The 44033-nt window shown below is 42.3% G+C and carries 42 protein-coding genes, 1 tRNA gene and 1 pseudogene (1 of these 44 only partly in view); 17 read left to right on the top strand and 27 right to left on the bottom strand.

What is annotated here, in order from left to right:
- Positions 1 to 170, top strand: a pseudogene (locus ACNAV8_RS07010) (IS1595 family transposase); the annotation flags it as partial.
- Here the strand turns inward: ACNAV8_RS07010 and ACNAV8_RS07005 are convergent.
- From ACNAV8_RS07005 to bioA, 19 genes are all read right to left on the bottom strand, one after another.
- Complete coding sequence (locus ACNAV8_RS07005; protein ID WP_415777441.1) at positions 138 to 506, bottom strand: hypothetical protein; 369 nt, start codon at positions 504 to 506, stop codon at positions 138 to 140. The pseudogene ACNAV8_RS07010 and the gene ACNAV8_RS07005 overlap by 33 nt on opposite strands.
- Before the next feature lie 116 nt (positions 507 to 622).
- Positions 623 to 1507 (bottom strand): protease modulator HflC, encoded by an 885-nt coding sequence (hflC, locus tag ACNAV8_RS07000; protein WP_415777440.1) that lies wholly within the window; start codon positions 1505 to 1507, stop codon positions 623 to 625.
- Entirely contained in the window at positions 1507 to 2730 is a 1224-nt protein-coding gene (hflK, locus tag ACNAV8_RS06995) for an FtsH protease activity modulator HflK (protein ID WP_415777439.1), read from the bottom strand. The genes hflC and hflK overlap by 1 nt, the downstream gene beginning before the upstream one ends.
- Positions 2731 to 2825: 95 nt before the next feature.
- Positions 2826 to 3560, bottom strand: a complete 735-nt coding sequence (locus ACNAV8_RS06990; RefSeq protein ID WP_103855989.1) for a 4'-phosphopantetheinyl transferase family protein — start codon at positions 3558 to 3560, stop codon at positions 2826 to 2828.
- A 30-nt stretch (positions 3561 to 3590) separates the two neighbouring features.
- Positions 3591 to 3854: a DUF5339 family protein gene (locus ACNAV8_RS06985; protein WP_103853734.1), complete on the bottom strand. Its 264-nt coding sequence runs from the start codon at positions 3852 to 3854 to the stop codon at positions 3591 to 3593.
- 73 nt (positions 3855 to 3927) lie between these two features.
- Positions 3928 to 5808, bottom strand: a complete 1881-nt coding sequence (htpG, locus tag ACNAV8_RS06980; protein ID WP_103855990.1) for a molecular chaperone HtpG — start codon at positions 5806 to 5808, stop codon at positions 3928 to 3930.
- A 148-nt stretch (positions 5809 to 5956) separates the two neighbouring features.
- Positions 5957 to 7297, bottom strand: a complete 1341-nt coding sequence (locus ACNAV8_RS06975) for an anaerobic C4-dicarboxylate transporter (RefSeq protein WP_103853736.1) — start codon at positions 7295 to 7297, stop codon at positions 5957 to 5959.
- 163 nt (positions 7298 to 7460) lie between these two features.
- Positions 7461 to 7691: an acyl carrier protein gene (acpP, locus tag ACNAV8_RS06970; RefSeq protein WP_005544465.1), complete on the bottom strand. Its 231-nt coding sequence runs from the start codon at positions 7689 to 7691 to the stop codon at positions 7461 to 7463.
- Between the two features lie 311 nt (positions 7692 to 8002).
- Complete coding sequence (gene fabG / locus ACNAV8_RS06965) at positions 8003 to 8731, bottom strand: 3-oxoacyl-ACP reductase FabG (protein ID WP_103855332.1); 729 nt, start codon at positions 8729 to 8731, stop codon at positions 8003 to 8005.
- A gap of 23 nt (positions 8732 to 8754) precedes the next feature.
- Entirely contained in the window at positions 8755 to 9699 is a 945-nt protein-coding gene (gene fabD / locus ACNAV8_RS06960; RefSeq protein WP_103855333.1) for an ACP S-malonyltransferase, read from the bottom strand.
- A gap of 47 nt (positions 9700 to 9746) precedes the next feature.
- Positions 9747 to 10697, bottom strand: coding sequence for a beta-ketoacyl-ACP synthase III (locus ACNAV8_RS06955; RefSeq protein WP_103855334.1), 951 nt, complete (start codon positions 10695 to 10697; stop codon positions 9747 to 9749).
- Between the two features lie 30 nt (positions 10698 to 10727).
- Positions 10728 to 11762, bottom strand: a complete 1035-nt coding sequence (gene plsX, locus ACNAV8_RS06950; protein ID WP_103855335.1) for a phosphate acyltransferase PlsX — start codon at positions 11760 to 11762, stop codon at positions 10728 to 10730.
- A 25-nt stretch (positions 11763 to 11787) separates the two neighbouring features.
- Positions 11788 to 11958 carry a 50S ribosomal protein L32 gene (rpmF, locus tag ACNAV8_RS06945; protein ID WP_103853741.1) on the bottom strand — a complete coding sequence of 57 codons (171 nt, stop codon included), beginning with the start codon at positions 11956 to 11958 and terminating at the stop codon, positions 11788 to 11790.
- Between the two features lie 17 nt (positions 11959 to 11975).
- Positions 11976 to 12500 carry a 23S rRNA accumulation protein YceD gene (gene yceD / locus ACNAV8_RS06940; RefSeq protein ID WP_103855336.1) on the bottom strand — a complete coding sequence of 175 codons (525 nt, stop codon included), beginning with the start codon at positions 12498 to 12500 and terminating at the stop codon, positions 11976 to 11978.
- A gap of 83 nt (positions 12501 to 12583) precedes the next feature.
- The gene (bioD, locus tag ACNAV8_RS06935; RefSeq protein ID WP_415777438.1) at positions 12584 to 13231 is read right to left on the bottom strand and encodes a dethiobiotin synthase; all 648 of its coding nucleotides are present in this window, start codon (positions 13229 to 13231) and stop codon (positions 12584 to 12586) included.
- Between the two features lie 9 nt (positions 13232 to 13240).
- On the bottom strand, positions 13241 to 14002 hold the full coding sequence (bioC, locus tag ACNAV8_RS06930; RefSeq protein ID WP_415777437.1) for a malonyl-ACP O-methyltransferase BioC: 762 nt from the start codon (positions 14000 to 14002) through the stop codon (positions 13241 to 13243).
- Positions 14002 to 14727 (bottom strand): DUF452 family protein, encoded by a 726-nt coding sequence (locus tag ACNAV8_RS06925; protein ID WP_415777436.1) that lies wholly within the window; start codon positions 14725 to 14727, stop codon positions 14002 to 14004. Before ACNAV8_RS06925 ends, bioC begins: the two co-directional genes overlap by 1 nt.
- On the bottom strand, positions 14728 to 15900 hold the full coding sequence (bioF, locus tag ACNAV8_RS06920) for an 8-amino-7-oxononanoate synthase (protein ID WP_103855147.1): 1173 nt from the start codon (positions 15898 to 15900) through the stop codon (positions 14728 to 14730).
- On the bottom strand, positions 15893 to 17182 hold the full coding sequence (gene bioA, locus ACNAV8_RS06915; RefSeq protein ID WP_103855148.1) for an adenosylmethionine--8-amino-7-oxononanoate transaminase: 1290 nt from the start codon (positions 17180 to 17182) through the stop codon (positions 15893 to 15895). Before bioA ends, bioF begins: the two co-directional genes overlap by 8 nt.
- 473 nt (positions 17183 to 17655) lie before the next feature.
- Here bioA and asd point away from each other — a divergent pair, with 473 nt between their 5' ends.
- Both asd and ACNAV8_RS06905 read left to right on the top strand, forming a co-directional pair.
- Complete coding sequence (gene asd / locus ACNAV8_RS06910; protein WP_181022020.1) at positions 17656 to 18543, top strand: archaetidylserine decarboxylase; 888 nt, start codon at positions 17656 to 17658, stop codon at positions 18541 to 18543.
- A 58-nt stretch (positions 18544 to 18601) separates the two neighbouring features.
- Entirely contained in the window at positions 18602 to 19234 is a 633-nt protein-coding gene (locus tag ACNAV8_RS06905) for an FKBP-type peptidyl-prolyl cis-trans isomerase (RefSeq protein WP_103855301.1), read from the top strand.
- Positions 19235 to 19349: 115 nt separating this feature from the next.
- Here ACNAV8_RS06905 and ACNAV8_RS06900 read toward each other — a convergent pair whose 3' ends face one another.
- Positions 19350 to 21923 (bottom strand): penicillin-binding protein 1A, encoded by a 2574-nt coding sequence (locus ACNAV8_RS06900; RefSeq protein WP_415777435.1) that lies wholly within the window; start codon positions 21921 to 21923, stop codon positions 19350 to 19352.
- A 158-nt stretch (positions 21924 to 22081) separates the two neighbouring features.
- On the opposite strand from ACNAV8_RS06900, the gene ACNAV8_RS06895 reads away from it, so the two are divergent.
- From ACNAV8_RS06895 to ACNAV8_RS06860, 8 genes are all read left to right on the top strand, one after another.
- Positions 22082 to 22882 (top strand): competence protein ComA, encoded by an 801-nt coding sequence (locus ACNAV8_RS06895; RefSeq protein ID WP_415777434.1) that lies wholly within the window; start codon positions 22082 to 22084, stop codon positions 22880 to 22882.
- Complete coding sequence (locus ACNAV8_RS06890; protein ID WP_103855303.1) at positions 22872 to 23396, top strand: hypothetical protein; 525 nt, start codon at positions 22872 to 22874, stop codon at positions 23394 to 23396. The genes ACNAV8_RS06895 and ACNAV8_RS06890 overlap by 11 nt, the downstream gene beginning before the upstream one ends.
- Positions 23377 to 23916 carry a hypothetical protein gene (locus ACNAV8_RS06885; RefSeq protein WP_146256876.1) on the top strand — a complete coding sequence of 180 codons (540 nt, stop codon included), beginning with the start codon at positions 23377 to 23379 and terminating at the stop codon, positions 23914 to 23916. The genes ACNAV8_RS06890 and ACNAV8_RS06885 overlap by 20 nt, the downstream gene beginning before the upstream one ends.
- Entirely contained in the window at positions 23913 to 24272 is a 360-nt protein-coding gene (locus ACNAV8_RS06880) for a pilus assembly protein PilP (protein ID WP_103855305.1), read from the top strand. The genes ACNAV8_RS06885 and ACNAV8_RS06880 overlap by 4 nt, the downstream gene beginning before the upstream one ends.
- Before the next feature lie 10 nt (positions 24273 to 24282).
- Positions 24283 to 25686 (top strand): type IV pilus secretin PilQ, encoded by a 1404-nt coding sequence (locus ACNAV8_RS06875; RefSeq protein WP_103855306.1) that lies wholly within the window; start codon positions 24283 to 24285, stop codon positions 25684 to 25686.
- A gap of 135 nt (positions 25687 to 25821) precedes the next feature.
- Positions 25822 to 26370 (top strand): shikimate kinase AroK, encoded by a 549-nt coding sequence (aroK, locus tag ACNAV8_RS06870; protein ID WP_277870321.1) that lies wholly within the window; start codon positions 25822 to 25824, stop codon positions 26368 to 26370.
- 20 nt (positions 26371 to 26390) lie between these two features.
- Complete coding sequence (gene aroB, locus ACNAV8_RS06865) at positions 26391 to 27479, top strand: 3-dehydroquinate synthase (RefSeq protein ID WP_103855967.1); 1089 nt, start codon at positions 26391 to 26393, stop codon at positions 27477 to 27479.
- A gap of 5 nt (positions 27480 to 27484) precedes the next feature.
- The gene (locus tag ACNAV8_RS06860) at positions 27485 to 28354 is read left to right on the top strand and encodes a Dam family site-specific DNA-(adenine-N6)-methyltransferase (protein WP_415777433.1); all 870 of its coding nucleotides are present in this window, start codon (positions 27485 to 27487) and stop codon (positions 28352 to 28354) included.
- Here the strand turns inward: ACNAV8_RS06860 and ACNAV8_RS06855 are convergent.
- Positions 28338 to 28652: a DciA family protein gene (locus ACNAV8_RS06855; protein WP_103853757.1), complete on the bottom strand. Its 315-nt coding sequence runs from the start codon at positions 28650 to 28652 to the stop codon at positions 28338 to 28340. The genes ACNAV8_RS06860 and ACNAV8_RS06855 overlap by 17 nt on opposite strands.
- Positions 28653 to 28758: 106 nt before the next feature.
- Here ACNAV8_RS06855 and secM point away from each other — a divergent pair, with 106 nt between their 5' ends.
- The 3 genes from secM (at position 28759) to mutT (ending at position 32396) form a co-directional block, all read left to right on the top strand.
- On the top strand, positions 28759 to 29070 hold the full coding sequence (secM, locus tag ACNAV8_RS06850; RefSeq protein WP_103855968.1) for a secA translation cis-regulator SecM: 312 nt from the start codon (positions 28759 to 28761) through the stop codon (positions 29068 to 29070).
- Between the two features lie 85 nt (positions 29071 to 29155).
- A complete protein-coding gene (secA, locus tag ACNAV8_RS06845) occupies positions 29156 to 31873 on the top strand; it encodes a preprotein translocase subunit SecA (protein WP_103855969.1) in 2718 nt (905 codons plus the stop codon).
- Positions 31874 to 31994: 121 nt separating this feature from the next.
- Positions 31995 to 32396 (top strand): 8-oxo-dGTP diphosphatase MutT, encoded by a 402-nt coding sequence (mutT, locus tag ACNAV8_RS06840; protein WP_103853760.1) that lies wholly within the window; start codon positions 31995 to 31997, stop codon positions 32394 to 32396.
- A gap of 267 nt (positions 32397 to 32663) precedes the next feature.
- On the opposite strand, the gene mltF is transcribed toward mutT, so the two are convergent.
- From mltF to mfd, 3 genes are all read right to left on the bottom strand, one after another.
- The gene (mltF, locus tag ACNAV8_RS06835) at positions 32664 to 34076 is read right to left on the bottom strand and encodes a membrane-bound lytic murein transglycosylase MltF (RefSeq protein ID WP_103855970.1); all 1413 of its coding nucleotides are present in this window, start codon (positions 34074 to 34076) and stop codon (positions 32664 to 32666) included.
- 112 nt (positions 34077 to 34188) lie between these two features.
- Positions 34189 to 34773, bottom strand: coding sequence for a D-sedoheptulose 7-phosphate isomerase (gene lpcA / locus ACNAV8_RS06830; protein ID WP_103855971.1), 585 nt, complete (start codon positions 34771 to 34773; stop codon positions 34189 to 34191).
- Positions 34774 to 34859: 86 nt separating this feature from the next.
- Positions 34860 to 38294 (bottom strand): transcription-repair coupling factor, encoded by a 3435-nt coding sequence (gene mfd, locus ACNAV8_RS06825; protein ID WP_415777443.1) that lies wholly within the window; start codon positions 38292 to 38294, stop codon positions 34860 to 34862.
- Between the two features lie 234 nt (positions 38295 to 38528).
- On the opposite strand from mfd, the gene ACNAV8_RS06820 reads away from it, so the two are divergent.
- A tRNA-Ser gene (locus ACNAV8_RS06820) sits at positions 38529 to 38618 on the top strand.
- 112 nt (positions 38619 to 38730) lie between these two features.
- Here the strand turns inward: ACNAV8_RS06820 and cysK are convergent.
- Positions 38731 to 39681 carry a cysteine synthase A gene (gene cysK / locus ACNAV8_RS06815; protein WP_103855974.1) on the bottom strand — a complete coding sequence of 317 codons (951 nt, stop codon included), beginning with the start codon at positions 39679 to 39681 and terminating at the stop codon, positions 38731 to 38733.
- Between the two features lie 119 nt (positions 39682 to 39800).
- The gene (gene cysZ, locus ACNAV8_RS06810) at positions 39801 to 40649 is read right to left on the bottom strand and encodes a sulfate transporter CysZ (RefSeq protein ID WP_103855972.1); all 849 of its coding nucleotides are present in this window, start codon (positions 40647 to 40649) and stop codon (positions 39801 to 39803) included.
- Positions 40650 to 40810: 161 nt separating this feature from the next.
- Between cysZ and zipA the strand changes: the two genes are divergently transcribed.
- Both zipA and ligA read left to right on the top strand, forming a co-directional pair.
- Complete coding sequence (zipA, locus tag ACNAV8_RS06805; protein WP_103855975.1) at positions 40811 to 41803, top strand: cell division protein ZipA; 993 nt, start codon at positions 40811 to 40813, stop codon at positions 41801 to 41803.
- Positions 41804 to 41929: 126 nt separating this feature from the next.
- Complete coding sequence (ligA, locus tag ACNAV8_RS06800; protein ID WP_103855973.1) at positions 41930 to 43951, top strand: NAD-dependent DNA ligase LigA; 2022 nt, start codon at positions 41930 to 41932, stop codon at positions 43949 to 43951.
- Between the two features lie 74 nt (positions 43952 to 44025).
- Here ligA and hslU read toward each other — a convergent pair whose 3' ends face one another.
- Positions 44026 to 44033 carry the end of an HslU--HslV peptidase ATPase subunit gene (hslU, locus tag ACNAV8_RS06795; RefSeq protein WP_103855084.1) on the bottom strand. It continues 1324 nt past the right edge of the window, so the window shows 8 of its 1332 coding nt (coding positions 1325–1332); its start codon lies beyond the right edge, outside the window; the stop codon is at positions 44026 to 44028.

The raw sequence follows: 44033 nt of genomic DNA, 5'->3' as shown, positions 1-44033 counted from the left end.
ATATTAATGGCATTGAAAATTTTTGGAATCAGGCGAAGCGGATACTGCGAAAATATAATGGAATTAACCGAAAAAACTTTCCTTTATTCTTGAAGGAATGTGAATTTCGGTTTAACTTTAGGACACCAAAAGAGCAGTTAAAAATATTGCGAAAATGGTGTGAAATTTAGGGCTAATCTACTACAGCCCCAATATTTAAGCTGTTTTTCTGCGAGTTTGAGTAATAGTGATTGCTGCTCATTCAAAACGGGTAGCGCAAATCCAGCTGAACGTTCTTTCCAGTAATAGGTATAAGGCTTGATATCATTGTTACATTCTAAATCGTCAAAATGTAAGCAAAGTGTTTGTAGCGTTCTCTGAATACTACGCAAATCGCGATGAAAGCCTAAATCTGTCAGTTTTTCGTGGATCGTTTTGGTATCTATACTCGCTGGCAGCCTAGGAATAATCCTTAAAATTTCTATCTGCAAAAGCGTAGCATCAATATCTTTTGGTCGAGTTGTCATAATTTTATAATTTCCTCTAGCTTCAATTATAAAATTATAGCAAAAGCAAGTGAATATTTTGTGAGAATAGTGAGGAGTTTAGGGCTAATCTAATATAGATATAGCCCTTATATATTTTACTTCGGCGCTTGCATAAAGCGGAAGAAGTCGCTGTCTGGTTTGAGAATCAGCATATTGTTTGATTCTGCAAAGCTTTTTTCGTAGGCTTTCATACTACGCACAAAGCTGTAAAACTCAGGTTCTTGCGCAAAGGCATCGGCGTAGAGTTTAGCGGCGGCGGCATCACCGTTACCACGCAATTCTTGTGCCGTTTTATTGGCTGTGGCCAGAATTACTGTAACTTTACGATCCACATCTGCTTGGATAAATGCGGCTTTTTCTTTACCTTGTGAACGATGTTCACGGGCCACTGCATCACGCTCTGCGCGCATACGTTGGTAGATTGATGAAGACACTTCATCAGGGAGATTGATTTGTTTTACTCGCACATCAACCACTTCAATGCCTAATTCTGAGGTACTATCTTGCCCTGTATTCAAGGCTTTGCGCGCACCAACCATTAATTCGCCGCGTGTCCCTGACACAATGTCTTTAATGGTGCGTGAACCCACTTCAGAGCGTAAACGGTCATTCACTTTACGGCGTAATAAGTTGGACGCTTGAGTATAATCGCCGCCACCTGTTGCAGTGAAGAAACGGCCGAAATCACTGATTCGCCATTTCACATAAGAATCCACTAAAAGATCTTTTTTCTCAACGGTAACAAAGCGATCTGGCGCACCATCAAGGGTGCGAATACGCGCATCTAACACTTTCATTGAGTCAATAAATGGGATTTTGAAGTGTAAACCCGGCTCATACACCACCACTTTATTGTCTGAATCACGATGAACTTTGCCGAAACGCAACATAATGCCACGCGTGCCTTCATCTACAATCACAAGGCTAGAATAAATCACCGCGAACAATACCAGTAAAACAGGGGTTAAAATCTTACGCATTAGTTAAATCTCCCTTGGCGATTTTCAGATGATTGTTGATAGCTCTCACTGTTGGAAAAAGAGCGTGTTTCAGAATAAATTTCCTGATTTTTCACCGTACTTTGTGAATTTGATGAGTTAAGTGCGGTGCTTTTTTTGCTACTTTTTGGCGATAAAATTTTATCGAGCGGTAGCACGCTTAAGTTATTGCCGTTGCTATCAAGCAATACTTTTGGCGTGTTTGCCATCACTTTTTCCATCGTTTGAATATATAAGCGATCACGCAATAATTGCGGCGCGGCTTTAAATTCAGGCAATAAGCGTTGGAAACGTTCCACTTCCCCTTGCGCATTTAACACCACTTGATCTTTATAGGCCGTGGCTTCTTCAATAATGCGTTGTGCATTACCACGCGCGATTGGCTCTTGCTCGCGGGCATAGGCTTCCGCTTCACGAATATAGCGTTGCTCATCTTCTTGTGCTTTGATCGCATCATCAAAAGCGGCTTTCACTTCTTCAGGCGGGCGCGCAGATTGGAAGTTCACATCAAGCACTTCTAATCCCATATCATAAGGCTGAATAATGCCATTCAAGGCTTTCCAAGTGTCTTCACGCACAATGGAACGCCCTGTGGTTAAAATATCGTCCATTGACATATGTCCAATCACATAACGCAACGCACTGTCGGTAGCTTGGTTTAAGCTGTCATCGGCATTGGTTACGCTGAATAAATATTTTGCTGGATCACTCACGCGATATTGCACGGTCATTTCCACTTTCACCATATTTTCATCGCGAGTGAGCATTGCCCCTTGGGTTTTCAGCTCTTTCACTTGTTCCACATTAACGGGGATCACTTTATCTACGAAAGTCGGTTTCCAGTTCAAACCCGGTTGTACGATTTTTTCCAGCTCACCAAAACGCAACACCACGCCACGTTCCGCTTCTTTCACGGTGTAAAAACCGCTCACGCCCCAAACAATCGCACCAATCACCGCGGCAACAGGTAACAATTTACCTAAGCCGAATGACAGGCCTTTGCCGCCGCCATTATGGTTGCCACCATTTTGGCCGCCACCGAGTTTTTTCAATAAATTACTAAAGACTTCTTCAAGATCCGGAGGGGATTGTTCCTGCTTATTGCGCTTATCCCATTGGTTATTTGGATCGGATTTGTTATCCGATTGATTTGGGTTGCTCCCTGGTTTTCCCCAAGGATCTTGATCTGAACCATTAAAGGACATTCTTTTCTCCATTTGTCAAAAAATTGTTACAAGTCTAAACAAAATAATAGGTGAAGTCTAGGGCGGATTGCCTGCTTTCCCTTCCCCTTAAGCCGTCAAAAATCCGTTAAAGTGCGGTTCACTTTATAGCAAATTTTTTGCCTTAATTCAGTGGGAATTAAGCCTTCATCATTCCAATAAAAATAATGCGCTGTTGCCAAGGTTTCATTAGCAAAAACCGCCAAATAAAAGGGCAATTCTTGCGTAAATATGGCTTCCCCTTGCGGGCAATAGGCAGAAAATAATTGTAGGTTCTCTGCTTGGTGATCCACTTCCGATAATTTCACAATGCCTACACCTTGTGATTTCAATAGCGCTTCACGCAAACACCAAATACGATAAAAGGCTGTTTTTTTGTCAGGCTGCTTGGCAAACCATTGTTGTTCTTGTTCGGGAGCGAAATGACCAAGCAAGGCAGCATAATTCCGTTCTTTTTGCGGAAATTCAATGTCAATTCCTACCGCACTTTGGTTTTCATTTTTTTCATCAACCTTGAGTATCACCGCCACCCAATCGCCTGAATGGCTGATATTAAAATCAATATTCGGTTTGGGGAAATGCGGCCGTTGGGTTGGGCTGTATGCGATTTGTGCTAAAAGTGCGGTGGAAATTTTTGCGGTTTTTAATAATTGCCATAGCAAAAAATGCGCCACCCAACGGCAACGATAACGTTGCAACAAACGCGGTTGCTCAGGCGGTGCTTGACGTAATTTAGGCGTGAGTAATGCCGTTGGAATTTGCTCGAAAGGATAAGACTGATGAATGTTTCCCCACGCAATAAAAATGCTCATTGACGCTCCTTGTTACGCAGGGAAAGAAAATTAATGTTGAAAACGTGCCAAACGCGCACGGCAGAATTGTTCTTGTTTCTCAGCAGAGAGTTTTGTAAATTCTTTGCGATATTGTGCAAAATCCTGTTGCAACGCCTGCAAGGTTTCCGCTGGTAAGGTGGAAGTGGCAACATTCTCATCTAAAATATTGAAATAGGTTTGGCAGCTGTTAGCTAATTTAGCCGATTGAGTAACATTCAGCACTGAACTACAAGCAGATAACAATAAGCTGATAACGACAATAAATTTTTTCATACCATTCCTTTTTATAAGTCAAAAAATAAGCGTTGCCTAGTTTTAGACAACGCCTCTATTCTAACCTAATTTATTAAGATAACAACTCATTTACACGTTTAATGAATGCGGTTGGATTTTCCAGCGATCCGCGCTCCGCAAACATGGCTTGCTCAAGCAGTAATTCCACCCAATTTGCAAAGGCTGCATCGTCTGTCATCTCCGCCACTTTTTTCACTAATGAATGGTCTGGATTTAGCTCAAAGGTATATTTCACTTCTGGCACTGGCTGCCCACTCATTGCAAACAATTTCGCCATTTGTGTGGTCATTTGATCGTTATCCGTTGAAACCACCGCTGGGGTATCCGTTAAACGATGGGTTAAACGCACTGCTTTCACGCGATCTCCCAATAAGGTTTTCACGCGTTCAACGAAAGCACCAAAGGCTTCATCTTGTGCCTTTTGTTCTTCCTGTTCTTGATCCGCTAAATCGCCTAAATCAAGATCGGACTTGGTGATAGGCTGCAATGGTTTACCATCAAATTCGGTGAGATAACTTACCATCCATTCATCAATGCGATCAGAAAGCAACAACACTTCAATGCCTTTCTTATTAAACAGCTCTAAGTGCGGGCTATTTTTCGCCGCAATATAGCTATCTGCCGTGATGTAATAAATGGCTTTTTGACCTTCTTTCATTCGCGAAACATAATCTTGCAAGGAAACAGTTTGCTCGCTGCTATCATTATGCGTTGAAGCAAAACGATATAAACGGGCAATTTGCTCGCGGTTAGCCACATCTTCCGCCACACCTTCTTTTAACACCAAGCCAAATTCTTTCCAGAATTGTAAATATTGCTCTGGATTGTCTTTCGCTAATTTTTCTAGCATTTGTAATGAACGCTTGGTAAGCGCTTTACGCAAGGCGGCGGTTACTTTGTTATCTTGCAGAATTTCGCGAGAAACGTTGAGTGGTAAATCATTGCTATCAATTAAACCACGCATAAAACGCAGATAATTCGGCATAAATTGTTCCGCATCGTCCATAATAAACACGCGTTGCACATAGAGTTTTAAGCCTTTTTTGTGATCGCGGTTAAAGAGATCCCAAGGGGCTTTTGACGGCACATAAAGCAAGCTGGTATATTCTTGATTTCCTTCTACTTTATTGTGCGCCCACAGTAGCGGATCAGCAAAATCGTGGCTTAAATGTTTGTAGAACTCTTTATATTCTTCATCAGAAATTTCGCCTTTTGAACGCGTCCACAGGGCTTGGGCTTTATTAATTTTTTCCCATTTCACGCCCGTTTCTTTGCCTTCATCATCATATTCTGGTGTCAAAATTTCTACTGGCAAACCAATATGATCGGAATATTTGCTGATGATTTCACGCAAACGCCACGCGTTGGCAAATTCTTTGTCTTCCTCACGTAAATGCAAGGTGATCTCTGTACCACGCTCTTTTTTCTCAATATCGGCTACGGTATATTCACCATCACCAGTGGATTCCCACAACACGCCTTGATCTGCTGGCACGCCTGCGGCACGGGTTTTCACGGTTACTTTATCCGCCACAATAAAAGCAGAATAAAAGCCCACCCCAAACTGCCCGATAAGCTGGCTGTCTTTCGCTTGATCCGCGCCAAGTGCGCTCAAAAATTCTTTCGTTCCTGATTTCGCAATCGTCCCTAAATGATCGATCACCTGCTCACGCGTCATACCAATGCCATTATCACTGATGGTGATTGTGCCTTTTCCTTCATCAAAACTGATGCGAACTTTTAAATCCCCATCACCTTCATATAATTCTGGTGCAGAAAGGGCTTTAAAGCGTAATTTATCCGCCGCGTCAGAAGCGTTAGAAATTAGCTCACGCAAAAAGATTTCTTTATTCGAGTAAAGTGAGTGGATCATTAATTGAAGTAATTGTTTAACTTCAGATTGAAATCCACGCGTTTCTTGATTTTTGTTCATATTGTATCCTCTCTTTTGCAATGGGATCTTATATAGGAATAAATAAAGGAATTTCAACGGGAGATTTTTTGTTCGGTGAAAGTTTAAGCATTTCTGCTGCAATAAAAATGCGGTGAAAAATCACCGCACTTTTCTATTATGAAATGAGTTATCTAATCACAATCTGTGCAATGGTATATCCAACCATACAGGCTACCACGACACCAATTAGACCCGGCACCATAAAGCTGTGGTTGAAGTAGTATTTACCAATTTTGGTTGTCCCTGTTACGTCAAAGTTCACCGTTGCAATGTCTGACGGATAATTTGGAATGAAGAAATAACCGTAAGTGGCTGGCATTAAGCCCACTAATAACGGTGCAGGTAAGCCTAGCCCAATGCCCACTGGCAACATCATTACTGCGGTGGCGGCTTGGCTGTTGATCACCACGGACACGGCAAACAATGCAAAGGCGAATGTCCAAGGGTAAGTACTTACCATTTCAGTAATGCCTGCTTTAAATTGTGGCATTGCGAATTTGAAGTAAGTATCACTCATCCACGCAATCCCGAAAATCGCGATGGCAGCCACCATACCCGATTTAAACACCACGCCATTTGGCACGATTTGCGGATTGGTTTTAGTCACCAATAAAATAATCCCACCAAAACACAGCATCATCATTTGAATGATGTAAGACATTGAAATCGGTTTGATTTTTTCACCCACGCCAACTGTACGAATTTCTGGGAACATTGCGATGAACACAATCACAACAAGGGCTAATAAGAATAAATAAACCGACTGTTTTGCCGCTGGTGGCAATTCTTCGTTTAAGGTGGTGCTAGTGGTATTCAAAATACGTTCACGCCAAATTGGATCTTGCAAACGGCGTTGGTATTCTGGATCTTGCTCAAGTTCTTTACCACGGCGCATACTATAAAGCGACAAAGCGATAGTTCCCGCTAAGGTTGCTGGCACAGTTACGCAAATAATATCCAACAAGCTGATGTGATCGAATCCCGGTAACTCAGTAATACGTCCTAAATAAAACACCACTGCCGCAGATAATGGGCTGGAAGTAATCGCCAATTGCGATGCCACAGAAGCCGCTGCCATTGGACGTTCTGGACGAATTTTATTTTTCAATGCCACATCACCAATAATCGGCATAATAGAATACACCGAATGGCCTGTTCCGAGCATAAAGGTCATCAAATAAGTCACCAATGGCCCGAGCAAGGTAACCCGTTTCGGATTATTACGCAGAATTTTTTCCGCCACTTGCAGCATAAATTTCAGCCCGCCTGCTGCTTCTAATACGGAAGCACAGGTTACCACGGCTAAGATGATCAGCATTACATCAATCGGGGCTTTTCCTAATGGCATACGCAACACGAAAACTTCAATTGCCAAGCCAATTCCAGATACCACTCCCAAACCAATACCACCGTATCGGCTACCGATATAAAGCATTAATAATAGAAATAAAAATTCTAAATAAAGCATAGTCTATCCCTAAAATGAGTTATAAAAATTTCCGTTAGCAATCATACTTTATTTACAATTTTCTACAATATTCTTGGTGGGATTATTTGATGAAAAGGCTATCTAAATCAAATTTTTATGGAGGGGAAAAAATTAAGGCGGTTTTTACACCGCCTTAATGTGATTATTGGTTGTTTTGAACATAATCAATTGCTGATTGAACAGTAGTGATTTTTTCTGCTTCTTCATCAGGAATTTCGATATCGAATTCTTCTTCTAAAGCCATCACTAATTCAACAGTGTCTAAAGAGTCTGCACCTAAATCTTCAACGAAAGAAGCTTCTGGTTTAACGTCTTCTTCTTTAACACCTAATTGTTCAACAATAATTTTTTTTACGCGTTCTTCAATGCTCATTTGCTTTTCCTATTATAGTTAGCCATAAAATAATGGTTTTATAGTGTATGTATTTTTAGCTAAGTTGCAACCTATTTTTGCAAGGTCAAACCACAAATCAACTAACAAAAATACATTCGCTAAAAATAAGTTACGTTACTTTGCTAACGCAACAGCCAACGTAAACAATTTACATCGCTGGGGGCGATTTTAGCATTAAGCCCCCCGCTTGGCTATGTTTTCGTGCAAGAAATTGTTTTAAATCAAAGATTAAACAGAAAATCTTTTCCGCTATAGAATAAATTTTCCTTTTAAATCTTAGGGTTATGGCATTACGCCATATACATTCCACCATTAACGTGTAGAGTAGAACCAGTGATATAACCTGCATCATCAGAGGCTAAAAATGCCACCGCTTTGGCAATATCTTTTGGTTCGCCTAAACGGCCTGCAGGCACGTTAGCCAAGGTTTCCGCTTTTTGTTCTTCCGTTAATGCGTCTGTCATATCTGTGGCAATGAAGCCGGGAGCAACCACGTTTACGGTAATTCCGCGTGAAGCCACTTCTTTGGCAAGGGCTTTGCTGAAACCAATTAAACCTGCTTTTGCCGCACAATAGTTCGCTTGTCCTGGATTACCCATTGAGCCAACTACCGAGCCAATGGTGATAATACGACCAAAACGTTTTTTCATCATTGAACGTAGCATTGCTTTGGAAAGATGGAATACAGAGGTGAGATTAGTTTGCAAAATATCAAACCATTCTTCATCTTTCATTCGCATTAATAGGTTATCACGGGTGATCCCAGCGTTATTAACAAGAATATCAATATCGCCGAAATCGGCTTTAATTTGTGCGAGAACTGCTTCAATGGATTGTTGATCCGCTACATTTAGCACTAAGCCTTTGCCTTTCTCGCCAAGATAAGCTGAAATGCTTTCAGCCCCTTTTTCAGAGGTGGCAGTACCGATCACAAATGCGCCTTTGGCACTTAATTCTTCCGCAATCGCACGTCCAATTCCACGGGTTGCCCCAGTTACTAACGCAATTTTACCTTGCATAATTGTTCTCCTAATTGTCTTTTTTAGGCTTCGGTTGATACCGCGTGCGCTTTTTCTAGCGATGCTACATCATTGACGGCAACGGCGGTTAATTCTTTCACGATACGGCTTGTTAAACCGGTAAGCACTTTATTTGGGCCAATTTCTACTAACACTTCAATGCCATTTTGTGCCATTTTTTCTACCGTTTCTGTCCAACGCACTGGGCTGTATAACTGACGAATAAGTGCGGTGCGAATTTCATCACTTTTTTCTTCAGTCTTCACATCAACGTTGTTGATCACCGCGATTTCAGGGGTTTTGAGGGTGATATTTTGTAAAGAAACCGCAAGTTGATCCGCCGCAGGTTTCATCAAGGCACAATGAGAAGGCACGCTCACCGCTAAAGGTAAGGCACGTTTCGCCCCCGCTTCTTTACAGGCTGCTGCGGCACGTTCTACCGCCGCTTTTGTTCCTGCAATCACCACTTGCCCCGGTGAATTGAAATTCACCGCTGACACCACTTCACCCTGTTCCGCTGCTTTACACGCGTTAATAATAGCTTCATTATCTAGTCCGATGATGGCATACATTGCCCCCGTGCCTTCTGGCACGGCTTGTTGCATTAATTTTCCGCGTAATTCCACTAATTTAATGGCATCTTGGAAATCAATGACACCTGCGCAAACTAAGGCAGAATATTCGCCAAGGCTATGGCCTGCCATTACGCTTGGTTTTAAATCTGGATATTGTTGTTGCCAAACACGATAAATTGCCACGGAAGCGGCTAAAAGTGCGGGCTGAGTTTGCCAAGTTTTGTTTAATTCTTCCGCGGGGCCTTGTTGTACGAGTTGCCATAAATCATAACCAAGTACTTCAGAGGCTTGCTTAAAGGTTTGTTCTACAACGGGAAATTGATTAGCTAAATCCGCTAACATTCCCACTGTTTGAGATCCTTGTCCTGGGAAAACCATTGCAAATTTTTTCATTCTTATATCCTATTTTCGATTTTGAATTGCTATTCTAGCAGATAAATTTAAAAACGAACTAAGGCTGCACCCCAAGTCCAACCACCGCCAAAGGCTTCTAATAAGACTAATTGACCACGTTGAATACGTCCATCACGCACCGCTTCATCAAGAGCAGTTGGCACGGTGGCGGCACTGGTATTGCCATAGCGATCAAGGGTGATCACCACTTGCGACATATCCATTTCTAGTTTTTTCGCGGTGGCGCTGATAATGCGTAAGTTCGCTTGATGTGGCACTAACCAGTCAATATCTTTTTTATCTAACTTATTGAAAGCAAGGGTTTCTTCCACCACGTTTGATAATTGGCTCACCGCCAATTTGAACGTGGCATTGCCTTGCATTGAGATATAACCAGAATGGGTATCCTTAGGTTCAGCCTGTGGTAATACGAGCATATTATCGGTATCAGGCGAAGCGTGTAAGTGGGTTGAAATAATCCCTGTATTTTCATCGGCTTCTAAAATCACCGCACCTGCACCATCACCAAATAACACCACTGTGCTGCGATCGGTTTCATCAAGATGACGTGAGTTTAAATCCGCACCGATCACCAAGGCTTTTTTCACTTGCCCGTTACGCACAAATTGATCCGCCACTGAAAGGGCATACACAAAACCTGTGCAAGCTGCGGCAACATCAAAAGCAATGGCGTCTTTAATGCCAAGAAGTCCTTGAATTTGGCAAGCTGCACTTGGGTAAGAGTGTGAGTTCGTGGTTGTGCCAACCACAATGAGATCGATTTCTTGTGGATCGATATTGGCCATTGCTAGGGCATTCTGCGCGGCCGCTGCGCCCATTGTCGCAACGGTTTCATTCTCACCTGCAATACGGCGTTCTTTAATGCCTGAGCGCGTGGTGATCCACTCATCAGAGGTATCCACCATTTTTTCTAAATCGGCATTTGTTCTCACTTGTTCTGGCGCATAGCTACCAGTGGCTAAAATTCTACTATACATAACAATTTCTAATGATTAATGAATTGAAAGCTAATATCTTTGCAAGCCAGCTAAAATCTTTTCAGGGATTTTTTGTCTTGCTTGCTGTGCCGCATCAGCAATGGCGTAAGCAAAGCCATCAATGTTAGCGCTGCCGTGGCTTTTGACGACCACAGCGGTTAAACCAATTAATGACGCGCCGTTATATTGGTCTGGATTAATTTGTTTTAAGCGTTGATAGCTCCCTTTCAACAAGAAAGTTCGCACAAACCAGCGAAAAATCGGTTTTAAAATATGATTTGTTTTATTCAATGTTGGACTGCCTTTGAATAAAGAAATCACATTCTTTGCCGCGCCCTCTAAGGTTTTTAATGCTACATTGCCCACAAAGCCGTCATTGACGATCACATCAGCTTTGCCATTGAGCAATAAATCTCCCTCAATAAAACCAATGTAATTTAAGGTGGGATTTTGCTTCAATAATTCTGCCGCATCACGAATAGATTTATACCCTTTAATTTCTTCGATGCCAATATTTAGCAACGCAATGCGCGGAAAAACCAGATCTAAACAATTCTCAGCAAAAATTGATCCCATTAATGCAAATTGATAAAGATTTTCTGCACTACATTCAATATTGGCGCCAAGATCAAGCATTACGGAACGATCGCCATTCATTGTGGGAATCACAGAAATTAACGCAGGGCGCTCAATTCCTTTCAGCGGTTGCAATAAAATTTTGGCTAAACCCATTAATGCCGCCGTATTGCCTGCACTCACGCACGCCTGCGCCTCGCCTTTTTGCACCGCTTCAATGGCTAAACGCATTGATGTGCCTTTGCTATGACGCAGGGCATAAGACAAACCTTGGGTATTTTCAATGATTCTGCTGCAATGGCAAACCTTGATGCGATCTTGCAACGCAGCGGGGATATTTTCTAATAAAGGGAGAATTTTTTGGCTATCGCCAAATAATAAAAGAGAAAGCATCGGATCTTGTTCCAACGCTTTTATGGATGCTGGGATAGTAACACGGGGACCAATGTCCCCGCCCATCACATCTAACGCAAGGGTTAGACGGCTCAAGTGAATACCTTATATAAAAAAGGAATTACTTGTTGATCACTTTACGACCGCGGTAGTAACCGTCAGCAGTAACGTGGTGACGTAAATGGGTTTCGCCAGTTGCTTTATCTACTGATACTGCTGCAGTAGTTAAGGCATCGTGTGAACGACGCATATCACGACGTGAACGAGATTTTTTATTTTGTTGAACAGCCATTGGCTATACTCCTAAATTTACTTTTGCTTTAAACTAGCTAATACAGCGAACGGGTTCGGTTTTTTTGCCAATTCTTCGGGCAATTTGCCAAAAACCTGTTCAGCCACGGACACTTCACAGTGTTCAGATGAATGCATCGGCACAATCGGCAGACATAACATTAATTCATCTTCAATTGTTGCCAGTAAATCTATTTCCCCAAACTCATTAAGTTCAATAGGTTCATAAATCTCTGGTAACGCATCGGCTTGATCCAAATTAGAAACAGGGCTATATGCAAACTCGGCTTCCAAGATTTGGTTAAAAGGTTCACCGCAGCGCTGACAAGTGAGTTCCACTTCAACCTGAGCTTTGCCTTTCATTACCACTAATTTTTGTGGATCAATGAAAAATGATAATGTTACCTGTGCATCGCTGAGCACTTTATTTACTGATTCAGCCAGACGACCAAGTTGGTTGATTGCATAATAGCCATCATAATCCAATCTACGCTGTGCATCCTTTACTGGATCAGTTGTAAGGGGTAGTTTTACCTTTTGCATAGGGCGTGCATATTACCTTTTGATGTTCAATTAGTCAAAGGAAATTATGATTTTTTATGCGAAAAGTGCGAATTTCCTTTTTGTTAAATTTGATCTTGTTTTTCTAAGCGGAAAAATTCTGCTTGGGGAAAATGTTGGTGCAAATAATTTTCTAAATAACGCGCCGTTTCATCATTGATGGTTTCATCACCTAAAGGATAGCGATTATAAATTAATCCTTTTAATTCAATATGATACTGCTTACAGGCTAACAAACTAAGCAAGGTGTGATTAATGCTGCCCAGTTTTCCTGAGGTTACTAAAATCATAGGATAGCCTTGCGCGGCCACATAATCTAAGGTGGTGTGCTGTTCATCATAAGGCACGCACAAGCCGCCTGCGCCTTCCAATAGCACATAATCATAACGCGCGGCCAGCTCGTCTGTTGCTTGGCGGATAAGTGCGGTGCAAATTTCACGATTTTCTAGGCGCGCGGCGAGATGCGGCGAACAAGGGTAAGAAAATAAATAAGGGCAGGTTAGCCCTTGCTGATCTTCGGGCAATAGCTCAATGCCTTGCAATTTACGGTGTCGCACGATGTCTTCTGAGATGTTTTCACAGCCCGTTTGGATCATTTTTTGCGTGATCACGGAAAAGCCTTGCTCCGCGAGTTTTTTCGCATACCAACCTGTGGCAATGGTTTTGCCTATGTCCGTATCAATGCCCGATACAAATAACACTTGTCCTGCCATTTTTCCTCTCTAGCTTAATTTCTGTGCCAATATAAAAACAGGCTGGTAACTCAACCGCACTTTGCCTTGCTCATTTTGATATTGCTGTTGATAATCCACGATAAATTGTTGCAGTTGCCCTTTTGTCCAACGCCCCTGCCCGGTTCCCGTTACCCCCGTTGCTTTAAGATGTTGCAACACCGCAAGGGGAGAGGAAAAATAGAGTGGTATTTCCTGCTGAAACAATGCGTTAACCTCAAAATCTGCAAGTAACCATTCTTGCCATTGTGCTAGGTTGGGATAGTCCAGTCCTACGCCTGTTAAATGGCGAATTTCTGCCAAATTTTGTTCGGCAAACGTGCTGATTAATAATCGCCCTTGCGGTTTTAGTAAGCCTGCACATTTTTGCACAAAGCCTTGTGGATCGGCAAACCACTGCACGACCGAGGCAGAAGCGATAAGATCATAATGGTGCGGAAAAGGATAGTTCTCCCCATCGCCCTGATAAAAGGTAAAATTGCCCTGTTGCAACAAGGCGTTGAGCTGGCTGGTTACCTCACACAAATCATTGAATGCCCAATGTTTCACTTGCAAATGCTCAATCAGCAATCGGCTTAAATGCCCTGTGCCGCAGCCGATTTCTAACACTCGCTCAAATGCTGTTTTCCCGTCTTGTAACAACAGAGCGAGCAGTTGCTGATTAATGCACTGCTGGGCTTGGGCTTGGCTATCGTAGGTCGGCAAGGCTTGGGTGAAGCATTGTGCGACGCGGGATTTATCCACCTGATTCATCAAAATAATTCAGCCCAGTGTTGAAATGCGGTGAATGGATAATGAGGCAAGGCTAAGGTTTGCAGAGAAAATTTAGCCTCATTTTGCACCGCACTTTTATTTTTTATGCGTTGCTCTTCGACGATATGCACTAGCTCCGCTTGGTAGGCTTGCCAAAAGCTAAGCTGATTTTGCACGGGGAAAATGCGATCCTTTTCGCCCACAATGGCTTTTGTCCATTGTATTGAACTTTGCTGCCCCTGAGTTTGTTGCATCGCGTGATAAAGTGCGGTCAATTCTGAATGCACTTTTTGCCAATCGCGTTGCTCCGCCAATACTTGATAATGCTGAAAAATGTCGCTATCATCGCACATTCTGCGTTGAAATTTAGTTAAATTGCGTTCATCTAGCTGTTCTAGCGTTCCAACAAACACCGCTTGCGGAATACCCATTTCGTCATCACAAGGTTTTCCCGTGCCGTTAATGGCGGTAGCACTGATAAGGGGCGTTTCCCCGAGTACCTGATTTGCTACCCACACGCCCATTGACCACGCCACAAGGCGGATTTGCTGATAGGCGGAAAGATCCTGCTCAAAATGCAGATCTTGATAGTCGTAGCACAATAATAAATCCGTGTTTTCGGGCAAGGTTAAATGCCCCACCGCACTGGCAGGCGTTCCCCAGCCGGCAAAATAAAGGATTAGCTGTTTGTTATTTTCTGCCGTTTTAATCAATTTGGTTTGCATTTATTGCTGAAATTCCTGTAACAAAGTGAGAAAAGCGTCCACTTCTTGCTCGCTCATATCCGCCGTTAAAGAAAGGCGGATTCGCGATGTGCCTTGTGGCACAGTTGGCGGACGAATCGGCAAGCAATAATAGCCCTGTTGTTGCAAGGTTTGAGCGGTGGCAACGGTTTTTTCGTTATCGCCGATGATATAAGGAATAATGCCACTTTCGCTCACAATGGATTGAGCTAAATTCTGTCGAAAAAACGACCGCACTTTTTCGCTTAGCTGATGTAAATGTTGGCGACGCGTAGCAAAGTGTGGGAGTTTTTCAAACAGAAATGCCGTCCACGCAACGCATATCGGTGGCAAAGCGGTAGAAAAAATCAGCGGTCGCATTTTGTTGATTAAGTAATCTTTTAGCAGTTGATCGCACACCACATACGCTCCCATTGAAGCGAGGGCTTTGCCAAAGGTGCCAACTAAAAAATCGATCTTTTGCACGCAACCTTGTTGTTCCGCAATGCCTAATCCCGTGTCGCCATAAGCCCCGATAGCGTGGGCTTCGTCCACATAAAGCATTACATTGCCAAAGCGATGTTTTAATGCCACAAGCTGGCGTAAATCTACCACATCACCATCCATACTGAAAATGCTTTCGGTAACGATGATCATTCGTTGGTAATGGGCTTGATGTTTTGCTAATAAGGTTTCTAAGTGATTGAAATCATTATGCCGATAGCGAACAAAATCCGCCTCGCTCAAGCGAATGCCGTCAATGATACTGGCGTGAACCAGTTTATCCGCCACGATCAGGGTTTTCTTATTTGCCACCGCGGGCAAAATACCGATGTTGGCGTGATAGCCACTATTAAACAGCAAGCACGCCTCGCGTTCAAATCGGCTTGCCATTAGGCTTTCGAGCTGTTCGTAAATGGCGAAAGATCCCGTTAATAACCTTGAGGAAGAGGAAGTAAAGTGCGGTAGGTTTTCGCCATAGTCTTTTAAAAATTCGCTTTTCAATGCGTCATCATTGGCAAGACCTAAATAATCATTAGAGGACATATTGAGCATTGTACGTCCGTCTTTGACGATCATTTTGCCTTGATGATCTAACTGGGGAAGCTGACGAAACTGCCCAATCGCCTTGAGTTCTGCCAGTGTTTGTGCAAAATCAGCGAGATAATTATTCATTGTAAACCTCTTTGAGTACTGCCAATAAGCCTTGCATGAGCTGGCTGAGCTGAGCGGCCGAAATAATAAAAGGAGGCATAATATACACCAAATGCCCGAAAGGGCGTAGCCAAATGCCTTTTTCGACAAATTTTGGCTGTAAAATGTTCAAATTCACAGGTTCTTTCATTTCTAACACGCCAATCGCCCCCAGCACACGCACCTCTTTTACCGCCTTGAAGGATTTTGCAGGGGCAAGTTCCATTTTTAATTGTTGCTCAATGCGTTGCACATTGCCTTGCCAATCGCTTTCCAATAATAAATCAATGGATGCACTGGCAATGGCGCAAGCGAGCGGATTGCCCATAAAGGTTGGCCCGTGCATAAAACATTTTGCTTCGCCGTTGCAAATGGTTTCTGCTATGTGAGCGGTGGTAATAGTGGCAGAAAGGGTTAAATAACCGCCTGTGAGGGCTTTGCCTAAGCACATAATATCAGGCTTGATATTGGTGTATTCGGTGGCAAATAATTTCCCTGTTCGCCCGAAGCCCGTGGCGATTTCATCAAAAATCAGCAATACGCCATATTCATCACACAAGGCACGGGCTTTTTCCAAATAAGTCGGCGAATAAAAATACATTCCGCCTGCCCCTTGCACAATCGGCTCTAAAATTAAGGCAGCAATTTCACCGCTCTTTTCTGCCAGTAAATCTTTGAGCGGCTGAATATCTGCCTCTTGCCATTGTCCGTCAAAAGGGGTTTTAGGCTGAGGGAGGAAATACTGCACGGGCAAGCCTTTCGCAAATAGACTGTGCATACCCGTGATCGGATCGCACACCGACATCGCGTGCCAAGTGTCGCCGTGGTAGCCCGAACGAAGGGTGGCAAACTTGTAACGCTCGCTTTCCCCTTTCGCTTGCTGATACTGAATTGCCATTTTCATCGCTACTTCCACCGCCACAGAGCCACTGTCGGCGAAGAAAATTTTGTCTAGCCCTTGAGGTAATAATTTCACCAAGCGAGAAGCCAATTCACCAGCGGGATCGTGGGTAAATCCACCGAACATAATATGGCTCATTTTATCCAGTTGATCCTTCGCCGCTTGGTTCAGTTTTGGGTGATTATAACCGTGCAACGCCGCCCACCAAGAAGACATTCCATCAATCAGCCGCTTGCCATTTTTCAACGTGATTTCCACCCCGTCCGCACGTTCCACCGTAAACATCGGTGCATCACTATTCAGACGAGAATAAGGGTGCCAGATGTGGTTTTTGTCGATATTAAGGAGGGATTGTTCTTGCATTTTTGCTCTTCCTTTAATTTTGTTATTTTAATCGGAACATTTGAGCGTCTTTAGGTTTCGCCCTAAAAAGGCGACCTACTTTTCTTTGCTTGTGCAAAGCAAAGTAGGCAAAAGACAACGCAAAGCGTTGAATGTTACCGAAGGTAACAGCCCGTAGGGTGAGCGAAGCGAATAATGCACACCCTGCAGTCTTGCTTTTCCTCATTCCAGTTAAATTTTTTATACGGCGAAAAAAGAGATTTTGTTTCGCTTCGCTACACAAAATTACAATTTTTTTCGCCTAAAAATTTAACTTCCATTCGGGCAAGACTGAAGGGAACCCGATGGAGCGTCAATCGAGAAAATATAATAAAATTTAAGATTTGTGAACACTACCCCCATTCCTGCGATAAATCAAGGCAAAATCCGCATATCGTTGCACAAGTAGGATAAGTTGATATAATCGCCCTTCCATTTTAACAAAGGAAAACCTTATGACATTAAAAACGCAAATGCCTTTAACGTATTGGCAACGTGTAAAAGTGGCTTTTCAATATGTAATGCCGCAACTTTATTTAACCCAGCTTGCTGGTTGGTTTGCAAAGCAACGTTGGGGAGCGCTAACCCATTTAGTGATTAAATTATTCGCGAAAAAATACCAAGTTAATATGCAAGAAGCGCTGAAACCAAATTTTAATGATTATGCGACCTTTAATGAATTTTTTATCCGTCCTTTAGCGGAAGGGGCGAGAAAAATTGATGAAAATCCTACAGCACTTTGTTTACCCGCAGATGGCCGCGTGAGCCAGCTCGGGCATATTGATGAAGATCGTTTATTACAAGCCAAAGGACAGGATTTTAGCCTTGCCGATCTGCTGGCTAATGATAAAGAATTGGTTGAGGCCTTTAAAAATGGTGAATTCGCCACAATATACCTTTCACCGAGAGATTATCATCGTGTACATATGCCTTGCGATGGCACATTACGCAAAATGATTTATGTACCGGGCGTACTTTTTTCCGTGAACCCATTCTTAGCGGAGCATATCCCCAATTTATTTGCCCGTAATGAACGTGTGATTTGTGTGTTTGATACCGAATTTGGGCAAATGGTACAAATTTTAGTGGGGGCAACCATCACAGCGAGCATTAGTACACAATGGGCGGGGGTGATTAATCCACCACGAGCCAATGAAGTAAAAGTGTGGACGTACGAGGGCGATAACGCGGTGAAATTAGCCAAAGGGCAAGAAATGGGCGCGTTTCAACTTGGCTCAACGGTGATTAACTTATTCCAAGCGGATAAAATCACCCTCGCGGAACAGTTAGCCGTTGATGTGCCTGTGCATATGGGCGAAGTGTTGGGCTATAAAAAGCACTAATGGCTTAACTCCAACATCGTCGCGATAAAATTTATTTATTCAATAAAAGGAAAAAACAATGTCAGAACAATTTTTTAATCAAGTGTCTTTAGATGATGTTTCAGCCAAAGGCAGTTACGGAATCGGTTTACAAATCGGTCAGCAATTAGTTGATAGCAAATTAGCCGTTAAAGCAGAAGCGGTTGCGAAAGGGATTTTTGACGCATTAAATCAAAACCCACCTGCGATTGATTTCAACGAAGTCAGCCAAGCATTACAACAACTTCAACAAGAGGCTGCCGAAGCCGCTAAAGCTCAATTTAAGCAGATTGAGGAAGCAGGCAAAGCCTATTTAGCCGAGAACGCAAAAAAAGACGGCGTAAAAGTTACCGATTCAGGCTTGCAATATGAAGTATTAGTGGAAGGTAACGGCAAAATTCCAAGCAAACAAGATCAAGTACGCGTTCACTACACAGGAACATTGCCAGACGGCACGGTATTCGACAGCTCCGTGCAACGCGGTCAGCCAGCGGAATTCCCAGTAAGTGGCGTAATCCCAGGTTGGGTTGAAGCTCTTTCAATGATGCCAGTTGGCTCAAAATGGAAACTCACCATCCCTCACAACCTCGCCTACGGCGAACGCGGTGCAGGTGCATCAATCCCACCATTTAGCACATTAGTGTTTGAAGTGGAATTGTTGGATATTCTTTAATTTATCTTCCGCATAAAAAAGACCTAGCTATTTCGCTAGGTCTTTTCTTTTCAGATTAGAAAAATTCTTGAAAAAACAACCGCACTTTGTTTTTTATCCTATCGGTAGTGTTGTACTAGAATAATTCTTGTTGTTCAGAGGATTTCACTCCACCATTTAGACGCTCTAGCAATTCAGGTGGGACATAATAACCACGCTCTTTAACATAGGCGCGTTTAGGCTCTGTGCCTTTGATGAAGTATTCTTTACGTCCACCACTGTTAGAAAGCAACCCTGAACCCGTATCAATACGCTTTTCGATAATATTTTGTGGCAGTGGAAGATTACGCTCTGGCACATCTCTTAAGCTCGTTTTCATATAATCAATCCAAGCTGGCATTGCAGTTTGTGCGCCCGCTTCACCTTTACCTAAATTGCGTTTGTTGTCATCAAAGCCAACATAAACGGCGGTGGTAATATTTGCCCCGAAACCGGCATACCAAGCCACTTTTGAATTATTGGTTGTCCCTGTTTTTCCACCAATATCCGAACGCTTAATTTGATTTGCCATTCGCCAACTTGTTCCTTTCCAGCCTAGACCTTGTTCACCATAAATTGCGGTATTCAATGCACTACGAATTAAGAAAGCTAATTCACCACTAACTACGCGAGGTGCATACTGCACTTGGTCGTTGGCTTTTTTATCTTGCGCCATAAAATCAATTGCGTTTTCATCTAATTTTTTATTTTGGCGATCAAGTTCTGGAATGTCATTAGGTTGCTCATCTTGATCTAGCTCTTCACCATTGGTGCTGCTGTCCGTAGAAACTAAATTATCAGGCTGCTCTAAATCAAGATTTTTAAACCCGTCTAATTTTTCAGTTTCCCCATAAATTACAGGAATGTTATCACAGGTAACACAAGCAATTTGTGGATTCGCAACAAACAGCTCTTTGCCGCTATTATCAAGGATTTTTTCAATAAGGTAAGGATTTACCAAGAAACCACCGTTATCAAACACCGCATAAGCACGCGCCATTTCAAGAGGGGTAAATGACGCAGCGCCTAAAGCGAGCGCTTCGCTGGCGAAATATTGATCTCGTTGGAAGCCAAAACGTTGTAAAAAATCGGCAGTAAAATCAATGCCAGCCATTTGAATAGCACGGATGGCAATCATATTTTTTGATTGTCCTAAGCCCACACGCAGACGCATTGGGCCATCATAGCGATTTGGCGAATTTTTCGGAGTCCATACCTTTTGACCAGGTTTTTTTATTACGATAGGGGAGTCTTGTAATACACTGGATAAGGTAAGGCCTTTTTCAATGGCTGCAGCATAGATAAATGGCTTAATTGATGAGCCTACTTGTACGAGAGATTGGGTAGCACGGTTAAATTTACTTTGTTCAAAGCTAAATCCACCTACTAACGCTTCAATTGCACCGTTATCACTGTTTAATGATACCAAGGCTGAATTCACTTCAGGGATTTGAGATAGTTGCCACTCCCCATTACTTGCTTTGCGCAACCAAATTTGTTCGCCAGCTTTGGGTTGCTTTTTACCCGCCCATTGCATTGCTTTTGTTGAAAGGGTAAGGTGAGTGCCATCATCGAATAATACTTTTGTTCCTGCTTTGCTGTTTTCTAGTACAGCAACGGGTACTAAGGGATCGGAATTGGGTAGCTTTTTCAGTGCATCAATGATTTTATCTTCATCCCAAGGGTTCTCATCTTTTTTCCATAAAGTGTTCGCACCACGATAGCCGTGTCGTCTATCATAGGCTAGCAAATTATCACGCACGGCTTTCTGTGCTTCAGCTTGATCTTGAGAAAGCACGGTGGTATAGACTTTATAGCCACTGCTATAAGCCATTTCTTCACCAAAGCGTTTCACCATTTCTTGGCGTACCATTTCAGTAACATAATCTGCTTTAAAATCTAATTGCGCACCGTGATAACGCGCTACGATAGGCTCATTGATAGCTTCATCATACTCCGCTTTGCTGATGTATTGCATTTCTAACATTCGCCCTAGCACCACATTACGGCGTGCCGTTGCACGTTTAAGAGAATAGAGCGGATTCATTGTGGAAGGTGCTTTTGGCAAGCCTGCGATCACCGCCATTTCTGATAAGGTGAGCTGATCGAGCGATTTCCCGAAATAGGTTTTCGCAGCCGCCGCCACACCATAAGCGCGATAGCCAAGGTAAATCTTGTTCAAATATAGTTCTAAAATTTCATCTTTGCTTAGGGTGTTTTCAATTTCAATCGCCAAAATGGCTTCTTTCGCTTTACGCACAATATTTTTTTCTGGCGTTAAGAAGAAGTTACGCGCGAGCTGTTGAGTAATGGTACTCGCCCCTTGTGATGCACCGCCTTTAGTAATCGCAACACTCACCGCACGAGCAATGCCCACAGGATCTAAACCGTGATGTTCATAAAAACGACTATCTTCTGTGGCAAGCACCGCCTCAATTAATTTTTTTGGTACGTCATTAAGTTTCACGGGAATACGGCGCTGTTCGCCCACTTCACCAATGAGTTTGCCGTCAGCGGTATAAATCTGCATCGGCTGCTGTAATTCCACAGTTTTTAGGGAATCTACACTTGGCAAGCCTGATTTTAGTTGAACATAAATAATTCCTACGACAACACAACCTAAAATGATCATTGTCAGCAAGCTACTTAAAATTAATTTTGCGATCCGCATCGTAAAATTCTCTCTTCATTCGTGCAAAATTGAAAAAAATCAGAAAAACTAAAACCCAAGATTTTAGCTTAACTACTTCCTTAAAACGTAAGTATAAAGTTTAGTCAAGGAAATCCAAAGCTAAAAGTGCATTTAAAATGAATATTTGAGTAGGAAGAATGAAGAAAACGAATAATTTCACCACACAAAAACAAGTTGGTGTGTGGAAACAAGGTGAAAATTATGAATGTGTTTGGTTTGATGAAAAAAATCAACCACACGCCAGTACCCTATCTTCACCAATTTCCTTGCCACAACTTGCCGCGCAGCTTATACCACAATCAGGCAATAATTCCTTGAAAACAATAAAATTTATCACCGCAATTTCACCACAATACACTTGGATCAAAAATCTCCTATTGCCACAAATTTTAACTGCCACAGAATGTGAGCAACAATGTCGATTTTTATTATCGCAAGAATTACCCCTTCCCCTTGAAGAAATCTGGTTTGATTATCAATCAGAACCACTTAAACAGGGCTTTAAGATGAGTATTTTTGCCATAAAAAAACAAACAGCTTTGGATTATCTCAACGCTTACGCCCCTTTTCCTATTCAAGTGTTGGATTGCTGTATCCACGCGATAATCCGAGCCTTTCAATATCTCACAGGGGTTAGCACGGAAAAACAGGTGCTTTTTCTTTACCAAGATAAGCAACACACCTTTGCCGTTCAGCCCAACGCCTCAGCGGTTCAATTTATGCAACAAACTGACAAAAATCTCACCGCACTTGCTGAAATGTTCTGCCAGCGTTATTCCTTGCAACCTGAGCAAATTTATTACTATTGCAATGATTTACCAAACGCCTTGCATGAACACTGGCAGAAAGTCGAAACAGATTTCCCCTTTATAGCCTTAGGAAATGCCTTATGGCAACAATCTTTCTGGCAGCAGAAAGGAGAAACAAATGGCGATTAATTTGCTACCGTGGCGATTGGCGGCACATCATAAAAATATGAAAAAATTATTAATGCGAGCAGGAATTTGTTTCGCTATAAGCTTTGCTTGCCACCTTACGATGTTCAACGTTTTACAAGCAGAACAAGCCATCGCACCACAAAAGAATGCGCAATATGAAACATTTTCGCAAAATTTAAACCAAACTATTGAGCAGATTAGTGCCTTAAGACAACACTATGTTTATCAGCAAGAACAACAAAGTTTGCCATCGCAAGAGGTTATTCAATTTTTAGACTGGCTTGCTGCGCTTCCTTTGCAACAGGGAGAATTAAATGACGTGGCGCTTACGCAAGAAAAATTATTGCTCAATGGTTTTACAGAAGATCAACAAGAATTTGAGCAATTACAGCAACGCATCACGCAATTAGCGCTATTTAGCCATTCACAACTCACGCAATTTCAGCCCACAGGTTCACAGCTGACTTTTGAATTTCAATTAAAAAATGAACAAGATGATGAAGCAAATTTTTAATAATCCGCATAATTTACTCGGCAAGCTCGCCCAGCTTTCAGCTACCAAGCAATACGCTCTATTACTGATTTTTACCTTTTTGCCTGTGTCTTTTTGGATTATGGAATATCAGCAAATTCAACAACAAAATAGCCAAACAGATCGCCAAATTCTGCAATTAGAACAAGATTTGGCACATCAAAAACAAATTTTAAGCTCACTACAACAAAATACACAAAATACGTTTACACCTGAACTCACAAGCGATATTGCCCAAATAAATCAAGTTTTGCGTCCACAGGATTTTCAACTACAAGTAAAAAATAGCCAATGGGATTTTTACCAAGCACCTTATTTAACAATGCAATTAGTCGGCAATTTCAATAATTTACATCAATTTTTGACCGCACTTTTAAAGCGCACACCGCAACTCAATGTATTACAACTGCATATTTACAAAACACGCGAAAGCCCGCTTTCACAACTCTCACTAATCACAGAAGTTCGGTTTAAACTTTCTTTACCCAAGGATAAACAATGAAAAAAGCGTTTCTTTTTCTCATACTACTCAGCCCCTTTGTTTCTGCACAAGATCCTTTTGATAAAACACAGCGCACAGCACAGGCGGCAATCGTTGCTCAGCCAAGTTCTACAAATTGCCCTACACATAAAAAAATCTTGGCTGAAGAGGCTTCTTTTCAACAGCTCAAGTTAGTTGGAATCATTCAGTTTCCAGAAAACAACAAAGCAATTTTTACTGATAAGAATCAACAGGTTATGCTTATTCAAAAGGAAGATGTGGTTGCACAAGAAAGATTGCAGATTAAGGATATTTCACCACAGCAAATTACACTTTTTGACTGTATGCAATCACAATTTGTTTATTTAACCTTTTAGGAGAAAAAAAATGCGATTATTAAAGTGCGGTGCGTTTTTTCTGAGTTTTTCATTATTTGCCAGCGCAAGCGAAAAACCAAGCGAAACCTTTTCAATTCGCTTACAGCAAGCCCCTTTGGTACAGACCGTGCAACAGCTCGCAGCACAACAGAAGGTTAATTTAGTGATCGATGACGAATTGCAAGGTTCAATTTCGTTACAACTGCAACAAACAACCCTCGCGCAATTTTTGCAAGTGGTTGCCAAAATAAAACAGCTCCAATTCTGGCAGGAAAACGGTATTTATTATCTCAGTAAAGCCTCGCAAAATTCTTTGCCAGAAGTAGCCAATAACTTTCCTATTGAATTTGTAGATACATTGCCTGAGCCAACAGTTCCCAGATTATCAACAATGACAATAAAATTGCACTATGCCAAAGCTTCTGAAGTGATGAAAACGCTCACTTCGGGCAGTGGCTCGTTGCTTTCAGCAAATGGCAGTATGAGTTTTGATGATCGCAGTAACCTATTGATTATTAAAGATGAAAAAGCCGTATTAAACCAAATGAAACGCTTGGTTACGGAAATGGATAAGCCCATTGAACAGATCGCCATTGAAGCGCGCATTGTCACCATTAGTGATGAAAGTTTGAAAGAACTTGGCGTGCGTTGGGGAATTTTTACGCCAACAGATGCAAGCCATAAAGTAATGGGTAGCCTAAATGCGAACGGTTTTGCCAATATTACTGATAATCTCAACGTCAATTTCGCTACTACTAACACCCCCGCAGGATCGGTGGCATTGCAGATTGCCAAAATCAATGGAAGATTGCTTGATTTAGAATTAACCGCCTTGGAGCGAGAAAATAGCGTAGAAATTATCGCTAGCCCAAGTTTGCTTACCACTAATAAGAAAAGTGCGAGCATTAAGCAAGGGACGGAAATTCCTTATGTGGTGAATAATAATAAAAATGACAGCCAGAGCATTGAGTTTCGCGAAGCGGTGCTGGGGCTAGAAGTAACGCCACATTTATCCAAAAATAACGGCATTTTGTTGGATTTGGTGGTGAGCCAAAATGCCCCTGGTGGACGTGTGGCTTATGGCGAAAACGAAGTCATTGCTATTGATAAGCAAGAAATTAACACGCAAGTTTTTGCACAAGATGGAGAAACCATTGTGCTAGGTGGCATCTTCCACGATACCATTACCAAAGCCTTAGATAAAGTGCCTGTGCTAGGTGATATTCCAGTGATTAAACGTTTGTTTAGTAAGGAAGTAGAGCGCCATCAAAAACGGGAATTGGTGATTTTCGTCACACCGCATTTGATCAAAAAAGGGCAACAGGCAGAAAAACAAAGTGCGGTGAAAAATCCGCCAAAAAATCACCGCACTTCGTCATCTTCTAGCAAGATTTCGCACAAATCTGGTAAATAAATCTGCTTTGACGGTTGAAAAAGGTGGGCATTTATTGAGATAATCCCCATTATTTTTTGGGTGATCTTTTAGCAACCATATTTGATTTTGTGGTTGTCTTTTTATTTGTCGGAAAGATCAATTATTTTAAATTTTATTAAAGAAGAACAACGAAAAATGGCAGAGAAACGTAATATTTTCTTAGTAGGCCCAATGGGAGCAGGGAAAAGCACTATTGGTCGTCAATTAGCGCAAATGTTAGGAATGGATTTTATTGATACAGATGCGGAAATTGAACAACGTGCTGGCGCTGACATTAGCTGGATTTTTGATGTTGAAGGTGAAGAAGGCTTCCGCAAACGCGAAGAACGTATTATTAATGAATTAACACAAAAACAAGGCATTGTGCTTTCCACAGGCGGCGGTGCGGTGATGTCAAAAGAAAACCGCAATCACCTTTCTGCGCGTGGCATTGTGATCTATTTAGAAACCACAGTGGAAAAACAATTCCAACGTACTCAACGTGATAAAAAACGTCCATTATTGCAAGATGTGGAAGATCCGCGTCAAGTGCTAGAAGATCTATCAAAAATTCGTAATCCGCTTTATCAAGAAGTGGCGGATATTACCTTACCTACTGATGATCAAAGTGCCAAAGTAATGGCAAATCAAATTGTTGATTTAATTGAAAATATCAACGGCTAATTAAGCAAAAGGAAAAAATGATGTTGTGCGTAAATGTTGAATTAAAAGAACGCCGTTATCCTATTTATATCGGCGCAGGCCTGCTTTCTGATCCGAGTGTTTATCCCCTAAAATCAGGTGATAAAGTGATGATCGTGAGCAATCCAACTATTGCACAACATTATCTTGCGCAGGTAACGAAAACCTTGACGGAATTGGGTTGTCAGGTTGATCACCTGTTATTGCCTGATGGGGAACAATACAAAAATCTTGAGTCGCTTAATCTAATTTTTACCGCCTTATTAGAAAAAAATCACGGCCGCGATACCACCTTAATTGCTCTAGGTGGTGGTGTGATTGGTGATGTCGTGGGCTATGCCGCAGCCAGTTATCAACGTGGTGTGCGTTTTATCCAAATTCCAACTACCTTACTTGCACAAGTGGATTCTTCTGTGGGGGGGAAAACCGCCGTTAATCACCCTTTAGGTAAAAATATGATCGGGGCGTTTTATCAGCCTTGCACCGTGATTGTCGATACGCTCACCTTGAATACCTTGCCAAAACGCGAAGTCAATGCAGGCTTGGCGGAAGTGATTAAATATGGCGCGATTTTAGATTATCCTTTCTTTGAATGGCTAGAACAGCACATTGATGAATTGGTTGCCCTTGAACAAACGCCGTTGCAGCAATGTATCGCACGTTGTTGTCAAATTAAAGCGGACGTGGTGGCAAGAGATGAAACAGAAAAAGGTGATCGCGCATTGCTCAACTTAGGCCATACTTTTGGCCACGCCATTGAAACCCATTTAGGCTATGGGCAATGGCTACACGGTGAAGCGGTGGCCGCTGGCTCAATGATGGCGGCTGCGCTTTCTGAAATGTTAGGGGATTTATCGGTGCAAGATGTAGGGCGTTTAGAAAAGCTCTTTGCGCGTGCTAATTTGCCAACCCTTTCGCCAGATACAATGCAACCCGAAGATTATTTACCGCATATGATGCGCGATAAAAAAGTGCTAGCAGGCAAGTTACGCCTTGTGTTGTTAAAATCTCTTGGGCAAGCTTATGTGGCAAGCGATAGCAACAAAGAGCTTGTTCTTGCAGCCATTGCACGTTGCACACAAACTGACTAATCTCAATGTATCCTGATGCGACAATTTTCCCACAACAAAAATACCGCCCTTTTCTAAAATGGGCGGGGGGAAAGTTTCGTCTTACGGATCAAATCAATAAATTATTTCCTAAGAAAAAACAATGTCTTATTGAACCTTTCGTGGGGGCAGGGGCAGTCTTTTTAAATAGCCAATTTGAACGTTATATTTTGGTGGATATTAATGCGGATTTGATCAATCTATTTAACACCGTTAAACAAGATGTCAATTTGTATATCGAAGCTGTGAAAACGGTCTTTTTTCACCCTGATGCGAATACACCAGACTATTATTACGCGCGGCGCGCTCAGTTTAATCAATCCACCAATAACTTTGAGCGTTCCGTACTGTTTTTGTATCTCAATCGTTTTGGCTTTAATGGCTTATGTCGTTACAACAGCAAAAATGAGTTTAACGTACCATTTGGACGCTATAAAACCCATTATTTCCCCGAAATTGAGCTACGCTATTTTGCCCATAAAGCACAAAGTGCGGTGTTTATTTGCGCAGATTTTCACGAAGCCTTTAAATTTGCTGATGAAAATTCGGTGATCTATTGCGATCCGCCTTATGCACCGCTCAAACAAGAAAGCAATTTCACCAGTTATGCTGGCAATGAATTTTCCTTAGATCATCAGCAAGCCTTGGCTGAATTGGCGCACCGCACCGCAAGGGAACGACAAATTCCGGTGTTAATTTCTAATCACGATACCAAGTTTACCCGTCAAATTTACCAAGGGGCGAAAATCAAACGCTTAAAAGTGCAACGCTCAATCAGCCAAGCTTCGCACAAGCGGATTAAGGTGAATGAGATGATCGCCAGCTTTCACGGGCAAAAACTCAACGTGGCTGAGTGATTAAGGCGGGATTGACTTTAAATTGAAGTTGCTGAATTTGCGGATTTAGGCCCTGCACTTTCGCCAAGAGATCTTTTTCTTTGAATAACAAACTTTGGCGCACCATCGCATTTGCTACTTCAATCACTAACGTGGTTTCGGAAAGATTGGCAACGCGATAAAAGCCTTTAAATTGATTGGGAAATAGGCGTTCTACTTGCTCGTTCAGCTGTTGTAACAAAATGCCTTTTTGCATAATTTTGCCTAGGCTGGAATTTTCTAGCACATCTTGTACGTTGGTTGGTTTACTGTATCGCATCGCTTGTTTTCGGCTTTTTTGCCCTAATATTACACATCAGAATAAGACATTGTAGTGATTTTCCGCTACAATAACAGCGAATTTTTAATTAAAAATAAGTTAGCGAATGATTTCATCTAAAAGCACACAGAATTTTTGGTCGCAATTACTACTTAGTATGATTGCGATCTTTGCCTTGCCTAATGCGCAAAGCGTGGAAAATGCTGGGCTTGCCTGTGAAAATTATTCCCGTGAACAACGTCAAATGCAACAGCTTGCTTGTCATCAGCTGGTTGCCCACAAACAAATTATTCAACAGCAACAAAAACCAAGCAAAAAAAGTTTTGTTGCACCGAAAATTCTCACTAAAAAAGCACCGCACTTTGTTTTTCCTGTACTCAGTGCCGCCACGCCGATCCGTGCTGGCCCTACGGCTTAGCCTTTCTTTCTAGTAAATACCTTTTAACTGATTTCAGCGACTGCTGAAATTGAATTTAACCTATTGATATAAAAGAAATAAAATTATGTTTAGAACTATTTTTACAAAAATTTTTGGTAGCCGCAATGATCGCATTCTGCGCCGTTTGAATAAACAAGTAATCAAAATTAACAAAATGGAGCCGGAGTTTGAAGCCTTAAGCGATGAACAGTTGCAAGGCAAAACAGCAGAATTTCGTGAGCGCTTAAAAAACGGCGAAAGCCTACAAAGCTTATTGCCAGAAGCCTTTGCCACCGTACGTGAAGCGAGTAAGCGTGTACTCGGTATGCGCCATTTTGATGTGCAGCTCATTGGCGGTATGGTGCTGAATAATCGTTGCATCGCAGAAATGCGCACAGGGGAAGGGAAAACCCTTACTGCAACCTTGCCTTGCTATCTTAATGCTTTAACAGGAAAAGGCGTTCACGTTGTTACGGTGAATGATTACCTTGCGCGCCGCGATGCGGAAACTAACCGCCCATTATTTGAATTTTTAGGAATGACCGTTGGGGTAAACGTGCCGGGTTTGCCAGCGGAAGAAAAACGTGCTGCCTATGCTGCGGATATTACCTATGCCACTAACAGTGAATTAGGCTTTGATTATTTGCGTGATAATTTAGCTCATTCAGCACAAGATCGCTTCCAAAAAGAGCTTTATTATGCTTTGGTCGATGAAGTGGATTCTATTTTGATTGATGAAGCACGTACACCGTTGATCATTTCTGGGCCTGCGGAAGACAGTTCAGAACTTTATATTGCCATTGATAAATTGATTCCTCATTTAATCAAACAAGATAAAGAAGACACCGAAGAATACCAAGGTGATGGCGATTACACTTTAGATCTGAAAAGCAAACAGGCGTATCTCACAGAACGTGGGCAAGAAAAAATCGAGCAATGGCTGATCGATCAAGGCCTGATGCAAGAAACCGAATCTCTGTATTCCCCTGCTAAAGTCACGTTGTTACATCACGTTTATGCCGCATTGCGCGCTCATACATTGTTTGAACGTGATGTGGATTACATCGTAAAAGATGGTGAAATTATCATTGTTGATGAACATACAGGGCGTACAATGGCAGGCCGCCGTTGGTCAGAAGGTTTACACCAAGCCATTGAAGCAAAAGAAGGTGTACCAATCCAAAATGAAAACCAAACGGTCGCTTCTATCACTTACCAAAACTATTTCCGTCTTTATGAAAAATTAGCCGGAATGACAGGAACAGCGGACACCGAAGCCTTTGAATTCCAACAAATTTATGGTTTGGAAACCATTGTGATCCCAACTAATCGCCCAATGATTCGCGATGATCGCACAGATTTAATGTTTGAAAATGAACAATACAAATTTGCTGCGATTATTGAAGAAATTAAGGATTGTATTGCGCGCAACCAACCCGTGTTGGTGGGAACGGCGTCTATTGAAAAATCGGAATTGTTATCTGATGCTTTAACCAAAGCTGGCATTAAACATAGCGTATTAAACGCAAAATTCCACGCCCAAGAAGCGGAAATTATTGCTAATGCAGGTTATCCGGGGGCCGTAACCATTGCCACCAATATGGCAGGACGTGGTACAGATATTGTGCTTGGCGGTAACTGGAAAGCTGAAGTGGCAAAATTGGATAACCCAACAGAAGCGCAAATTGAAGAAATCAAAGCCAAATGGCAAGAACGCCACGATATTGTAAAACAAGCGGGTGGCTTGCATATTATTGGTACGGAACGCCACGAGTCACGCCGTATTGATAACCAGTTGCGTGGACGTTCAGGCCGCCAAGGTGACCCAGGTTCATCACGTTTTTACTTATCCTTAGACGATGCGTTAATGCGTATTTACTTAAACGAAGGTAAGCTCAATATGATGCGCAAAGCCTTCAGCACACCAGGTGAAGCAATGGAATCGAAATTGCTCACGAAAGTGATCGCTTCTGCGCAAGCAAAAGTTGAAGCGCATAACTTTGACGGTCGTAAAAATCTATTAGAATTTGATGACGTTGCCAACGATCAACGCCACGCGATTTATCAACAACGTAATGAGCTGTTGGATAACGAAAACATCGCTGACACCATTGAAGTGATCCGCCAAGATGTCTTCAACAGCGTGATTGATCAATATATTCCACCAAATTCCTTAGAAGAAATGTGGGATATTCCAGGGCTAGAACAGCGTTTAAGACAAGATTTCGCTTTAGACTTACCAATCAGCCAATGGTTGGAAGAAAATAATGCCTTGCACGAAGAAACCTTGCGCGAACGTATTATTGACGCAGCCGTTGCAGAATATAAACGTAAAGAAGAATTGGTTGGCTCAGAGTCAATGCGTCATTTTGAAAAAGGCGTAATGCTGCAAACCCTTGATGAACTTTGGAAAGAACATTTATCTGCAATGGATCACCTACGCCGTGGTATTCACTTGCGTGGCTATGCGCAAAAAGATCCAAAACAAGAATATAAAAAAGAATCTTTCCAAATGTTCACGGATATGCTTGATTCCTTGAAATTAAGTGTGATTACCACCTTAAGCCGAGTTCAAATTCGTACTCAAGAAGAAATTGAGCAAGCGGAGAAATTGCAGCAAGAAATGGCCGCGCGTGAGCAAGCAAAAATGCAATATAACACCGCTGATGATCAGCAAGCTCAAGGAGAGCAAGCACCATTGCCACCATCAGATCGTAAGATTGGGCGTAATGAACCTTGCCCTTGCGGTTCTGGTAAGAAATATAAACATTGCCACGGCAATCGCGCGGCGAAATATAGTTAATCCATAAAACATAAAGTGCGGTGAAAAATTTTTGATTTTTTTACCGCACTTTATAGAGAGTCTGTTTATCATTCATAGCTCAAATGCAAAATGAATGATCAACAGACCCTAAGGAGAAAAAATGGCGAAACCCATTATTCAAGTAGCAGCAGGCATTATTCGTAATGAATTTGGGCAGATTTATCTCACTCAACGTCTTGAGGGACAAGATTTTGCCCAAGCCCTAGAATTCCCCGGTGGAAAAGTTGATAAAGGTGAAACACCCGAACAAGCTCTTGCTAGAGAGCTAGAAGAAGAAATTGGTATTCATATTCTCAACGCCAGCTTATTTGAGCGTTTTACCTTTGAATATCCGTCCAAGATCATTCAATTTTCTTTTTACCTTGTAGAACAATGGGTGGGTGAACCATTTGGACGAGAAGGGCAAGAGGGAATGTGGATTGCGCAATCTGAACTTGATGCCAGCCAATTTCCCCCAGCGAACAGCAAACTTATTCAACGCTTATTGGCTGAAAATGCATAATTTATCGATAACAAAAAAAGCATTATGTGGGCAACATAATGCTTTTTCATTTCACTCCTTAACAACAAATATCCTGAACTACAAATTGCAATGAATGGCGTTCGTGTAAGCGGAATTTTCGCTGTTTCAAACGTTTTAATCTTAAAGCTCGCACTTGTGATAAACGGAAGAGTTTAGTGTTGTTTTTCTTCAAAAATGTTTTTCTTTTTACTGCCATAATATCCTCTATTTTCTATCAAAATTCACAGCCTAAGGGAAACCCCTAAATTATTTGCTGCGTTGTGGTAAAGGTTGGTTTTGTTCTTCTTGGTTTTGCTGTACGCGGTGATAATTCACAATGCTGTTCATATATCGGCGAATATTTTCCACATATTGGAACGCCTCATAACCTCGCGCATAGCCATATTTTAAATTTGTGTAGTAACGTTTTTCTGCCAGTAAGGGAAGATTTTTCTTCACATCAAGCCAGTTATCAGGATCACCGCCAAGGCTTTTCGTTAAACGGCGCACATCAAGTAAATGCCCTAGTCCCATATTATAAGCACATAAGGCAAACCAAATGCGATCTTCTTGGCGAATGGTATTTGGCATTTGCGCAAGTAATAAATGCAAATATTCTGCCCCCGCTTTAATGCTTTGCTCCGCATCTAAACGATTGTTGATTTTCATTCGCTCCGCTGTCGCCTTAGTAAGCATCATCATTCCGCGCACCCCTGTTGGCGAAGTGGCTTCTGGGTTCCAATGTGATTCTTGATAAGCAATAGCAGCTAACAAGCGCCAATCCAAATCCCCTTTATACTTATCAAAAAGATAGGCATATTTCGGTAAAATTGTTTCTATCGCGTTTAAATAAGAACGAGTGTCCACATAATCAAACTGCGCAAGATGATTAAAATATTTTTCTTCAATGCGTGCAATAAGCCCTGTTTCAATGACATTATTCATAAAATCAAGCAAGGCGGCTTGCAGTTCGTTATAAGTGTTATTCGCCAGATACCAATGAATGGTTGCTTCATCAGTAACATCAAAGGCAACCGCAAGCTGTGGCTTAATTTGTTGGGTAATGGAAATATCTATTGAGTTAGCAATGGTGTAATCTATTTTACTTTCCGCAACTTGCAGCAATAATTCTTCTTGGCTTTGATCTACTGTCGTCCATTGCAAATCAGGATATTGCTCTTTAAAACGGTTAAGCAATATATTAAGCTCCGAGCCTTTCGCCACCACTAAGCGACCATTTAATCTTGCTAGCGAATTCGGGCGATTTTCTCCTTTACGGTAAACCAGTTGCCACGAGGCAGAAGAATACGCCGGTCCAAGCTGAAACTGTTCTAATTTTTCAGGCTGATAAAGCAAATTCGCTGCGGCTAAATCAATTTGATGAGCGGATAACGCAGAAAACAGTGCTTGAACGCTATCCATTGGGCGAATATCCAATTCTACATTTAAATAATCGGCAAAGGCTTTCGTCAGTTCATATTCAAACCCCGTTGCGCCTTCCGAACCAATGAAATAAGAAATAGGATTATTCAGTGTGCCAACAATCAGTTTGCCTTTGGTTTGCACCATTGCATAAGGGTTATCTTCCGATTGCATTATGCGCTGCCACGGGAACACCATATCAATGGCCCATAATAATAAGGCAACGGCACTCACTATGCGTAAAAATAAACCTTTCAATCTCGCTCTACTCTATCATCACAACACATTTTATGTGTTTGGTTAAATTTAAAAGTGCGGTAAAAAATCATTAAATTTTGTACCGCACTTATCAAATTAAATGAAAAATAAATTATGCCACTTTCGCCATTTCAAATTCGATCAACATCATTAAAATATGGATCACTTTGATGTGGATTTCTTGAATGCGATCGGCATAACGGAAATGTGGCACGCGAATTTCTACATCAGCAAGCCCTGCCATTTGTCCGCCGTCTTTGCCTGTCATTGCGATGACTTTCATTCCTTTGTCTTTCGCGGCTTTAATGGCGTTTAAAATATTTTTGGAATTGCCTGAAGTGGATAAGCCAAACAGTACATCGCCTTTTTGCCCTACTGCTTCAATATAGCGAGAGAACACATAATCATAGCCAAAATCATTACTCACGCAGCTTAAATGGCTGACATCAGAAATAGCAATGGCTGGATAACCAGGGCGGTTTTCGCGATAGCGCCCAGTGAGTTCTTCGGCAAAGTGCATTGCATCACAATGGGATCCACCATTACCGCACGAAAGCACTTTTCCGCCTTGTTTAAAGCTATCCGCAATTAACAATGCAGCTTGTTGAATTAATTCGATATTTTTTTCATCATTGACGAATTTATTAAGCACGTCCTGCGCTTCGTTCAGCTCGGCTTTAATTTGATCTAAGTACATTTTGTTCTCCTTTTGAGATAACGCATTAAAGTTAAAATGGCGTTAATCTATCACGATTTTGCCATTAATTCATTATATTTCCGTGCCTAGGGTTGTAACGCTTGAAGCAATTCTGTAACAAAATCCAACCGCACTTTATTATCGGTTAAATCACGCTGAAACCTAAATTTTGTTGGGCCGTCAAAGCGATACACCGCAGGGGATTGCTGAATAAGCTGCAAGAATTTTGTTGGGTCAAGGCTTGCTTGAGGGGAAAACTCAATAAAGCCACCTTGTGCCGTTGCTTCAATGCGAATGATCTGCAATGGCTTGGCTTGCAAACGCAGTTGAGCAATTTGTAATAAATTCTTGGCTGGCTGTGGCAATAACCCGAAGCGGTCGATAAGCTCCACTTTTAATTCATCAAGCTCTTGCGTATTTTCTGCCCCTGCAATGCGTTTATAAAAACCAAGACGCATATTTACATCGCCTAGGTAGTCATCTGGCAGTAAGGCGGGAATACGCAAATCAATTTCAACTTGGCGCTGGGTGAGTTCATCAAGAGAAGGTTCACACCCCTCTTTCAGTGCATTTACCGCACTTTCTAGCAGATCCATATATAACGAAAAACCAATGCTTTCAATTTGTCCACTTTGCTCATCACCAAGCAATTCCCCTGCACCGCGAATTTCTAAATCTTGCGTTGCCAACATAAAGCCTGCGCCAAGATTATCCAGACTTTCCAAGGCTTCAAGGCGTTTCAAGGCATCTTTTGTCATTGCTTTTGGTGGCGGTGTGAGCAAATAGGCATAGGCTTGATGATGCGAACGCCCCACTCGCCCACGCAGTTGGTGTAATTGTGCTAAACCAAAGCGATCCGCACGTTCAATGATGATGGTGTTCGCCGTTGGCACATCAATCCCTGTTTCAATAATGGTGGAACAAACTAGCACGTTATAACGCTGATGATAAAAATCGGACATCACACGTTCCAATTCACGCTCTCGCATTTGCCCGTGGCCAATCACTATGCGTGCTTCAGGCACAAGTGCGGCAAGATTTTCCGCACAATTTTCAATGCTCGCCACATCATTATGCAAATAATAAACTTGTCCGCCACGCAGAATTTCACGCAAAATTGCTTCACGAATAATTAAATCATCAGCCTGTCGCACAAAAGTTTTAATGGTTAAACGGCGCGCAGGTGGCGTGGAGATAATAGAAAGATCACGAATACCATTCATCGCCATATTTAAGGTGCGTGGAATTGGCGTTGCCGTCAGGGTGAGAATATCCACATTGGCACGCAGTTGCTTGATTTTTTCTTTTTGACGCACGCCGAAACGATGCTCTTCATCAATAATCAGCAAGCCGAGATCCTTAAATTTCACTTCTGGCTGAATCAGTTTGTGCGTGCCGATTAGAATATCAATCTTGCCTTCCGCTAAATCAGCAAGCAGGACTTTTTGCTCTTTCGCTGTTTTAAAGCGCGAAAGCACTTCCACATTCACTGGCAAGTTGGCAAAGCGATCTTTAAAGTTCTCGTAATGTTGCTGAGCAAGAAGCGTGGTCGGCACAAGCACGGCTACTTGTTTATGGTTCATCACCGCCAAAAAGGCAGCACGCATTGCTACTTCTGTTTTACCAAATCCCACATCACCACAAACTAAACGATCCATCGCTTTCGGTTGCGTCATATCAGAAATTACCGCATTGATTGCCGTCATTTGATCCAAAGTTTCTTCAAAAGGGAAAGTGGCTGAAAACTGCATAAACTCATCACGATCATAATGAAAGGCAAAGCCTTTTTGCGCTTCGCGGCGCGCGTACACATCAAGCAATTCAGCGGCGACATCACGAATTTTCTCCGCTGCTTTCTGGCGGCTTTTCGCCCAAGCATCACTGCCTAATTTATGCAATGGCGCAGTTTCTTCCGAGCCACCTACATAACGACTAATCAAATGCAGTGAGGTTACCGGCACATAAAGCTTGGAATCATTAGCATATTGCAGCAGTAAAAATTCCGATTTTATCCCTGCATTTTCTAGCGTCACCAAGCCTGCATAACGCCCTACCCCGTGATCTAAATGCACCACAGGCTGACCAATTTTAAGCTCCGCTAAATGGCGAATTAAGGTATCTGGATTAACCGATTTTTGTCGATCTCGGCTGCGTTGTTGCACACGCTCGCCCAGCAATTCCGTTTCCGTAATCAACGCAAGAGAAGCCTTGCTTTTATCCACAATAAAACCACGATCTTGGCTACAAATCAGCAAACTTTGCTTTTCTTGCAAATCGGAAAGATGTGCAATTTGTTTTGGTCTTAATTTCAGCGGATTGAGCAAATCAAGCAAGGTTTCGCGCCGCCCTTCTGTTTCCACACAAAAGACAATATCGCCATTAAACTGCGCCATAAATTGTTGCAAAGGTAAGAGCGGTTCTTTTTGTTGTAATTTTAGGCTTAAGTCTGGCAAGGCTTGCACAGGCAAGTTTTGCTGACGCACAGAAGCACGCGCCACTTTCTCCGCTTTCAAGGTGATTTTAGGAAAATGTTTGAGCTGATGATTAATTTGGTCAATGGGCAACCAAAGCTGATCTGGCGGTAATAAAGGGCGCATTGGATCAACACGGCGGCTTTCATAACGCTGTTCACAATCTTGATAAAAACGCTCACCTTGTTGCTGATTGCTCTCAAAATCTACAAATAATGTCTGTTCAGGCAAATAATCAAATAAGGTGGCCATTTGTTCAAAAAACAACGGCTGCCAATACTCAATCCCTGCTGCCAGCGTGCCTTTGCTCACCTGTTGATAAATATGCTCAGGATCACGGCGAATTTCGCCAAAGGTTTCACGGAATTTGGTGCGGAAAAATTCAATGCCTTTGTGATCAGTGGGGAACTCTTGGGCGGGCAACAACCGAATTGAGGGAATTTCCTCCAGCGTGCGTTGCGTATCCACATCAAAAGTACGAATGCTATCAATCTCATCATCAAAAAAATCTAAACGAAAAGGCACCGCACTTCCCATTGGAAACAGATCGAGCAACGCCCCACGTAGTGCATATTCCCCGTGTTCCAGCACCTGTTCCACCGCACGATAACCCGCATTTTCTAACTTCAAACGAAAATCGTTAATCACAATGCGATCGCCTTTTTTAATCAACAACACATTGTGCTGCAAATACTCAGGCGGGCAAATTTTTTGCATTAACGTGCTGATCGGCAAAATAAAAATACCGTTTTTTGCATTTTGCAAATGGAATAACGCACTGAGCCGTGAAGAAATAATGTCTTGATGCGGCGAAAAGCTGTCATAAGGCAAGGTTTCCCAATCTGGGAAAAAGGTAACAGGCTGCGAAACGAATTCCGCCAAAACTTTCGATAAACGCACCGCACTTCGCGTATCTGGCGTTACCACTACGGTAAGCCCTTGGTGGCTTTGGGCAATTTCGGCAAGGGCTAAGGTATCGCTACCTGCAATAACATTGGCTAAAATTTTGTGATCATTGGCTTGTGTTGGGATATTCAAATCAAAATACATCATAAGGCTAAGTGCGGTGCTTTTTTCATCTATTTTTACGGATTAAAATTGTGCCTAGTTTAGCGGAAATCCCCAAACTTGCAAAGAAAAACACTGTTTTTTTACACAGTACCAAAACTCAAACAATCCACCGCTCACTTTGACTGCCCCTATTTTAACCAGTTAAGCACCAAGGGCAGAAAAACGCTTGACGAAAGCCGATGAAATCTTTATATTCAGCCACTACTTCCTGATGGTGAGATGTCCGAGTGGTTGAAGGAGCACGCCTGGAAAGCGTGTATGTGCGAAAGTGCATCGGGGGTTCGAATCCCCCTCTCACCGCCATTCCATACTTTAAAATTTCCTTTTTCTTTTCAATTAAGTAAACGTATTTTTATCGTAAAAAAGGATTTATTCTTTAAAATAAATCCTTTAAGTCATTTGTAGTCAATAATGCTTAACCTTCAACTCCCTCAAACAATGCGGTGCTTAAATAACGCTCTGCGGCGGAAGGGAGAATGGCGACAATCAGTTTATCGGCAAATTCGGGTAATTTAGCAAGGCGATCGGCCGCTGCTACTGCCGCACCTGATGAAATGCCAGCTAGAATCCCTTCTTCCGCCATTAAACGGCGCGCGGTGGCAATGGCGGTTTCGCTATCCACGCGTTCTACGCGATCGATTAAGGAAAGATCGAGATTTTTTGGGATAAATCCTGCGCCGATGCCTTGAATTTTATGCGGACCGGGTTTCACTTCTTCGCCATTTAAGGTTTGTGTGATCACAGGGCTTTCTTCTGGCTCAACAGCAACAGAAAGAATTTGTTTGCCTTTATCAAGTTTGATCGCACGAGAGATCCCTGTGATGGTGCCGCCTGTTCCCACTCCAGCGACCAACACGTCAATTTTGCCGTCCGTATCATTCCAAATTTCCAAGCCCGTGGTTTGGCGGTGAATCTCTGGGTTGGCGGGATTTTCAAATTGTTTCAGCATTACATAACGGTTTGGATCGCTTGCCACAATTTCTTCCGCTTTTGCAATGGCACCTTTCATTCCTTTCGCCCCTTCGGTTAGCACAAGATTAACGCCCAAGCCTCTTAATAAGCGTTTGCGCTCAGAACTCATTGTTTCTGGCATTGTGAGCGTTAATTTATAACCGCGAGCGGCCGCCACATAGGCTAAGGCGATCCCTGTGTTACCGCTAGTGGCATCAACAATTTCTTTGTCTTTGGTGAGAATACCGTCTTTTTCCGCTTGCCAGATCATATTCGCACCAATACGGCATTTCACGCTAAAACTTGGGTTACGCCCTTCGATTTTCACTACAAGATTGCCATTGTTGCCAAAATGTTTAAGGCGGACTAAAGGTGTGCGTCCAATGGAATAAGAATTATCGCTATAAATTGTCATTGTGTTCACCTGTTTAATTTGAATTAAAAGTGCGGTCATTTTTAGCATAGTTTTTCAGCAATAAAAAATAGCCGTTTGCTATATTTTATAACTAACGGCTATTTAGGCTTTAATTTCAACTATTTAATAAAGCGATCTGAGTGATTTTTTAACGCATCTCGCTGATTATTGACAATTTTCGCGCGACTATTTTGTGTTGATTTGTGATGCGGTCTAAATTCAAATAAGGCGTTATCGCGATATTTTTCCACCCACATTGCCGTTGCCCCGCATACTGCCACAGGAATAATCACCAAATTGATGATTGGCACAAAGGTACAAAAGGTAATTAAGCTGCCAAAGGTTAAACTTAGCGTGCGTGTTTCGCCCAATTCATTACGCATAATATGGAAAGGAATTTTGTGGTTATCAAAAGGGTAATCGCAATATTGGATCGCCATCATCCACGCGGAAAATAAAAAGGTCAGCACAGGGACGATAGATTGCCCTAATACAGGAATAAAACTTAGTAAAAACAAGGCGATAAGTTTTGGTAGGCTATACCATAATTTTTGCCATTCACGCCCTAACATTCGTGGAATATCTTTGATGAAATCCATTGTACTCATTTCAATCAGATTTTCACCGGTGAGCATTTGCTCCACTTTTTCTGCGAGCAAGCCGTTGAAAGGGGCGGCAATAAAGCCTGAAAGGGTGGTAAAGGCAAAATAAAATAGGGTTAAAAGCATAAAAATGGATAACGCAAGCAAAATGCCACTTAACCACGCTAACCAATCGGGAACATAGCTGATCAGGCTATCAATTAGCCCGCCAATATTGCTCATAAACAGCCAAAACAGCCCCGAAAGCAATAAAATATTGAGCAAAATTGGCATAATCACGAAACGTCTTAAGCCTTTTTGTGTAATCAAATGCCAGCCCATCACAAAATAGTGAAAACCTTGTTTAAGTTCCTTTGCTTGCAACATCAATTTTCCTAATAAATCTCTCTAATCAAATAAAAATGCGGTTTAGCATACAAAGTGCGGTGAAAAAAATCAATTTTTGCATATCACCGAATTTGCAAAATATGGTAAGCTATCAACCAATTTGTGCCGCCCTTTGGTTTAAAGTTGGGAGAAGACAAGTAATGGATTTGAATACTATTTTGATTATTTTAGGCGTCATCGCCTTGATCGCTTTAGTGGTTCACGGAATATGGTCGAACCGCCGTGAAAAATCACAAATTTTTGAAAATGGCAAAACATTTAGCAAAGATTATCGCGTTCGCCAACCACAAGAAAATCTTGATCAGCAGGCTCAAAATGAAAATGCCGCACAAGCTGTGCCAGAAAGCCTTCAGCCAGCTCAACAGCATTTAGATTTTGGTGCGGAACAACATACATTTTCTACGCCTCGAAGAGAAGAACCCCAAAATGTGGAGCAGGCGGTTAATCAAATTAAAATTAGTTTGCCAAATGAGTCTGAACCTATTCAAGCCAATGTTGAACCCGTTGCGAATTATCAAACACCACAAAATTTGGCAACGGCAACTATCTCTGAAATTGAAGCGACAATTAACGCAGATGAAGGAATTCACGCAGAACACAAATTATCTGAAGTGCTAGCCAGTGCGCCAGAAACGCAGATTCAAATTGAACGTGAACGCCCAACCGTAGAATTTGAAGAAGTGGCAGAAAGCACACCTGCTCAACAGACCGAAGAACAGCAAACAAGCCAAGCCCAAGATTTCTTGATGCTTTATGTGGTATCACCAGAAAACCGCGATTTTAACGGCACTGATTTAGCCAGAGTGCTTGATGATCTTGGTTTTATTTTTGGTCATCAACAAATTTACCACCGCCATTTGGATCTCAGTGTGGCAAGCCCTGTGTTATTCAGTGCAGCGAATATTCAACAGCCCGGTACGTTCGATCCAAACAATATGGCAGATTTCTACACCGTAGGCATCGCATTATTTATGCAACTGCCGTCCCACGGTAACGATCTTGTTAATTTACGAATGATGATCCGTGCCGCCAAAACCCTTGCCGAAGAACTGGGTGGCTTTGTGCTAACGGATCAGCAAGAAATTTTTGATGACAATGCGGAAAAAGCCTATTTGGCTAAAGTGAGTGCTTAAAAAGACAGAAAAAAGCACCGCACTTTCTTTTATCGCAACTGGCGGGCCACTGTGTCCGCCTTAATTATTTGTACAAGTGCCAATTTTTAACGAAAAAGTGCGGTGATTTTTTAGAAGGAATTAATGATGACAGAACAACCCCTTGCCCAGCAAATTGAACAATTACGCCAAACCTTGCGCTATCACGAATATCAGTATCACGTTTTGGACGAGCCAAAAATTCCCGATGCAGAATATGACCGTCTATTTCACCAGTTAAAAGCCTTGGAGCAGGCTCATCCTGAATTTGCCGACAGCCACTCGCCTACTCAACGTGTGGGGGCAAAACCCCTTGCCGGCTTTGCGCAAGTAACCCACGAAATTCCAATGCTTTCCTTGGATAATGCCTTTTCTGATGAAGAATTTAATGCTTTCGTGAAACGTATCCAAGATCGCTTAGGCGTGTTGCCTGACCCACTCACTTTCTGTTGTGAGCCGAAATTAGACGGTTTAGCGGTGAGTATTTTGTATGAAAATGGTGTGCTAACCCAAGCGGCAACCCGTGGTGATGGCACAACAGGCGAGGACATCACTGCCAATATTCGCACCATTCGCAATATTCCATTACAGCTTTTAACCGACAATCCGCCCGCACGTTTAGAGGTGCGCGGTGAAGTGTTTATGCCACAAGCTGGCTTTGAAAAGCTCAATGAAATGGCGCTCGCCAAAGGGGAGAAAACCTTTGCCAACCCACGCAATGCGGCGGCTGGCTCATTGCGTCAGCTTGATCCCAAAATCACCCGCCAACGCCCATTAATGCTCAATGCCTATGGCATTGGCGTGGCAGAAGGCGTGCAGTTACCCGATACCCATATTGCTCGCTTGCAATGGCTGAAATCCATCGGTATTCCGGTTAATAAAGAAATTGAGCTATGTAATGGCGTGGAAAATGTGCTGAAATTCTACCGCACTATGGCAGAAAAACGTCCGCATTTAGGCTATGACATTGACGGCACAGTGCTGAAAATTAACGACATTGCCTTGCAAGAACAACTTGGTTTTATTTCCAAAGCACCACGTTGGGCCATCGCCTATAAATTCCCTGCACAAGAAGAACTCACCGTGCTAAACGATGTGGAATTTCAGGTAGGCAGAACAGGCGCAATTACGCCAGTGGCAAAACTTGAACCTGTGTTTGTGGCAGGCGTAACCGTAAGCAACGCCACCTTGCATAACGGCGATGAGATCGAACGTTTGAATATCGCCATTGGCGACACCGTGATTATCCGCCGTGCTGGGGACGTTATCCCACAAATTATTGGCGTAGTGGCAGATCGCCGCCCTGCCAATGCAAAACCGATTATTTTCCCTACGCATTGTCCTGTGTGTGGTTCGGTGATTGTGCGTATTGAGGGCGAAGCCGTTGCGCGTTGTACCGGTGGCTTGTTCTGTGAAGCACAGCGCAAAGAAGCGCTTAAACATTTTGTTTCGCGTAAAGCGATGGATATTGATGGCGTGGGTGCAAAACTCATTGAGCAACTGGTAGATCGCGAACTCATTCACACCCCAGCGGATCTGTTTAAATTAGACGAAGTTACCTTAATGCGCTTAGAGCGAATGGGGCCGAAATCCGCCGAAAATGCGTTAAACAGCTTAGAAAAAGCAAAGAAAACCACCCTTGCTCGTTTTATCTTTGCGCTTGGTATTCGAGATGTGGGCGAAGCAACGGCGCTCAATTTAGCCAATCATTTTAAAAATTTAGATGCAGTGAAAAATGCGACTATTGAACAACTGCAAGAAGTGCCTGATGTGGGCGAAGTGGTGGCAAATCGTATTTTCGTATTTTGGCGTGAACCGCATAATGTGGACGTGGTAAACGATCTGATCAGCCAAGGTGTACATTGGGACGATGTGCAAGTGCAGGAAGTAGGTGAAAATCCACTAAAAGGTAAAACCGTGGTACTCACCGGCACGCTGACCCAAATGGCACGCAACGATGCCAAAGCCTTATTGCAACAGCTCGGCAGTAAAGTTACCGGCAGCGTTTCCGCCAAAACCGATTATTTAATCGCGGGCGATAACGCAGGCTCGAAACTCAACAAAGCCCTTGAATTAGGCGTGAAAATTTTAACCGAAGAAGAATTTCTGGCAATCGCCAATTCTATGTAATTATGTTGCAAATAAAAGAGCGGTGAAAAATCTTGAAATTTTCCACCGCTCTTTTTATTTATAACATCAATGTCTTACAGAA

Source organism: Avibacterium endocarditidis (assembly GCF_965138825.1).
GTDB lineage: Bacteria > Pseudomonadota > Gammaproteobacteria > Enterobacterales > Pasteurellaceae > Avibacterium > Avibacterium endocarditidis.
This window is presented reverse-complemented; position numbering and strand designations above follow the sequence as displayed.

What these genes read in the sequence shown, in the direction of transcription:
- hflK (WP_415777439.1), bottom strand. Translation starts at nt 2,730, where the DNA reads ATGTCCTTTAATGGTTCAGATCAAGATCCTTGGGGAAAACCAGGGAGC.
- cysK (WP_103855974.1), bottom strand. Translation starts at nt 39,681, where the DNA reads ATGACAATTTATAGCGATAATTCTTATTCCATTGGACGCACACCTTTA.
- ACNAV8_RS06855 (WP_103853757.1), bottom strand. Translation starts at nt 28,652, where the DNA reads ATGCGATACAGTAAACCAACCAACGTACAAGATGTGCTAGAAAATTCC.
- zipA (WP_103855975.1), top strand. Translation starts at nt 40,811, where the DNA reads ATGGATTTGAATACTATTTTGATTATTTTAGGCGTCATCGCCTTGATC.
- ACNAV8_RS06985 (WP_103853734.1), bottom strand. Translation starts at nt 3,854, where the DNA reads ATGAAAAAATTTATTGTCGTTATCAGCTTATTGTTATCTGCTTGTAGT.
- hflC (WP_415777440.1), bottom strand. Translation starts at nt 1,507, where the DNA reads ATGCGTAAGATTTTAACCCCTGTTTTACTGGTATTGTTCGCGGTGATT.
- aroB (WP_103855967.1), top strand. Translation starts at nt 26,391, where the DNA reads ATGTTGTGCGTAAATGTTGAATTAAAAGAACGCCGTTATCCTATTTAT.
- ligA (WP_103855973.1), top strand. Translation starts at nt 41,930, where the DNA reads ATGACAGAACAACCCCTTGCCCAGCAAATTGAACAATTACGCCAAACC.
- ACNAV8_RS06885 (WP_146256876.1), top strand. Translation starts at nt 23,377, where the DNA reads ATGATGAAGCAAATTTTTAATAATCCGCATAATTTACTCGGCAAGCTC.
- ACNAV8_RS06975 (WP_103853736.1), bottom strand. Translation starts at nt 7,297, where the DNA reads ATGCTTTATTTAGAATTTTTATTTCTATTATTAATGCTTTATATCGGT.
- ACNAV8_RS06895 (WP_415777434.1), top strand. Translation starts at nt 22,082, where the DNA reads ATGAAGAAAACGAATAATTTCACCACACAAAAACAAGTTGGTGTGTGG.
- cysZ (WP_103855972.1), bottom strand. Translation starts at nt 40,649, where the DNA reads ATGTTGCAAGCAAAGGAACTTAAACAAGGTTTTCACTATTTTGTGATG.
- ACNAV8_RS07005 (WP_415777441.1), bottom strand. Translation starts at nt 506, where the DNA reads ATGACAACTCGACCAAAAGATATTGATGCTACGCTTTTGCAGATAGAA.
- ACNAV8_RS06900 (WP_415777435.1), bottom strand. Translation starts at nt 21,923, where the DNA reads ATGCGGATCGCAAAATTAATTTTAAGTAGCTTGCTGACAATGATCATT.
- mfd (WP_415777443.1), bottom strand. Translation starts at nt 38,294, where the DNA reads ATGTATTTTGATTTGAATATCCCAACACAAGCCAATGATCACAAAATT.
- ACNAV8_RS06890 (WP_103855303.1), top strand. Translation starts at nt 22,872, where the DNA reads ATGGCGATTAATTTGCTACCGTGGCGATTGGCGGCACATCATAAAAAT.
- bioC (WP_415777437.1), bottom strand. Translation starts at nt 14,002, where the DNA reads ATGAATCAGGTGGATAAATCCCGCGTCGCACAATGCTTCACCCAAGCC.
- ACNAV8_RS06880 (WP_103855305.1), top strand. Translation starts at nt 23,913, where the DNA reads ATGAAAAAAGCGTTTCTTTTTCTCATACTACTCAGCCCCTTTGTTTCT.
- ACNAV8_RS06955 (WP_103855334.1), bottom strand. Translation starts at nt 10,697, where the DNA reads ATGTATAGTAGAATTTTAGCCACTGGTAGCTATGCGCCAGAACAAGTG.
- lpcA (WP_103855971.1), bottom strand. Translation starts at nt 34,773, where the DNA reads ATGTACTTAGATCAAATTAAAGCCGAGCTGAACGAAGCGCAGGACGTG.
- ACNAV8_RS06925 (WP_415777436.1), bottom strand. Translation starts at nt 14,727, where the DNA reads ATGCAAACCAAATTGATTAAAACGGCAGAAAATAACAAACAGCTAATC.
- ACNAV8_RS06875 (WP_103855306.1), top strand. Translation starts at nt 24,283, where the DNA reads ATGCGATTATTAAAGTGCGGTGCGTTTTTTCTGAGTTTTTCATTATTT.
- acpP (WP_005544465.1), bottom strand. Translation starts at nt 7,691, where the DNA reads ATGAGCATTGAAGAACGCGTAAAAAAAATTATTGTTGAACAATTAGGT.
- ACNAV8_RS06990 (WP_103855989.1), bottom strand. Translation starts at nt 3,560, where the DNA reads ATGAGCATTTTTATTGCGTGGGGAAACATTCATCAGTCTTATCCTTTC.
- ACNAV8_RS06860 (WP_415777433.1), top strand. Translation starts at nt 27,485, where the DNA reads ATGTATCCTGATGCGACAATTTTCCCACAACAAAAATACCGCCCTTTT.
- ACNAV8_RS06905 (WP_103855301.1), top strand. Translation starts at nt 18,602, where the DNA reads ATGTCAGAACAATTTTTTAATCAAGTGTCTTTAGATGATGTTTCAGCC.
- htpG (WP_103855990.1), bottom strand. Translation starts at nt 5,808, where the DNA reads ATGAACAAAAATCAAGAAACGCGTGGATTTCAATCTGAAGTTAAACAA.
- fabG (WP_103855332.1), bottom strand. Translation starts at nt 8,731, where the DNA reads ATGCAAGGTAAAATTGCGTTAGTAACTGGGGCAACCCGTGGAATTGGA.
- fabD (WP_103855333.1), bottom strand. Translation starts at nt 9,699, where the DNA reads ATGAAAAAATTTGCAATGGTTTTCCCAGGACAAGGATCTCAAACAGTG.
- rpmF (WP_103853741.1), bottom strand. Translation starts at nt 11,958, where the DNA reads ATGGCTGTTCAACAAAATAAAAAATCTCGTTCACGTCGTGATATGCGT.
- yceD (WP_103855336.1), bottom strand. Translation starts at nt 12,500, where the DNA reads ATGCAAAAGGTAAAACTACCCCTTACAACTGATCCAGTAAAGGATGCA.
- bioD (WP_415777438.1), bottom strand. Translation starts at nt 13,231, where the DNA reads ATGGCAGGACAAGTGTTATTTGTATCGGGCATTGATACGGACATAGGC.
- secA (WP_103855969.1), top strand. Translation starts at nt 29,156, where the DNA reads ATGTTTAGAACTATTTTTACAAAAATTTTTGGTAGCCGCAATGATCGC.
- asd (WP_181022020.1), top strand. Translation starts at nt 17,656, where the DNA reads ATGACATTAAAAACGCAAATGCCTTTAACGTATTGGCAACGTGTAAAA.
- bioF (WP_103855147.1), bottom strand. Translation starts at nt 15,900, where the DNA reads ATGAATAATTATCTCGCTGATTTTGCACAAACACTGGCAGAACTCAAG.
- mutT (WP_103853760.1), top strand. Translation starts at nt 31,995, where the DNA reads ATGGCGAAACCCATTATTCAAGTAGCAGCAGGCATTATTCGTAATGAA.
- secM (WP_103855968.1), top strand. Translation starts at nt 28,759, where the DNA reads ATGATTTCATCTAAAAGCACACAGAATTTTTGGTCGCAATTACTACTT.
- bioA (WP_103855148.1), bottom strand. Translation starts at nt 17,182, where the DNA reads ATGCAAGAACAATCCCTCCTTAATATCGACAAAAACCACATCTGGCAC.